This is a genomic window from Elizabethkingia argenteiflava (genome assembly GCF_009904105.1).
Taxonomy (GTDB): domain Bacteria; phylum Bacteroidota; class Bacteroidia; order Flavobacteriales; family Weeksellaceae; genus Elizabethkingia; species Elizabethkingia argenteiflava.
This window is the reverse complement of record NZ_JAAABJ010000475.1, coordinates 1-56738: the sequence shown is the minus strand read 5'-3', so window position 1 is coordinate 56738 and position 56738 is coordinate 1. Positions and strand designations below refer to the sequence as shown.

General features: G+C 37.5%; 40 protein-coding genes, 1 tRNA gene and 3 pseudogenes. 32 read left to right on the top strand and 12 right to left on the bottom strand.

The window, feature by feature from the left end:
* Positions 1–124: pseudogene (locus GNY06_RS15615) on the top strand (IS982 family transposase); the annotation flags it as partial.
* A gap of 513 nt (positions 125–637) precedes the next feature.
* On the opposite strand, the gene GNY06_RS05825 reads toward GNY06_RS15615, so the two are convergent.
* The 3 genes from GNY06_RS05825 to GNY06_RS05815 all read right to left on the bottom strand — a co-directional run bounded on the left by GNY06_RS05825 (position 638) and on the right by GNY06_RS05815 (position 2978).
* Positions 638–880: a hypothetical protein gene (locus tag GNY06_RS05825; protein WP_166519196.1), complete on the bottom strand. Its 243-nt coding sequence runs from the start codon at positions 878–880 to the stop codon at positions 638–640.
* Between the two features lie 429 nt (positions 881–1309).
* Positions 1310–1885, bottom strand: a complete 576-nt coding sequence (locus GNY06_RS05820; protein ID WP_166519195.1) for a GNAT family N-acetyltransferase — start codon at positions 1883–1885, stop codon at positions 1310–1312.
* A gap of 1019 nt (positions 1886–2904) precedes the next feature.
* Positions 2905–2978: transfer RNA gene (locus GNY06_RS05815), tRNA-Arg, on the bottom strand.
* Positions 2979–3321: 343 nt separating this feature from the next.
* Here GNY06_RS05815 and GNY06_RS05810 point away from each other — a divergent pair.
* The 5 genes from GNY06_RS05810 to GNY06_RS05790 all read left to right on the top strand — a co-directional run bounded on the left by GNY06_RS05810 (position 3322) and on the right by GNY06_RS05790 (position 11468).
* Positions 3322–5016 carry an AMP-binding protein gene (locus GNY06_RS05810; RefSeq protein WP_166519194.1) on the top strand — a complete coding sequence of 565 codons (1695 nt, stop codon included), beginning with the start codon at positions 3322–3324 and terminating at the stop codon, positions 5014–5016.
* A 175-nt stretch (positions 5017–5191) separates the two neighbouring features.
* Entirely contained in the window at positions 5192–5791 is a 600-nt protein-coding gene (locus GNY06_RS05805) for a TetR/AcrR family transcriptional regulator (RefSeq protein ID WP_166519193.1), read from the top strand.
* A gap of 17 nt (positions 5792–5808) precedes the next feature.
* Positions 5809–7149, top strand: coding sequence for a TolC family protein (locus GNY06_RS05800; RefSeq protein WP_166519198.1), 1341 nt, complete (start codon positions 5809–5811; stop codon positions 7147–7149).
* A 22-nt stretch (positions 7150–7171) separates the two neighbouring features.
* Positions 7172–8248, top strand: coding sequence for an efflux RND transporter periplasmic adaptor subunit (locus GNY06_RS05795; RefSeq protein WP_166519192.1), 1077 nt, complete (start codon positions 7172–7174; stop codon positions 8246–8248).
* 46 nt (positions 8249–8294) lie between these two features.
* Positions 8295–11468 (top strand): efflux RND transporter permease subunit, encoded by a 3174-nt coding sequence (locus tag GNY06_RS05790; RefSeq protein WP_166519191.1) that lies wholly within the window; start codon positions 8295–8297, stop codon positions 11466–11468.
* Between the two features lie 89 nt (positions 11469–11557).
* Here the strand turns inward: GNY06_RS05790 and dnaE are convergent, their stop codons facing one another.
* Positions 11558–16216: a DNA polymerase III subunit alpha gene (dnaE, locus tag GNY06_RS05785; protein ID WP_166519190.1), complete on the bottom strand. Its 4659-nt coding sequence runs from the start codon at positions 16214–16216 to the stop codon at positions 11558–11560.
* Between the two features lie 213 nt (positions 16217–16429).
* Between dnaE and GNY06_RS05780 the strand changes: the two genes are divergently transcribed.
* Complete coding sequence (locus tag GNY06_RS05780; protein ID WP_166519189.1) at positions 16430–18502, top strand: alpha-ketoacid dehydrogenase subunit alpha/beta; 2073 nt, start codon at positions 16430–16432, stop codon at positions 18500–18502.
* A 45-nt stretch (positions 18503–18547) separates the two neighbouring features.
* Positions 18548–20773 carry a hypothetical protein gene (locus GNY06_RS05775; RefSeq protein ID WP_166519188.1) on the top strand — a complete coding sequence of 742 codons (2226 nt, stop codon included), beginning with the start codon at positions 18548–18550 and terminating at the stop codon, positions 20771–20773.
* Positions 20774–21334: 561 nt separating this feature from the next.
* Here GNY06_RS05775 and GNY06_RS05770 read toward each other — a convergent pair.
* Positions 21335–21982 (bottom strand): protein-L-isoaspartate(D-aspartate) O-methyltransferase, encoded by a 648-nt coding sequence (locus GNY06_RS05770; protein ID WP_166519187.1) that lies wholly within the window; start codon positions 21980–21982, stop codon positions 21335–21337.
* A 135-nt stretch (positions 21983–22117) separates the two neighbouring features.
* On the opposite strand from GNY06_RS05770, the gene GNY06_RS05765 reads away from it, so the two are divergent.
* From GNY06_RS05765 to GNY06_RS05750, 4 genes and pseudogenes are all read left to right on the top strand, one after another.
* The gene (locus GNY06_RS05765; RefSeq protein ID WP_166519186.1) at positions 22118–23083 is read left to right on the top strand and encodes a Gfo/Idh/MocA family protein; all 966 of its coding nucleotides are present in this window, start codon (positions 22118–22120) and stop codon (positions 23081–23083) included.
* A gap of 18 nt (positions 23084–23101) precedes the next feature.
* Positions 23102–23999 (top strand): annotated as a pseudogene (gene bla / locus GNY06_RS05760) (class A beta-lactamase, subclass A2).
* Positions 23996–24886, top strand: a complete 891-nt coding sequence (locus tag GNY06_RS05755; protein ID WP_166519185.1) for a 3-hydroxybutyryl-CoA dehydrogenase — start codon at positions 23996–23998, stop codon at positions 24884–24886. The pseudogene bla and the gene GNY06_RS05755 overlap by 4 nt, the downstream one beginning before the upstream one ends.
* A 52-nt stretch (positions 24887–24938) precedes the next feature.
* Positions 24939–25178 carry a hypothetical protein gene (locus GNY06_RS05750; protein WP_166519184.1) on the top strand — a complete coding sequence of 80 codons (240 nt, stop codon included), beginning with the start codon at positions 24939–24941 and terminating at the stop codon, positions 25176–25178.
* Positions 25179–25239: 61 nt separating this feature from the next.
* Here the strand turns inward: GNY06_RS05750 and GNY06_RS05745 are convergent, their stop codons facing one another.
* From GNY06_RS05745 to GNY06_RS05730, 4 genes are all read right to left on the bottom strand, one after another.
* Positions 25240–25668 carry an META domain-containing protein gene (locus GNY06_RS05745; RefSeq protein WP_166519183.1) on the bottom strand — a complete coding sequence of 143 codons (429 nt, stop codon included), beginning with the start codon at positions 25666–25668 and terminating at the stop codon, positions 25240–25242.
* A 49-nt stretch (positions 25669–25717) separates the two neighbouring features.
* The gene (gene pheT, locus GNY06_RS05740; protein ID WP_166519182.1) at positions 25718–28117 is read right to left on the bottom strand and encodes a phenylalanine--tRNA ligase subunit beta; all 2400 of its coding nucleotides are present in this window, start codon (positions 28115–28117) and stop codon (positions 25718–25720) included.
* A 160-nt stretch (positions 28118–28277) separates the two neighbouring features.
* A complete protein-coding gene (gene dnaN, locus GNY06_RS05735) occupies positions 28278–29408 on the bottom strand; it encodes a DNA polymerase III subunit beta (RefSeq protein WP_166519181.1) in 1131 nt (376 codons plus the stop codon).
* 279 nt (positions 29409–29687) lie between these two features.
* A complete protein-coding gene (locus tag GNY06_RS05730; RefSeq protein ID WP_166519180.1) occupies positions 29688–31493 on the bottom strand; it encodes a TonB-dependent receptor plug domain-containing protein in 1806 nt (601 codons plus the stop codon).
* A gap of 248 nt (positions 31494–31741) precedes the next feature.
* Between GNY06_RS05730 and uvrA the strand changes: the two genes are divergently transcribed.
* On the top strand, positions 31742–34534 hold the full coding sequence (uvrA, locus tag GNY06_RS05725) for an excinuclease ABC subunit UvrA (RefSeq protein WP_166519197.1): 2793 nt from the start codon (positions 31742–31744) through the stop codon (positions 34532–34534).
* 566 nt (positions 34535–35100) lie between these two features.
* On the opposite strand, the gene GNY06_RS05720 is transcribed toward uvrA, so the two are convergent.
* Positions 35101–36555, bottom strand: a complete 1455-nt coding sequence (locus GNY06_RS05720; RefSeq protein ID WP_166519179.1) for an anion permease — start codon at positions 36553–36555, stop codon at positions 35101–35103.
* A gap of 1014 nt (positions 36556–37569) precedes the next feature.
* Between GNY06_RS05720 and GNY06_RS05715 the strand changes: the two genes are divergently transcribed.
* From GNY06_RS05715 to GNY06_RS05705, 3 genes are read left to right on the top strand one after another with little or no spacing between them, the layout of a single operon-like run.
* A complete protein-coding gene (locus GNY06_RS05715; RefSeq protein ID WP_166519178.1) occupies positions 37570–38697 on the top strand; it encodes a DEAD/DEAH box helicase in 1128 nt (375 codons plus the stop codon).
* Positions 38698–38718: 21 nt separating this feature from the next.
* A complete protein-coding gene (locus GNY06_RS05710; protein WP_166519177.1) occupies positions 38719–39150 on the top strand; it encodes a cold shock domain-containing protein in 432 nt (143 codons plus the stop codon).
* A 24-nt stretch (positions 39151–39174) separates the two neighbouring features.
* Entirely contained in the window at positions 39175–39366 is a 192-nt protein-coding gene (locus GNY06_RS05705) for a cold-shock protein (protein WP_166519176.1), read from the top strand.
* A gap of 222 nt (positions 39367–39588) precedes the next feature.
* On the opposite strand, the gene GNY06_RS05700 is transcribed toward GNY06_RS05705, so the two are convergent.
* Positions 39589–40536: a PhoH family protein gene (locus GNY06_RS05700; protein ID WP_166519175.1), complete on the bottom strand. Its 948-nt coding sequence runs from the start codon at positions 40534–40536 to the stop codon at positions 39589–39591.
* A gap of 112 nt (positions 40537–40648) precedes the next feature.
* Between GNY06_RS05700 and GNY06_RS05695 the strand changes: the two genes are divergently transcribed.
* From GNY06_RS05695 to GNY06_RS05620, 16 genes are all read left to right on the top strand, one after another.
* Complete coding sequence (locus GNY06_RS05695; protein WP_166519174.1) at positions 40649–41476, top strand: SAM hydrolase/SAM-dependent halogenase family protein; 828 nt, start codon at positions 40649–40651, stop codon at positions 41474–41476.
* A gap of 63 nt (positions 41477–41539) precedes the next feature.
* Positions 41540–42085: a CopD family protein gene (locus tag GNY06_RS05690; RefSeq protein WP_166519173.1), complete on the top strand. Its 546-nt coding sequence runs from the start codon at positions 41540–41542 to the stop codon at positions 42083–42085.
* A 305-nt stretch (positions 42086–42390) separates the two neighbouring features.
* Positions 42391–43629: a beta-ketoacyl-ACP synthase II gene (gene fabF, locus GNY06_RS05685; RefSeq protein WP_166519172.1), complete on the top strand. Its 1239-nt coding sequence runs from the start codon at positions 42391–42393 to the stop codon at positions 43627–43629.
* A 278-nt stretch (positions 43630–43907) separates the two neighbouring features.
* The gene (locus GNY06_RS05680; protein ID WP_166519171.1) at positions 43908–45323 is read left to right on the top strand and encodes a DHA2 family efflux MFS transporter permease subunit; all 1416 of its coding nucleotides are present in this window, start codon (positions 43908–43910) and stop codon (positions 45321–45323) included.
* Positions 45324–45549: 226 nt separating this feature from the next.
* Positions 45550–46404, top strand: a complete 855-nt coding sequence (gene hisG, locus GNY06_RS05675; RefSeq protein WP_166519170.1) for an ATP phosphoribosyltransferase — start codon at positions 45550–45552, stop codon at positions 46402–46404.
* A 10-nt stretch (positions 46405–46414) separates the two neighbouring features.
* Positions 46415–47710, top strand: a complete 1296-nt coding sequence (gene hisD / locus GNY06_RS05670; RefSeq protein ID WP_166519169.1) for a histidinol dehydrogenase — start codon at positions 46415–46417, stop codon at positions 47708–47710.
* A gap of 3 nt (positions 47711–47713) precedes the next feature.
* The gene (gene hisC, locus GNY06_RS05665) at positions 47714–48748 is read left to right on the top strand and encodes a histidinol-phosphate transaminase (RefSeq protein ID WP_166519168.1); all 1035 of its coding nucleotides are present in this window, start codon (positions 47714–47716) and stop codon (positions 48746–48748) included.
* The gene (gene hisB / locus GNY06_RS05660) at positions 48745–49878 is read left to right on the top strand and encodes a bifunctional histidinol-phosphatase/imidazoleglycerol-phosphate dehydratase HisB (RefSeq protein ID WP_166519167.1); all 1134 of its coding nucleotides are present in this window, start codon (positions 48745–48747) and stop codon (positions 49876–49878) included. The genes hisC and hisB overlap by 4 nt, the downstream gene beginning before the upstream one ends.
* 56 nt (positions 49879–49934) lie before the next feature.
* The gene (gene hisH, locus GNY06_RS05655; protein ID WP_166519166.1) at positions 49935–50513 is read left to right on the top strand and encodes an imidazole glycerol phosphate synthase subunit HisH; all 579 of its coding nucleotides are present in this window, start codon (positions 49935–49937) and stop codon (positions 50511–50513) included.
* Positions 50514–50518: 5 nt separating this feature from the next.
* A complete protein-coding gene (gene hisA / locus GNY06_RS05650; protein ID WP_166519165.1) occupies positions 50519–51235 on the top strand; it encodes a 1-(5-phosphoribosyl)-5-[(5-phosphoribosylamino)methylideneamino]imidazole-4-carboxamide isomerase in 717 nt (238 codons plus the stop codon).
* 56 nt (positions 51236–51291) lie between these two features.
* Complete coding sequence (locus GNY06_RS05645) at positions 51292–51894, top strand: N-acetylmuramoyl-L-alanine amidase (RefSeq protein WP_244614370.1); 603 nt, start codon at positions 51292–51294, stop codon at positions 51892–51894.
* A 14-nt stretch (positions 51895–51908) separates the two neighbouring features.
* Positions 51909–52667, top strand: coding sequence for an imidazole glycerol phosphate synthase subunit HisF (gene hisF / locus GNY06_RS05640; RefSeq protein WP_166519163.1), 759 nt, complete (start codon positions 51909–51911; stop codon positions 52665–52667).
* Positions 52658–53245, top strand: coding sequence for a bifunctional phosphoribosyl-AMP cyclohydrolase/phosphoribosyl-ATP diphosphatase HisIE (hisIE, locus tag GNY06_RS05635; protein WP_166519162.1), 588 nt, complete (start codon positions 52658–52660; stop codon positions 53243–53245). Before hisF ends, hisIE begins: the two co-directional genes overlap by 10 nt.
* 438 nt (positions 53246–53683) lie before the next feature.
* Positions 53684–54289, top strand: a complete 606-nt coding sequence (locus GNY06_RS05630) for an alpha-ketoglutarate-dependent dioxygenase AlkB family protein (RefSeq protein WP_166519161.1) — start codon at positions 53684–53686, stop codon at positions 54287–54289.
* Between the two features lie 209 nt (positions 54290–54498).
* Entirely contained in the window at positions 54499–55317 is an 819-nt protein-coding gene (gene ygiD / locus GNY06_RS05625; RefSeq protein WP_166519160.1) for a 4,5-DOPA-extradiol-dioxygenase, read from the top strand.
* A gap of 36 nt (positions 55318–55353) precedes the next feature.
* Positions 55354–55872: a YceI family protein gene (locus GNY06_RS05620; protein ID WP_166519159.1), complete on the top strand. Its 519-nt coding sequence runs from the start codon at positions 55354–55356 to the stop codon at positions 55870–55872.
* 141 nt (positions 55873–56013) lie between these two features.
* Here the strand turns inward: GNY06_RS05620 and GNY06_RS05615 are convergent.
* Positions 56014–56167 (bottom strand): annotated as a pseudogene (locus GNY06_RS05615) (IS982 family transposase); the annotation flags it as partial.
* Positions 56168–56738: the final 571 nt, after the last annotated feature.

Below are 56738 nucleotides of genomic sequence, written 5' to 3'. Positions count from 1 at the left end.
TGCGAAATCCTTTGATGGCTTTAAGAACAGAATATTATCTAAGATAATGGCACTGACTGTTATACAATGCATTAATAAACTAAACAATAGAAATATTAACAACTTAAAAACTCGTATTGCTTAAATCCACCACGGGTTAAATTGTATATTCTGTTAAAACAGCAATACCCTAGAATAAAAAATCTTTATAGGATTTTTTTTGATTTTTTTTCCGTAAATATATTTTTTACCACTCCTGTTAATATAAATACAATAATGAATCTGTACACAAAGGCTGAAGCATATCTATGAATTATAAACATCTTGAATTATTTGAATGACAACATTATAAATGTTTTATCAAAAAATAGAAATCAGCCCCAAAATTCTCAGTATGATATCTTTTAAAACCAAAACTTTCATAGAAGGCCATGTTTTTTAATGTAGAGTTTCCAGCAGATAGCATCTTTTTTACCTCTATAACCTCTACATGAGTTTTTATAGCCCCCCCTGCCCTTATGCTTGAGGGGTTATACCAATATGCCATAGATGGATAAAGTTTATATTTTTCGGAAGCCATTTCTTTATAAGAACTTTTGTTCTGAGAACTTTTGATTTTTTTTTATTCCAATTACATTTTTTAGTAGCTATTTTTTTTTTAAAAGACTCTAATGTCGTAGTCTATTTTTTTAAGATCCACACAAATCACACAGGCCGTTTCTTCTTCATTCATGCAAATGTATCCGGAATTTTCTCCCTTAAAAATAGAATAAGACATAAGTTTGGATATCAGGGATTCATCTTTTTTTCTTAGCATATAATTTACAGACTTATTCTCCTTAAACGCGTTGGTTAAGATTTCTTCTATCCTAGGATAATCTCTCATATTAATACTTCTCATTGCGCTTTTTTAAATTTAATAAAAAAAAATCAAATCTAGCATAGATGGTGATAGATTGACTTAATATCACTTAATATAAAAGAGGATTTATTCTGACGTTGTGTTTTATTGATTATAAGACTTATTGGCCATCACTGGTAATTACCCCCATCTCCATTAGCGCTTGAAATGCTTATATATTGGTATAGAAATTAGATCCTGAATGTGATAATAGGTGTTTTTTGATATTAGAAAAAATGGGATAGTATAACAAAAGAACACGCTCTAAGCCACAAACAAAAAGCAGATGCTGTACAAAATTTAAATAGTGTAAAAAAGGATTTACCCGTACTTACTAATTGGAGACTTTTTAAACTCGATTCAAAATTTATCCCAAGTTATGGATAGGCTGCTGTTTGAATGATGGATAAGGCTTATACCAACAGATACCTAAACATTTTTCATAAAGAAAAGAGGGAACCCCAGACTATAATTCTCCTCAAAAACACGAAAGCCTAATTTTTGATAAAAGCTTACATTTCCAATCGTTGTTGTTTCTAAAATTACAGTTTTCCCCGAGTAATAATTTATAGCTTCTGCTAACAGGTGTTTTCCAATTCCTTTACCTTGGTATGCTGTTTTAGTCGCCATCAACCATAAATGTATGTAATCTTTAGTATTATGGCTCCTTTTCAAAAGCTTTTCTCTTTTTAAAATCTTTAAAATTTTTTCAAGCCCAATCACCTGAATAACGAGTTTTAATTCTAGCATTAAACTCCTAAAATTATCTTTTTTCTTATGTATAAAAAGAATCGTTGAAGATAAATCTTCACTGAGGAATACCTTACCAAACATTAAAGCCATTCTAAATTGATATTCAAAAAGTCTTCTAAGCTTATAACATCTCTGTTTACCTGTTTCCTTACCTACAATAAAATTAATTGAATTATCAATATGGATATTTTCAAAACTATCTACTAAAATTTCTATTACTGCGTCTTCGTCTTTTTTTGAGGCTATGATCATGTTAAAAAATTTACAGAAAGCTACAAATTTTATCAGATACTAAAAACCACATAAAGAAGACGTTTATTTTCATCTGTGTTGGGTTTAACGAGATATCTGATTTTTGTAATGATTTAGTAGCTTTAGTTCATCATCTGAGTCAATACAATTATAAAATGCAGCACATTTTTTTATCTGTGATAATATAAAAATACTGGCACTGTCCTATATTAGGCAGATAAAAAAACATAATGATAGTGGTAGTTATAAAATGGGATATATATACTGTATTTAAGTAAAACTTATTATTTGAACACCTTACTCATCAAAAAGCTAATCCCTAATAACATCAAATTAGCTTTAAGAACTTTTTAGCATGAATAGATGGCTATACGAGCAAGGGCATTAAAAATTAATGACAGACAGCATCAAGCAGGTGCGCCTGATTTTATTGAACTGTGGACGACAATTTGCTTTGCGTATCCATACAATATGATAATGCCCTCCAATTCAACTAATTTTCAATTGAATGGTCCGGAGGTCTAATCTTTCAAGCGTGAGAACTTCTCCAGAAATACGAAACCAGATTTCTATCTTACTAAGATTTAATTTAATCTATTCTTTTATCAGCGGATTGTAATTGAATATGAAATTTGAAAATTTTATAAATTTTTCTTTTGTCATAATCCCATCTTGAAGAAACAAAAATAAATGATGGAATTTTCGCTTGTTGGTGCAGTAAAGATTAAAGTATGGTGAATTGTTTTTGAGTTCTTTTTCAAAAACAATAAACACCGCTTAGCAGTGATATTTAATGTATACTGTTGAAATGCTTAAAAATACTGATAAATTCCGATCATATCTAATAAAATATTACCGCTGTTTTTTTCACTATTTTTTCTCGGTAGCGGTTTTAGCCACAAAAAAAGAAATTCCTACCCCCAATACCCTTCCGTAAAAACCTCTTAAAATACTGTAATTGCCTAGCATTCTTTTGTTAATAAAAAAAGGCTACTGAAAAGTAGCCTTTTTTAACCTAGTGAACGCGGGAGGAGTCGAACCCCCAACCTTCAGAGCCGTAATCTGACGCTCTATCCAATTGAGCTACGCGTCCGTTTTAAAGGTGTGCAAATATACTACTTTTTTCCTTTCTATAAAATAATTGGGCTGTTTTTTTCCTCTATTCACAACCACATGTTATAATAACAGGCGGAGAATCGAATAAAACAGAGTCAGCTATCAATATAAAACACTCATTATAAGAAGAATTAACTTTTTATAAAAAGTATTCTTCTTATAGTTCAAAAAAAATCTGAAAAACATTTTCCTTTGCTATCGTACTCTTCAAATTATAAAAATAGTCTCTCAATTGAAAAGCGGGTAATGAGTCGCTTATTGTTTTAATTGCTTAATTTAAAGCATTGAAAGACAAAACTAATTAACAATATAATTTAAAGATGAAAGCTATTTTTTTAAAAGCCAAACAACTTATTGAAGAAGAGAACTTCCATGCCCTAAGCGATATCCAGTGCCAAAAACCCTACACATTTAATTGGGTAAAAGAAATTTTCGAAGGTATACATTTAGAGAAAACACCCGAAAAGACAGCCTTACTATGGACCGATGGTTCGCATACCCAAGCTTACAGTTTTAAGAAGCTTAGCCAAGAGGCTAACCAAATTCTTAATTTTTTACGCAAGAAAGGGGTACAACAACAAGACACCGTACTCACCCAGATGATGTTAGAACCCATCAACTGGACCATGATGCTAGCCGTCATTAAAGGAGGCTTCCAGTTAGTCCCAGCAGCAGGGATTTTGGGTATCCAAGATATCGTGTACCGATTCAAACAAATATTTCCGAGCGTGGTCTTTGCTAATCTAGATAATGCCTATAAAACGGAGGAAGCTGAAAAATTGATTGGCAAAACTATTAAAGTTAAGATTTTGGTAGATGCTAAGCGTCCTGGATGGTTCTCATTAGAGGATATATCAAAGGAAGTTAACGAAGCAGAAGCTGCGTCCACACACTCCGATGATACCTTATTTATGTTTTTCACCTCTGGTACCACAGGTTTACCGAAAATAGTATGCCACACCCACTTAAGTCAGGCTTTTGGCCACCTGGCTACTGCCAGCTGGATAGGACTTCAGGAAAACGATTTGCATTATAATATTTCGCAACCCGGCTGGGCTAAATTCTCGTGGAGTAGTTTTTTCACCCCTTGGAATATAGGATGCTGCATTTTTGCCTACCATAGCTCTGAGCGCTTTAACGCTCAAAAAACCTTGGAACAAATACAAAAACACAAAGTAACCACCCTCTGTGCTCCACCAACCGTACTACGACTATTCATTTATGAAGATTTAAAATCCTATCGCTTCAGTCTTCGCCAATGCGTGGCAGCCGGTGAACCTCTAAATCCCGAGGTGATAGAACAGTGGAAGAAATCGACGGGAATCATGATCCGAGATGGTTTCGGCCAAACGGAAACCAGTTGTATCATCGCCAACCTGCCCAATACCGCTATAAAAATAGGTTCCATGGGAAGGCCTACCTTTATGTATAAGGTGATCATTGCCGATGATAAGGGGTGTGAATTACCCATCTATGAGGAAGGTAATATCTGCTTAAAAATAGACAAAGAAGTTATAAATGGTCTTTTCAAAACCTATCTTTATGATGAAGACAAAGAACGCCAAGTCTTCAAACATGGACTTTACTATACAGGAGACAGGGCTTATAAAGATGAGGACGACTATATTTGGTTCATCGGCAGAGATGATGATCTGATTAAAGCTTCGGACTACCGCATAGGCCCCTTTGAAGTGGAAAGCGTATTAATTGAGCACCCAGCAGTAATAGAGTGTGCCGTGGTGGGATCCCCACACCCGGTAAAAGGATTGGAGGTAAAAGCTTTTGTTGTCTTAACTCAAAGTTTTAAAGCCTCCGCCGATTTAGCTCAAACACTCTTCAATTATTCACGAGAACATTTAGCCCCCTATAAAATGCCTCGAATAATAGAGTTTGTAGAAGAACTCCCCAAAACCATAAGCGGGAAAATCCGCCGTGTAGAACTACGCAAACAAGAGAAGGAAAACAAAAAAAAAGGGAGTACATCACCCCAAGAATACCTCTATCAAAAAAAATAATCTCTCTCCAGATAAAAAAAAAGTCCACTGTCTAAATACTCTTTTTAGACAGTTTTTTTATACCCAGCTCTCTTTCCTAAAGAAGACAAGCATTATTGTTTTATAAAAATGTTTAACTAAATTGTCAAACATTGTGAAAAAGTATTATATTTGCAAACAAAATTATCTAACAAAAATGTCAACAGAGATCAAAAAGGAAGATACGGAGAAACTGATTAAAGAAACCGCTAAGAAACTTTTTTTTGGAGAGGGCCACTTTAAGGCCACTACTCAGGAAATTGCAGATGCCGCAGGGGTCAACAGAACTTCTATCAATTATTACTTTAGATCCCGGGATAATCTTTTTCAGATTGTTTTTGACGAGGCTATAGATGAAATGCACAGAAACTATAGTGCTATTCTGCTTTCCGATCTTCCTTTTAAAGAAAAAATAGGATGCTGGCTAGATCAAGAATTGGCCACAGCCCTTACCCACCCTTTTCTGAAAATTTATGTGGTCACCCAACTGACCCACCAATGTAAGAAGATGGCAAATAAAGAACATTTGGATTATGTAATAAGAGTATTGGGAAAGGAATTGCAGGAAGAAATAAAGAAAGGTAATATAAAGCCTATATCGCCTGTTCAGTTTATGCTGAATATGTCGTCTCTTATTTCCTTCCCAACTTGCATGCGCCCCTTACTTCAAGAATCTTTTCAGCTAACCGACAGTCAATTTGAACAAATTCTTAAAGAAAGAAAACAAGTAATACTGGATAGTTTATTTATCCGTTAAGATTAAATTGAATTATGATGAATAGAAGAAATAACTTGATTGTAGCCCTGCTTTTGCTGGGCGCACTTCAAGGGAAAGCACAGCAGGTGGTAAGCCTTACGGAGGCCTTACAATACGCCTTGCAAAATAAGGCTGATGCCTTAAAAGCCCAATTGGATATTCGCAATGCAGATTTTCAGATTGCAGAGGCCAAATCCGGAGCTCTGCCTTCTCTAAAGGCGACTGGCGCTTTAAATTACAATCCTATCCTACAAAAAACACCCCTACCCGGCGAACTCATGGGCAAGCCAGGCACGGTGATCATGCTTCCAGCGGGACAAAAATGGAACTCTAATATTGGTGCTAATCTACAACAAGCTCTTTTTAACCAACAAGTTTTTATCGGCCTAAAAGCGGCTAAAACTACAAAAGAGTTTTATCAAATCAACAAACAGCTCACCGATGAACAACTGATTGAGAATGTTGCTACAGCCTATTATAAAGTTTTTTCTGAACAGCAAAAACTCGACATCATCAACAGCAGTTATCAGAGTACCCTAAAGATCAGAAATATTATTAAAAGTCTTTATGAAAATGGCCTTGCCAAAAAGATTGATTTAGACCGTACCCATGTTAACCTGACCAATCTGGAAACCAACCGCGCCCAAATGAAAAATGCGGTAACCTTACAGGAAAATGCCCTGAAATTCTATATGGGAATGCCTATTGAAACGGATATAACACTTGTAAAAGATGCTATTGAAGTGGACCCTCAATTATGGGCCGACCAGATGGAAAACCAACATAGAACCGAAATTAAGCTATTGGAAAAAAGAAAAGAATTGTTAGGCTACCAAGTAAAAGCAGCAGAAGCGGATTACTATCCTACCCTTTCTTTAGTAGGCAATTACACATGGCAAGGTCTCGGTCCTAAACTTCCCATAGGTCTGGGAAGTCGCCAAGGGGTATACTGGTCGGATTATGCTTCGGTAGGGCTATCTTTAGGCTTTTCTATTTTTAATGGATTTCAGACCAAAGCCAAAATAGATCAGGCCAAAATTCAATTGGAAAATTTAGACCAAGATTTAAAAGATACACAGCTGCGGATGGATCTGGAATATCACAATGCTAAGGCCCAAATAGAAAATAGCATAGAGGCGATAAAAAATCAGGAAGCCAATGTAAAACTCGCCCAAAGCGTACTGGATGATACCCGCAATAACTATCAATACGGTCTGGCGACCTTAACGGAGTTACTCGATGCAGAAAACGCCTTGTTACAAGCAAAAAACAACTACTCCAATTCGCTACTCGACTACAAAATCGCCGAAATACAACTCCACAAATCAAAAGGAGAACTCAAGAGCTTAATAAAATAATAAATGATTAAACCCTAGTGAAATGAAAATTGGTAAAACAATACTTTATATGCTGATAGCTGCCGGACTTTTAGGAGGGGGCGCTTATATAATTAACCAGAATCAAAAAAAGACCCATCAAAAAACAGCCATTATTGCCAGTCGTAATGCCTCGGTACCCGTCAATATAACGACGGTAGATTTTGAGCACCTCAACATAGATTATTCTTCAAATGGGATATTTGCCCCTTGGCAAAGCCTATCCCTGTCCTCAGAAATCAGTGGGAGAATTGTACGGGTACTGGCAAAAGAAGGTGACTTTGTTCGGGTAGGGCAAACACTGGCTACCATAAAAAAAGAGGCTTTAGAAGTAGACTATTCTAACGCTTCGGCCACTTACCAAAATGCTGTAGCCGATAACCAACGCTATGAAAATGCTTATAAAACAGGAGGGGTGACCAAGCAGCAATTGGACCAATCCCGATTGCAACTAAAAAATGCGAAAAATGCCCTGGAACAAGCCCATATAAAAGTGGGAGATACCAATGTGAAAGCAAGCATCAGTGGATATATTAACAAAAAATATATAGAACCTGGCTCTATGGTCTCACCCGGAGCGTCTTTATTTGATATTGTAAATGTTTCCCAACTAAAACTACAGGTAAGCGTTAATGAAAGGGAGGTTTCTACACTTAAAATAGGCGATCAGGTAAAAGTAAAAGCCAGTGTTTATCCGGATAAAGATTTTTATGGAAGGGTATCTTTTATCGCTCCCTTAGCCAATTCTTCGCTTAACTTCCCCGTAGAAATTAGTGTAGATAACAATGCCAATCATCTGCTAAGAGCCGGAATGTACGGCACCGCTGTTTTTTCTCGTAAAGATACAGGTGTACAACACGCTTATATGGTTATCCCAAAAGATGCTTTTGTGAATGGTGTAAGCAGTAATAAGGTCTTTGTAGTACAAAAAGATAATAGCGTAAAATTAACCTCTGTGGTAAGTGGAAGAGTTTTTGGCGATAAAATAGAGATTATTAGCGGGCTAAACTCCGGAGACCGCGTGGTCATCAGCGGCCAAATTAATCTTAACGACGGAACCCTAGTCTCCATTATAAAATAGAGAATATCGCACAAGAGCGATTCCAGTCCAACTAAAATAAAAGAATGTGAAATTAGCAGAAATATCCATAAAACGTCCCACCCTTATCATTGTATTGTTCACTATACTCACCTTAGGGGGGATACTGGCATACTCCTCTATGGGGTATGAACTGATTCCAAAATTTGAAATTAATGTAGTAAGCGTTTCTACCATATATCCGGGAGCTTCACCCTCGGAGGTAGAAACCACGGTGACTAAAAAAATTGAAGATGCAGTCTCCTCACTCGAAAACGTTAAAAAAGTAGAGGCCAAATCCTTTGAAAGCCTCTCTTTGGTTACGATTACACTGAATGCCGGCACCAATACCGATGATGCTCTAAACGATGCTCAAAGGAAAATTAATGCCATTATTGCAAAGTTTCCAAAAGATGTAAAGGCTCCCTCTTTACAAAAATTTTCACTGAGCGATGTCCCCATTATTACAGCGGGAGCTACCGCCAATCTTAACAGCGCTGAATTTTATGATCTTTTGGACAAAAAAATTCAGCCCATACTTTCAAGGGTAAAAGGTGTGGCTAAAGTAAATTTAATCGGAGGACAGGAAAGGGAGATTAAAATTAATTTAGACAAAGATAAACTAGAAGGATATGGCCTCTCCATAAACCAAGTGCAACAAGCCATCCTAAGTTCGAATGTCGATTTTCCGACCGGAAATGTAAAAACACGGGAAAACACGACTACTATACGACTATCTGGAAAATACAAAAGTACAGAAGAACTCTCCAATTTAGTAATTAGTAATAAAGACGGGAGCCAAGTGCGCCTCTCAGATGTCGCCTTTGTAGAAGATACTCAAAAGGATATAGAAAAAGTCGCCAGAATTGATAGAAATCCAGCTATTCTGCTGCAGGTTATTAAGCAATCCGACGCCAATGCTGTAGAGGTTAGTGAACTCATCCGGAAGAGTATCGCCAAGATCGAAAAAGATTACGCCCAACAAGGAGTAAAACTCAATATAGTAAACGATACATCTACCTTTACCCTTACAGCAGCAGAAAATGTTACACACGACTTGTTTATCGCTATTATTCTGGTAGCTGTCGTTATGCTTTTATTTTTACACAGCATTCGTAACGCCTTTATCGTAATGGTTTCTATTCCCTTATCATTAGTCGCTACCTTTATCGGTATGGCACTCATGGGCTATACCCTCAATCTGATGAGCTTATTAGGACTTTCCCTTGTGGTGGGCATACTGGTAGATGATGCTATCGTGGTGTTAGAAAATATTTACCGACATATGGAAATGGGAAAAAATAAGGTGAGAGCTGCCTATGATGCCACCGCTGAAATAGGACTCACCGTAACTTCCATAACCTTAGTGATTGTAGTCGTATTCCTGCCTATAGCTATGAGTACAGGATTGGTATCCAATATTATTTCACAGTTCTGTGTCACCGTAGTGATAGCCACCCTACTCTCCTTGCTCACCTCTTTCACGATCGTGCCGTGGCTCTCTTCTCGTTTTGGGAAACTCGTGCACCTGACCGGAAAAAACACCTTTGAGCAGTTTATTCTGGGATTTGAAAAACAACTGGACAAATTTACCCACTGGATTTCAGGATTATTATCCTGGTGCTTAAAAAGCAAGTGGACCAAAATCAGCACGGTAGCTGCGGTAATTTCAATATTTATTATATCCTTGGGTTTAATGAAATTTATCGGCGGTGAATTCTTTGCTAAAATTGATAAAGGAGAATTTTTGGTACAGATAGAATTGCCTAAAGATGCCTCTATAGAAAAAACCAATTTTATAACCCAGAAAGCCGAAAATTACTTATCCCAGAAACCGGAAGTGGTTAAGATGATCACCACAATCGGCCAACAGAGTGATGGATTCGGAGGGGCTCAGGCTACAGCTTACAAATCAGAGATAGATGTGATTCTGGTGGATAATACAAAAAGAGCGGATAACTCATTCGTATATGCTGCAAAAATTAAAAATGAACTGGCGAATATACTCATTGGTGCTAAAATAAAAACCGTACCCATGGGTCTTATGGGAGCCGAACAATCCCCTATCTCATTGGTCGTTACTGGGCCGGACTTAAAGAGCATCACTGAGTTTGCAGAACAAGCTATGGCACAGTTAAAAACCATACGAGGAGCTTCCGAAGTCCAATTATCGTCTGAAGGGGGAAATCCGGAAATCAATGTCGCCATTGATAGAGATAAAATGGCTTTACTAGGTCTCAACATTCAGGAGGTAGGTCTCACGATGCAAACCGCATTTAGTGGGAATACAGATGGTAAATTCCGATCAGGTGATTATGAATATGATATCAATATTCGCTTCAACCAGATGAACCGATCCAATATAGAAGATGTAAAAAACATGAACTTTATCAATAATAAAGGCGAAAAAGTAAAATTAGCCCAGTTTGCTAATATCACGGAGAGTTCGGGTCCTAGTTTTCTGGAAAGAAGAGACAAATCCCCATCGATAACGATTAAAGCTCAAAGTGTTGGCGTACCTACAGGGAGTATCGCAAATGAATGGGAAGCTAAGTTTTCAAAGCTAAAAAGACCTGCCGGCGTTAATTATATATGGAGCGGTGATATGGAAAATCAAAGCGAAGGATTTGGTACTTTAGGGATTGCACTTATGGCTGCTATTATCTTAGTTTACCTGGTTATGGTCGCTTTATACGATAGCTTTATCTATCCTTTTGTAGTTTTGTTTTCTGTTCCTTTATCCATTATCGGAGTATTGGTAATCTTAGCCCTCACTAATAATTCCCTGAATGTATTTACCATCCTGGGGATGATTATGCTGATTGGTCTGGTTTGTAAAAACGCCATTATGTTAGTCGATTTTGCCAACCATAGGAAACAGGCCGGTGAAAACACCTTCAATGCTTTAATACAAGCCAACCACGCCAGGTTACGCCCTATTCTGATGACTACTATTGCCATGGTTATCGGCATGATACCTATCGCCTTAGCTAAAGGTGCTGCAGCAGAAATGAACAATGGTTTGGCATGGGTAATTATCGGAGGGCTTATCTCCTCTTTATTTCTTACCCTCATTTTTGTACCAGTGATATATTCTATTTTCGATAGTCTTATCGCACGCTTTTCCAAAAAAGAGAAAGTTGATTATGAACAAGAAATGACCGCCGATTACACTCCTCTAGAAGTGAGTGATGATGGGTTTACGCCCAAACATAACCATTAATAATCGTTATAAAAAAACTCCGGTCATAAATTGCGACCGGAAGTTTTTTTATACTTTTTTCCTTTCTTAAGAGATATCGGTTTATCTGTTTAATTCAGAAAAAGCTCATATTTCTTATACTCGTGCAAAAGCTGAAGGATTTCGGTATTGATATTTACAGTGGTTTGCATAGCGGTGAGCTCTACAAAATAATTATCCACAGGATCTTTCAGATAAAAATTCAGCTTGTGGACACCTTTATTCCGAGTAAAAGTGCGCCTGAAAAATTCTATATCCTCCTCATCTACCGCATTGAAAGGTACCACCAGCGAAAGCTGATGTGCATAACGATCAAAAGCTTCCCTTAAATCGATGACCTCGGTAACGTTTACATACAAACGATCAAAATCCTTAGAGGGTGCAAATTTTAATTTAAAGATCACAAAACGATGTTCTCCCAAATATTCCCGAAAATGCATATAATCCTTATCATTGAGCCTAAAAGAATAGGATCCCGTATAATCTTCTAAAGTAACAAATGCCACTTTGGTACCACTCTCATAACCATCCCGTATAGTATATTCTGTAATCAAGCCGGCCACCATATATTCTTTGGAACGATCATTTCCTTTGTTTCGAAATTTTTTCTCTTTGAGTTTTACAATTTCGGCTGGTGTCAAAGGGATATAGTCCCTTTGGAGGATAAAATCTTTATATGCATCTATTTCATCTAAATTCAGAAAATTAAATTTACCTTTAGGATCCACTTTTTTGGTCACTTCCTCTACCAGCTCTTCCGGATTCTCGCCTGCTATATCTTCTGTAAAGTCGATGTCTGCAGCTACCTGATCCGGATCATCTGATATCGCTTTTTCCACAACCGATATAGGATCCAAATCCTCCTCAATCTTCTTATGCACCACCGATTTTTTACTCAATGCCCCCTGAATAAATTTGTATTGATAATAAAATTCATCCAATGGGTGAGCAGAAAGGTAGAATCCTATGGCTTCTTTCTCCCGATTGAGCTTATACATATTCTGCCACTCCGGCGCAGAATTTATTTTAGGTCTTTCGATCTGTACCTCTTCCGCAAAATCGGCAAAAAGAGAAAACTCCATAGAGTTTTTTTGATCCTGAAAACTACTGCTGTATTTCAGTAAGCGTTCAATATTGGTTTTACCCGTGGTGTCTACATCAAAATACTGAGCCCGATGATAAATATCCAATTCGTCAAAAGCACCTGCAAAAACTAAACTCTCAATCACTCTTTTGTTGAGTTGCGCCGAAGGCATTCTCTCAAAAAAACTATATACATCGCTAAATCTGCCGCTTTTTTTTCTTTCTTTACAAATAGCCTCTGACGGGCCTTCTCCTATACCCTTTATAGCCCCAAGCCCAAAGCGAATCTGACCTTTGTCATTAACAGCAAATTCATATTCGGATTCGTTTACCGAGGGGCCTAAAACATCTACCCCCATGGCCTGACAATCCTCCATAAACAAGGTTATCTGCTTCGTATTGTTAATATTGTTGCTCATCACACTGGCCATGTATTCCGCAGGATAGTTGGCTTTTAAATATGCAGTATGATAAGCGATATAAGCATAACAGGTGGAATGGGATTTATTAAAAGCATATTCTGCAAAAGCCTCCCAGTCTTTCCATATTTTGCGCAGCTTTTCTTCATCCAGATTATTTTTGTTACCGCCTTCTATAAATTTAGGAAACATCTTGTCTAACACCGCCTTTTGCTTTTTCCCCATCGCCTTTCTCAAAGTGTCGGCTTCACCTTTGGTAAAGTTGGCCAATTTTTGCGAAAGCAGCATTACCTGCTCCTGATAAACCGTAATACCATAGGTTTCTTTCAGATATTCTTCTGTCTCGGGTAAATCGTATATAATTTCTTCTAAGCCGTGCTTACGATTAATAAAGTTCGGGATATACTTGATGGGACCCGGCCGATACAAGGCATTCATGGCAATGAGATCTGCAAATACCGTCGGCTTGAGTTCTCGCATATATTTTTGCATGCCCACCGATTCATATTGGAAAATACCTATGGTTCTGCCCTCCTTAAAAAGCTGATAGGTTTTAGCATCGTCCAGCGGAATCTCGTCTGGGATAATTTCTATACCATGTCTATTTTTAATAAGCTTAATGGCATCTTTAATAATTGTCAGAGTTCGCAGTCCTAAAAAGTCCATCTTCAAAAGCCCTGCGCTTTCGGCTACAGAGTTATCAAACTGGGAGACCAAAATATCCGCATCTTTAGCCGCAATGGTCACCGGAACCAGATTGCTAATATCCTCGGGAGTAATAATAACCCCACAGGCATGAATTCCCGTATTTCGGATACAGCCTTCCATTTTATAAGCGCTGTCTAAAACCTGAAAACGAGCATCATCAGGATTATTAAGTATCGTTCTTACTTCTCCTACTAGAGGTAGATCCTCACTCTTAAATTTTTTAGAGTCCGACTTCATCACCTTGGCGATATTCATACCTGGCGTGTTGGGAATCAGTTTGGCTATATTATTGGTTTCCGGAATAGATACATCCAGAACCCTTCCAGCATCTTTAATCGCGGATTTCCCCCCCAGAACGGAATAGGTAATAATCTGAGCGACCTGGTTTTTCCCGTATTTTTCGATAACCCATTTGATAATCCGATCGCGACCTTCATCATCAAAGTCTATATCGATATCGGGCATGGAAATTCTTTCTGGATTCAAAAAACGCTCAAAAAGCAGATCATACTTGATAGGATCTACGTTGGTAATCCCTATGCAATATGCCACGGCAGAACCCGCAGCAGAACCCCTTCCCGGACCGACGGAGACCCCCATGTTTTTTGCTTCGTTGCAAAAATCCTGTACAATGAGGAAGTAACCTGGATAGCCTGTTTTGGCAATGATATCCAATTCAAAATCCAGTCTTTCTTTTATTTCATCTGTAATTTCAGCATATCTCTTGCGGGCGCCTTCATAGGTCAGGTGGGTAAGATAGTTCATCTCCCCGCGCTTTCCCCCATCCTCTGTATCTTGGGGATCCTGAAATTCGTCTGGAATCTCAAATTTTGGAAGAAGCACATCTCTTTTCAAGCGGTAAGCGGTAAACTTATGGAGAAATTCATCATAGGCCTCAAAGGCATGGGGATACATGTGAAAAGCCTGCTTCACCTCCTCTCTATTTTTCAAGTAAAACTGATCGCTATTCAGCCCCTTTCTCCTACCAAATCCCTTCCCCACGGGAGTGGAAAGCTTTTCCCCGTCTTTAATGCAAGAAACGATATCCTGTATTTTCGCATCCGATTTCTTAGGGTAATAAGTCTCATTCTGAGCTAATATTTTAACCTTATAGCGATCCGAAAACCTGAGCAAAATATCATTTACATATTTTTCTTCATCCAGCTGATGATTCTGGAGCTGGATATAGAAGTCTTCACCAAATTCTTCCAACCACCATCTAAACACCTCTTCACCTCGCTGCTCTCCCAATTCTAAAATAGTAGACGGGACTTCACAGGATAAACTCCCGGTTAGCGCTATAAGGTTTTCTTTATACTGAGAGATTAGTGCCCGACTAACCCTAGGTACACCTGCGTAAAATCCATCTTTAAAGCCTATAGAAGAAAGTTTGACCAAATTTTTATAACCTTCAAAGTTTTTCGCCAATAAGACGACCTGAGTTCTTCTATCAGGATCGTCTTTGGTAAATTGCTTTTGCTGATAACGCTCCGAGATATAAAGTTCCAGCCCCAAAATAGGGGTTAAAAATTGGGCTTTTATAATCTCATCGTAATCTTGAGGTTTTTCATCTGCTTCATCTGCCTGCTGCTTTTTTTGTTTTAAACCTTCGTTATATTTCTCTACCGCTTCTATAAACTTAAAAGCCCCCATCATATTCCCCAAATCGACTAGACCTACTGCAGGAAAGTGATTTTGTACAGCCACGGATACCAAATCACTTAAACTAGTGGTCGCCTGTAAGGTAGAATAAATACTATGGTTATAAAAATGGAAAAAACTTCCTATATTGAGATCATCTGTTTCCCCAGTATCTGCATTTTTTTTACGTTTCTTAGCATCTGCAACCTGACGGCGAATTAAAATATCAAAAGGCTTGAAAACTTGAGGATTATGTTCTTTAAAGGCTTTCATCTTAGCTTCATCAAAGAAGATTTTATCCAAAGGATAAACTTCTCTCCTCATCATTTCAAAGAAAGCCTGTGCCGTAGCATTCACATCCGCAGCCGCATTATGAGCTTCGTCAAATTTATGACCGAACAATTTTTCGGAAAGTTCCTCCAGTTTAGGAGACTTAAATCTTCCCCCGCGTCCTCCAGGCAACTGACAGACATTGGTACCAAACACCATGGTATCTACAATAGGCTTCGCCTGAAGCCCATCTTCTAAGTTCTTACGTAAGAATTCGGCCCCTACGATACTGTAATCGAAACTTACATTATGGCCCGCAACAATTTTTGTCTTTTTTAATACAGCATTAAACTCCTGGAGTACCTCTTTTAGATCACGACCTTCCCGCATGGCCATTTCGGTGGAAATACCATGGATGCGATAAGCATTAAAGGGAATATCATAGCCTTCCGGCTTAATAATATAATCCTGATTCTCAATAAGATTACCATAATCATCATGTAACTGCCATGCGATCTGAACCATACGCGGCCAATTATCAAAATCGGTTAAAGGCGCATTAAAATTCCGGGGTAAACCAGTCGTTTCAGTATCAAAAATCAAGAACATAAACCAAAGAAATTTGAGTAAAATTACGAAAAAAAGAGGATGCAAAAAAAGTTTCTGGATCAGCTGTTTTTAATGAATGTAGTCGCTTTAACAGCCTTATTGACAAAGTCAATGACGGGAGCAGACCTGTAAAAACAGTAAAAAACTGATAACCTGTGAAATAAATCAATCAACAAGGTTGCGTGTGAAAAAATTATAGCTATATTTGTTAGCATGAGGCCCGACACATTACCATCCCTGAGTATGAAAATATTAAGGCAAGCTTTTGAAGATATGATGAAAGCTAAGGCTATGTCTTTTTTATACGATGAGAAAAAACAAATATGCAAATACGTCCACAGCAATTCCCGCGGCCATGAAGCTATTCAGCTAGCTACCGCCTATCATCTTCAAAAAGACGACTGGATTAGTCCTTACTATCGAGATGAAAGTCTGCTTTTAGGAATGGGATATACCCCCTATCAGCTAATGTTACAACTTCTTGCTAAAGGTGAGGATATCTTTTCCGGGGGTAGATCCTACTATATACACCCTTCCAGGAAAACCGACAACACTCCGAAAATCATCCACCAAAGTAGTGCCACAGGCATGCAAGCAATTCCTACTACAGGTATTGCACAAGGTATTCAATATATAGAGCACTTTAATTTACAGGACTACTCTACCCCCCCTGTCGTGGTGTGTAGTTTTGGAGATAATAGCATTACGGAAGGTGAGGTAAGTGAAGCTTTTCAGTTTGCCGGACTCCACCAACTTCCCATTTTATTCCTAGTACAAGATAATGACTGGGGTATTTCTACCACTGCCGAAGAGGCTCGTGCACAAGATGCTTATGAGTTTATTTCCGGCTTTAAAGGCATACAAAGAATGCGTGTGGATGGAACCGATTTTATAAAGTCCTACACCGCTATGAACACAGCATTTGCGTATGTCAGAAACCAGAGAAAACCTCTATTAGTCTGTGCAAAAACGGTTTTAATAGGTCATCATACCTCAGGGGTTAGAAAGGAAATGTACCGCCCCTTGGAAGACCTTGCTAAACATGAAACTCAAGACCCAGGGAAAAAATTACGTACCTATCTTTTGGAAGCAGGCTACAGTGAAAATACACTCTATGATATTGAAAAAAGCACTGAACAAAGTGTCCGCGCAGACTTTCAAAGGGCACTCGAGGCTAAAGATCCTGCTGTTGAAGACGTAAACAAATATGTTTTTGCTCCCACACCTATTACTGAGGAGCAAGGAGAACGAGAGCCTAAAAATGGACAAAAAATCCTGATGATCGATGCCGCTATACATGCCATACAAGAATTGATGTCCAAAAATCCTGAAGCCCTACTCTATGGTCAGGATGTGGGTGAGCGTATTGGAGGGGTTTTTCGGGAAACCGTTACTTTAGCTACAAAATTCGGATCCCGCCGGGTTTTTAATACACCTATCCAAGAAGCCTATATTATAGGTTCCACGGTGGGGATGAGTGCTGTAGGGCTAAAACCTATTGTAGAAATTCAATTTGCAGATTACATATACACGGGAATTAACCAACTGATCACGGAAATTTCCAAATCCTGCTACTTAAGTCTCGGAAAGTTTCCGGTTAGCACGGTTATAAGGGTTCCAATAGGGGCCTACGGAGGAGGAGGTCCTTATCATAGCGGCAGTATAGAAAGCCTTCTGGCTTCTATTAAAGGAATTAAAATCGCCTATCCGAGCAATGCTGCAGATTTTAAAGGCTTATTTAAAGCGGCTTTTTATGATCCTAACCCCGTAATTCTTCTAGAGCACAAAGGACTATACTGGTCGAAAGTCGCCGGAACACAAGATGCCCAAACCGTTGAGCCTGCAGAAAATTACATCTTGCCATTGGGACAGGCCACTAGCATACTCAAGGCTTCTGAGGAGCAAATAACCAAAGGCCTATCTTTATGTATTATTACCTATGGAATGGGAATTTACTGGGCTAAAGAAGCGGCCAAGCACTTTACAGAGCGCATAGAAATCGTAGACCTTAGAAGCCTTATTCCTCTTGATGAAGCTTATGTATACTCTGTGGTTCAGAAACACGGTAAATGCATTGTACTCACAGAAGAGCAATTACAAAATTCCTTCGCCGAGGCGTTAAGCGCGAGAATCTCCCAAGCCTGTTTCAAATATTTAGATGCTCCCGTTACCCCGGTCGGAGCATTAAATATTCCTGCCATACCTCTCAATATAAATTTGGAGAGGGAGGCTCTGCCCAATGCAGAAAAACTCAAAGAGGTTATACATCAATTATTCGCATACTAATCTGCAATCTTTAACTAAATAAATTTAGTTTTATAAATTTGGCACATGAAAAGTTTATTATTTTTGATAATTCCCTTTTTTTTGTGTGCACAGAATAACCTCCCTCCCCACATTATGGATAGTGGATTCATCGATCAAAAAAAGGAAAAAGAACCTATCTCCAGATACAAAAGTGATTCTAAAGCCTTAGATCTTCTAAAAAAAGTAAATAAAAATTTCAAAAAAAACACACCTAAAAATCAAAATTCGTATCGCTTTAAAGCTTACAGTAAATTTTTTGTAGATTTTGATCAGGATTCCATACAGGCCTATCAGGCTTACATAAAATCGATGAGTGATTCTCTCTCTCTCCTTCCCTCAATGTCTTCGTCTTCCACACGTAAAAAAAGTTGGAGATTCGGAGATTTCGGCTATAAAAAAACTTTGACACAGAGTAAAATCTTTTTGTGGGAACGTGTCTTGGAATATAAATTCAGCAAGAGATATGGGGAAAATGTCGATATCCTTGATAATAGGATATCAGGGCTTAAACAGCCTATCTACGATGCTATGGTGTTGCAATCGAATATTGAGCAAATTCCCGACGAGATTAAAAAAGAAAATTGGATTCTCTACCGATATTTTTTAATCGACTCTATTCAATATCAGGGCAGAGATACTTATGTTATAGGCTTTCGAAAAAAAAGTACACCTCCTTCTCATGAAGGACCTTATAATGGATATCTCTATATTGATCAGAAAAGCTATGCCGTGGCCAAAATTGAAAATAAAAACAATGATAAAGGCGATATAGAAAATATCTCCATATGGCAACCCATACATAACAGTTGGTTTCTGGAAAGAAAATATATGAAAGTTCGCGTGGGTAGTATAGGTTTTGGTAAAGTAAAAAAGAAGAAAAAAAAATTTGGCAAATATCTCTATATGGAGAATGTGTATTTTGATTTTGAAATCCCCAGCGATGATCTCAGTCGTAAAGATTTTAAAGGCTATAACTATCACGTAAAAAACACCTCTGGCTCTCAACTCTACCTATACCGAAGGGGTAATTTTGATACCCGAGATGCAGCCACCTACTGTAAAATGGATAGTCTTGCCAAAACAAAAAAAGTAGAATTCACCCTTAATTTTTTAGCCGGAATCCCAAGAGGTGATTTTCGATTAGGACCCGTTAATTTGCCTCTCGATAAGTTTTTTGATATCAATCGATATGAAAATTTAAGGTTGGGTATGGGGGTTAAGTTTAATGAAGACTTGAGTGCCTATATCTCTCCAGATGCCTATATTGCGTATGGGGTGCGTGACGGCAGATGGAAACACCGTATCGGAATAGATGTGCGAACAACTCTGAAAAAAGATGACTTTTTTCGTCTGGAATATACTGATGATATCGCAGCATCCGGAAAATTTAACCAAAATCTATGGGTAGGTAAAATGAAAATTATGAATGCAGGTGCTGGCATTCAAAATCTCAATTATTATAGATACTACGGATTTAAACTTTCTTATCTGAACAGCCCGATCAACTCCCTAACCTATAGAGTAGAAACGGCTAACTACAAAGAATATGCGCTTTTTGATTATGCTTATAAAGGTATAGGAAAAACATTTAACAACCTCTTCTCTATGTTAAGCCTGAAGTATTCCCCGAACAGCAAGTATATCATGACGCCTAGTGGAAAGGACATGGTAGAACAAGGCTATCCGGAAATGTATTTTAACTGGGAAAAAGGATGGGCAGATTTTAAATACTATCGTTTTGACGTGCTGGCTTTGTATCAGCTGAAAAGTCTGTGGGGCCAAACGGGCTTACGCCTCTATGGAGGCTATGTTAAGGGTAGTTTTCCAGTGTGGAAAAGCTTTGAAAGCGGTGGCTTGGCTCCCGAAGGCAAAAACAGTTTTATGAGCCGATTCAACCTGACGACTTATTTAGGATTCGCCACTATGCCGAGTGGTGTTTATTATCAAGATAAATTTGGAGCCTTCTATCTTAGCCATCGCTTACCATGGCATTTTAAGAGTTTTGGACAAAATACTTCCAGTTTCGATATGGTATATAAAGGCATGATCGGAGAATTCAAAAATCCTGATTTTCACGCAATCAAGTTCGAAAGCTTAAAAAAGCTATATCAGGAAGTGGGCATAGAATGGAATAATTTTCTGAGCTCTCAGTTCAATCTCGGGGTTTTCTACCGCGTTGGACCTTATAATACCCCACACTTCAAAGACAATTTTGCAGTTCAGCTGAAGTTGAAGATTCTAGGATTTTAGGATCTGTTTCGCATCGCAACCTTATCTATATTATAAGCTCTATGGTTCTCCCTATTTATTTTTATTTAGTATAAAGATAAAAACTCATCCGAAAAACATCCTTTTTAGAAGATGATCATCAACAAGTTTTGTAGAGTGAATTTAATGAAAATCAGATCAGCATTCCTTTTTTCATCTATGACTCAGAGAAAAAAAGGAGTAAGTTAATTTTTGACATACTCTATTCGATTACTACATGTACAAAACAAAAAAATAATAGAATTGTTGACTAGATTCAGTATGAAAATATCGTCTATATTTCAAGTAAACAAGACTATCTATCCCCTGAAGAATCTCCTTTAAGGATTATACAGCATATGGGTAAGTTTTAAATCAAATCTCGGCATTCATACATCTATACAGTTAAAATTCAAAAAATTAACAGTTTGTAAAAGGAAATTATCTGCTTAATATTTCGGATAAAAGTACGTACCCATAAAATCGGTTCACCTATATTTTATCGTGGAAAAATAACCCCTGAAATGTTTACCCAGCAAACCTTTCCCTTTGATGAGCCTTGTACTACTTCTGGGTGTTATTGAGCATAGGCACAAATTTATAAAGTCCAAATTCTTCCTTTTCGAAAGAGGTATCGCTCAACTTTCGAAAGCGTGTTAAAATCTGTTCATCTCCCTTTCCTAAGGGAATCACCATAAGCCCTCCTTGTTTTAACTGCTTTAGTAGCTCAATAGGCAATACTGCAGCACCACACGTAACTAATATCTTATCAAAGGGAGCAAAGGTGGGCAAACCTGCAAAGCCATCCCCAAAACTCTGAAATTTAGGTCGCAACTGTATGTCTTTTAATATTTTATTGGAAAAATCGAAAAGCTCCTTCTGCCGCTCTATGGTATATACCTGTGCCTTCATAGCTACCAAAACGGCTGTCTGATAGCCGCTTCCAGTGCCTATCTCCAATATTTTCTCCTGTTCCTTAACCTGAAGTAGCTGGGTTTGCTCAGCCACAGTAGAAGGGTGGGAAATTGTCTGATTAGCGGCAATCGGAAAGGATCTATCTTCATAAGCATAATCCTCAAAAACACTCTCCAAAAATAAATGCCGAGGGACTTGATTCATGGCATCAAGAAGTCGTGAATCAGCAATGCCTTTCTCCATCAAATAGTTTAGCAGATGTCTTCTTTTCCCCCTATGCACAAAGCTATCTCTCATAACGCAAAAATAGGGAAAAATAGTGAGTAATGGTAGCGAGCTATGCAAAGCATAGCCCGCTATAAATCTAGCTTATCTCTGATTATGCATTATAATTCCTCACTCTTTATTATCTTTACGAAAATTTAAAAATACATGTTAAAAGCGGGATTAGTAGGTGCAGGCCATTTAGGGAAGATCCATCTGAAGCTTCTAAATCAGTCAGAAAAATATGAATTAGTGGGCTTTTACGATAGCGATGCCAAAAACGGAAAGAAATTAGAAGAAGAGTTCGGTTATAAATACTATCCAAATCTGGATCATTTATTGAACGATATTGAAGTTTTGGATATTGTTACCCCCACCCTCTACCATTACGAATATGCTAAAAAGGCAATCGACAAAGGTTTGCATTTTTTCATCGAAAAACCGGTTACCCATACTTTAGAACAAGCCAAAGAATTGATCCAGCTTTGTGAAGAAAAAAATATAAAAGTTCAGGTGGGTCATGTGGAACGTTATAACCCTGCCTATCTGGCAACAAAAACCTATCTAGCCAATCCTCGTTTCATAGAAATCCACCGTCTGTCGGAATTCAACCCGCGAGGCACCGACGTTTCGGTTGTGCTGGATTTGATGATTCACGATTTGGATATTTTACTCAGTATTGTAAAATCTCCAGTAAAAGAAATACATGCCAGTGGTGTTTCGGTAGTGAGCAAATCTCCAGATATTACCAATGCCCGCATCGCGTTTGAAAATGGTTGTGTGGCTAATCTTACCACCAGTAGGATTTCAATGAAATCCATGCGTAAGAGCAGATTTTTCCAAAAAGATGCCTATATTTCTATAGATTTTCTGGAAAAAAAAGCAGAAGTTATCCGTATGCAAGCAGCCCGCGAAAATCCCTCTGATTTTGATCTTATTATTGAAAATGCAGAGGGCGAGAAAAACCAAATTTTATTTGAATATCCTGATATTCAACCCAACAACGCTATTTTAGATGAATTGGAAAGTTTTGCTGATGCTATTGAGAAAAATAGACCTACAGAAGTTAGCTTAAATGATGGCACAGAAGCTTTAAAAGTTGCTTTAAAAATCATGGAATTGATTCATACATAATCTCTCTTTACTCGCTTTATGAAAAAAACTTGTTTTACTCTTTTTTTAATGACTCAGTTCATCTTTGCCCAACATAGCCTGATCTCATCTATAGAAGATGTTACAAAAGCTAAAAGGGCCACACTAGCCGTTTCGGTATTAGGTATTGAGGATGATTTTAGATTTAGCAATAAGAGAGGAACTGAAAAAATGCCTATGATGAGTGTTTTTAAGTTTCATATAGCGCTGGCAGTTTTGAACAGGGCAGACCAAGGACTGCTGTGTTTAGACCAAAAAATCAGAGTAAAACCAGCAGGCTTACTGGAAAATACATGGTCTCCAATGCGCATAAAATACCCAAATGGAGAAGTGGATCTTCCCCTGAGAAAAATTATTTCTTACATGGTAGCACAAAGCGATAATAATGCTTGTGATATTCTACTAAGATTAATAGGGGGCCCCGCAAATAGTACAAAACTTCCTAAAGGAGAAGGGCTCGCAAGATATACAAATAAAATATAACGAGGAGGAAATGCATCGCATAGGTACTCAAGCCATACATGCTAATTATACCACGACCTCGTCTATGGTAAATATTCTGAAACAGTTCTATCAGGGCAGGATTTTATCAAAAGCATCTACCGTATTTTTGATGGATATTATGAAAAATACCTCTACGGGCATGAACAAACTCCCTGGCCTGCTTCCCCATGTGCATATGGCTCGAAAGACCGGATCTTCGGGAAGAGACACCAAAGGCTTTACAATAGCAGAAAACGATTCCGGTATTGTGACCTCCGATAGCGGAAAACATTACGCAATAGCAGTATTTATAAAGAATTCTAGTGAAGATGAAGAGACCAATTGTGCTATGATTGCGCAAATATCTAAGATCGTCTGGGATTATTTTAACAAGCCTAAATCCTTAATTAAATGAAAAATATTGTCGTTATAGGTGCCGGTACTATGGGAAATGGAATCGCTCATACTTTTGCCCAAACCGGCTTTAAAGTGAACCTTGTTGATATTTCACAAGATGCTTTACACAAAGGAATGAAAACCCTTAGCGCTAATCTAGATAGAATGATCGCAAAAGGCCAACTTTCCGAAAAAGAAAAAATGGATACTCTTTCGAATATCAAAACCTTTACCCATTTAGAAGATGCTGTAAAAGAAGCAGATCTTATCGTAGAGGCCGCCACCGAAAATCTAATCCTAAAGCTGAAGATTTTCGAACAAATGGATGCAACAGCTCCTCAGCATTGTATTTTAGCCTCTAATACTTCTTCGATTTCCATCACTCATATCGCCTCGGCTACTACGAGACCTGATAAGGTAATCGGGATGCATTTTATGAATCCGGTACCCATCATGAAGTTAGTGGAAATTATTAAAGGCTACTCCACCTCAGAAGACACCTTCAAAGCGGTATACCAGCTAAGCCAGACGCTGAAAAAAATTCCTGTATTGGTAAATGATTACCCGGGATTTGTAGCCAATAGAATATTAATGCCTATGATTAACGAAGCTATTTATACTCTATATGAAGGGGTAGCAGGAGTATCGGAGATCGACACAGTGATGAAACTGGGCATGGCTCACCCCATGGGGCCCCTACAATTGGCAGATTTTATAGGACTGGACGTCTGCCTCTCAATTATGAATGTTTTGTATGAGGGTTTTAAAAATTCCAAATATGCACCATGTCCCCTCTTAGTCAATATGGTAACTGCTAAAAAATTAGGTATAAAATCGGGAGAAGGTTTTTACGACTACCATGAAAGCAAAAAAGCTGAAAAAATTTCTCAACAATTTATCCGCTGAAAAGAAGGTGGAAAAAAATTTCCTTATCTTTGGAATATTAAATTCAAAAAAAATGAAATTACCTAAGTTTTTATTAGCCGATAACTCAGAATTTCCAGAGGACCTTTTTGTAGTACATACAGAATATCCTCGTTTTATTCTTAATGTAGAGGAAGAAGAAGTAGAATGGTTAGACGATTTAGAAGGCGATGATGAGGATCAGGTAGCAGAAGAAGCTACTAAGGTTGTAGAAGAAGCTTTTAAATGGTGTGACGCTGAGTTAGAGAAGTATGACGACGAAGACGAAGCTTAATTTTTGACCCATCTTAAAAAAATAAATTCGCTCCCTGGGGAGCGAATTTATTTTTAATCAATTAGTTCTTATGAAGTTTTATCAGCAACATATTTCCTTTATATAATTCCAGCGTATTTTTATCTACCACATATTTATTAGCAGATTCCAACATCTTAACAAAGTTCGTTTCGACATTCATATCCATACTCGGACAAGCCATTCGGGTAATACCTATATTTTTAATAGAAAAGTCACCATGTTGAGATTTTATGATCACATTCTGACTAAAAATCCTGTTACATCCGCCGTTTCCATTCATTCCCGTTTCAGGGTCAAAACTGATATAAGGTCTAGCATTGGTCTTTAAATTACCTATCACTTCCCAACGCGTATTGGATAGTGAAGGTTGCTGTTTACCTATCTTACTCTCTCCTACTCCTACCACCGACGAACAAGAACTCAGTATAGAAAATATGCCTATTGAGGTTATATAAAAAATCTTTTTCATAATTTTAATCTTTTTATCTAGTACAAAAATACTATTATTATTTTATCTCTTATGAGCGCAACTCCGCATTAAAAACCTGCTTATATTTTTTAATGAGTTTATTCATGATCGCAGTAATTTCAGCTTCTTCTAAGGTTTTTTCCGTACTTAGCAGTTCAAAACTTAGGGCGTAAGATTTTTTACCCTCAGGGAGGTTATTACCCTCATATACATCAAATAGCTGAACTTTCTTCAAATAGCCCGAAACCTGTTCAGAAGCTTGTAACAACTGCTGATAAGAAACCGTTTTATCGACCAAAAGCGCTAAATCTCTTCTTATTTTATTAAACTTAGGGATGTCCTTAAACTTAAAATTGGAATTGGCTCTCAATGCCTGACAAGTTTCAAATTCTATCTCCGCATAGTAGGCGGCTTGTTCTACATCAGCATTTTTCAACAGCTCCTTGCTCACCTGCCCCATTCTAGCCAATGTTTTTCCATTCGCTACAATCTCTAAACCTTCTATAAAACGAGAGTCTTGTAATCCCTTTTCCTGAGTATCCAAACCTAGTTTATCCAATAATAGGGTCACATAACCCTTAAGGATGAAAAAATCGGTAGGCGACTTACTTAACATCCAGTTCTCGGCATGATTATTACCAGAAACCAAAATGCCCAACTGCTTACGTTCTTCGTATTTTTCTTTTTTAAAGTATATTTTACCAAATTCGAAGAATTTAATATCCTGATTTTTACGCTTAATATTGTAATCGGCATTTTGTAGTAAACCTTCCAAAAGCGACTGACGCAGACTGCTGAGTTCCTTGCTCAGAGGGTTTAATAAGCTTATAACGTCTGTTCCTCCTTCTTTAATAGGGGTCAGGGAATTGTTCATCACCTCATTAAAACCATGAGACTGCAATACTCTAGCCCACGAATTTTCCAATGCATCCTGATCCTCCAAAGCTAACCCCACAGGACTAAAGGCTATTTTCTCCTGAGAGACAACCTTGTTATAGCCATAAATACGAAGAACCTCTTCTATGACATCTATTTCTCTGGTGACATCCGCTCTATAAGGAGGAACCGAGATTTCTAAACCATCACGAATATCATTCATCACCTGAATATCCAGGGATTTTAGAATTTCTTTAATGGCTTCTCTATGAATTTTAATTCCTAATATCTGATCTATTTTAGAATACCTCAGGATCAGATTAAAATTTTCTATTTTTTTCGGAGAAAATTCCAAGATATCACCTTTAAGCTTACCCCCGCAGAGCTCTAACACCATGTCTATCGCTTTTAATAAAACCGTCTTGGTGAGATTAGGATCTACCCCTCTCTCAAAACGGAAAGAGGCATCCGTATTTAAACCATGAGCCTTAGCCGCCTTCCTGATGGCTATGGGATTAAAATAAGCACTCTCTAAGAAAACCGAAGTAGTGGCTGATGTAACCCCCGAAGCTTCTCCTCCTAAAATTCCGGCAATACACAAAGGCTGATGATCGCTATCTTTAATCATAATTTCAGAACCGTTCAATTGACGTTCTATTCCATCAAGGGTTCTAAATTTAGTACCGTGAGCAGCTAAACCTACTTTTATCTCATGCCCCTTAATTTTTTCGGCATCAAAAGCGTGGAGTGGTTGACCATAGGAATGTAATATATAATTGGTAATATCCACAACATTATTCACTGGATTGATTCCTATAGCTTTCAAAAGATGTTTCAACCAATCCGGAGACTCTCCGACGGTAACTTCCGAAATAACAGCTCCGAAATAACGCGGAACTAAATCTTCATTTTCAACCTCCAGTTTAAAGTCATGTTTCCCTTTCCCCTTTACAGGAGTTGTTTCGATTTTTTTGAAGGTGCTCGGAATTTTATTTAATGATAAGTAAGCCTGCATATCACGGGCTACTCCATAATGAGACATCGCATCGGTTCGGTTAGGGGTTAAGCCTATTTCATACACCTCATCTTGCTCTACATTTATATAATCCGAAAGCGGTCGTCCTACCTCATAAGTATCTGGCAATACCATAATTCCATCATGAGCTTCTCCTAAACCGAGTTCATCTTCTGCACAGAGCATACCTTCGGAAAGCTCTCCTCGCAGTTTAGATTTAGCAATTTTAAAAGAATCTCCATTTTGAAGATAGATCCTGCTGCCCAAGGTGGCTACTGCTACCTTCTGTCCTGTGCTCACGTTAGGTGCTCCACATACGATTTGTAAAGGTTCAGCCTCATGGATGTGAACCTTTGTTACTTTTAATTTATCTGCATTCGGGTGCTGCTCACAACTTAATACCTGCCCCACTAAAATGCCTTTAAGGCTGCCTTTCACAGACTCATAAACCTCTATACCTTCTACCTCTAAACCGATATCGGTAAGTATAACCCCCATTTTCTCAGCGGATAAATTTGTATCAAGATGTTTTCTAAGCCATTTATCAGAAATTTTCATGTGTTATTTTCTTAGTTATTTAGCTGTTGTGTTTACAGCACTTTTTCATTTTTTTTTCGACCCTCAAAGTTAAGAAAAGCAAAAACCCCCTCCTATATTTGAGTGTATATTTTAAAATACAAACTCAAATATAAAAGAGAATTTCTTTACCGTGTTTAGATTATAAACCTATTACAGGCATGGAAAGCATGAGGATGCTTTCATTTTCCTCAAGACCATCTACTGGCTCTATAATACCCGGACGATTGGGTTGTGACATTTTCATCGTAATATCATCAGCCCTCAACACAGATAACATCTCAGTCAAAAATTTAGAACTAAATCCTATATTTATATCCTCTCCCCCATACTCACAAGGGATTTGCATATCTGCTTTATTAGCATATTCCGTATCTTCAGCATGTAAGTGAAGCATGTTTCCGGAGAGTTTAAATCTGACTTGATTCGTAGATTTATTGGAAAAAATAGAAGCCCTTCTTATGGATCCTAACAGCAAATTCCTGTTAATGGTCAACACATTAGGATTGTCTTTTGGAATAACAGCTGTATAATTGGGGTATTTACCATCAATAAGGCGGCAAATCCATCTATTTTCCTTAAAGCTAAACTTAGCCATATTCTCATTAAACTCTATCAAAATTTCATCATCCGTATTGGATAGTATATTTTTGATAATCGCCAAAGGCTTTTTGGGCATAATGAATTCAATATTATCACTATTTTGGACATCTTTCCGATTGTAGACCACTAAACGGTGCGAATCCGTAGACACAAAATTGACTTCATTCTCTTTAAACTGGAACAAAACCCCTGTCATGACTGGTCGTAGGGAGTCGTTACTGGTTGCGAATAAAGTGTTCACCAATGCTTCGGATAAGATTCCTGCAGGGATCTTTACATTTTTAGAAGCATCGAATTCTGGCACTTCTGGATAATCTTCCGCATTGTCCAATGCAACAAAATAATTATCTTTTTCATCCAAAATCTCCAATAGACTTCCTATTCCATTTTCAGATTCTTTTTCCACAAAGGTAAGAGGCTGATCTCCAAAAGACTTAATAACATCCAAGAACATTTTAGCAGGCACCGCCATTTTCCCATTATCCTCAGATCTTACGGAAATAGAAGTTATTAAAGTTGTTTCACCGTCGGAAGCGGTAATTTTTAGATTATCCTTTTCCAATTGGAAAAGAAAATTTTCTAAAATAGGTCTTGACTGAGAACCGGAAATCACTCCACTTACCGTCTGCAAGGCTCTTTGTAACTCGCCGCTGGCAACAATAAATTTCATAAAATAATTTTATTACGTAGACAAAGATAATGATTCTCGGTACAAAAAGGAAACTAAATAAACATTTAGTTTCCTTTTTCAGTTCATTTTTTAAGCGCTTTAGTTTAGCACCTACACAGATAGTCCACCCGATATAGGAACTCACCGACATTATCAGAGAGAAAAAAGGCTTAAATATATTTTATGATTTCTCCTTACGCTTATACAGAATTTATATGGAAGTCTTACAGCTTTTATTTACCTGATTCACCTTATAGATCACAAAAAAAAAACACGAAGTTAAAATCCGTTTTTAAACACCACTCCCAACTGAAACCATCTTCTGGGCATTGGAACAAAATTAGCTCCCGTATATCGGGTATTAAACAGGTTGTTTACAAGTAAAAAAATATCTAAATTATGGGTGTTAAATCTTAGTTTTTCATCCAATATATGATATCCTCCCCACGCCATTCGATGCTTATATTGATAGATCAGTTCATTGGTAAATCGGCCATAACCCATGGTTATTTTAGCATTGAGTTGGTGACGCAGATTACCCAGTATATACCTGGAATGTAAACCTCTTTCGGCACTTGCGGCTCTACTATCCAGATAGGTATAAGCCGCTGAAATTCTCTTAACAAAGTCATTTAAGCTATAGGCGAGCTCTGCTTCCATCCCCATGGTTTTAATCTCTGCAAGATTCTGAACCGTCCAAATACTCTGTTCATTAGCTCTCAACCAGTCGATTGCATTTTTAGAATCCCTACCAAATATACTGGTTTTAAATGAAAATTGATTTTTTCTCAAGCGATACCCCAGTTCATAAGACAAGGCATTTTCAGGTACCAAATGAATATTTCCTTGCTCTTTTGGACTTTTGTAATACAGGTCTGTATAAGTGGGAAGCCTATGTACTTTAGCGATATTCGCATATAATTTATGCTTTTCATTAAGATCAAATCCTATATCCAAACCCGGATAAAAATAAGCCCCCGTCTGTGCATAATGAATCCAACTTATCCCTGGAATAAGGCTTAACTTCTTATTTATAAGAAAAAAATGATGTTCTGCTAAAAGTTGAGTAACAAATCTGCCTCTATTTCCAAGATTATTGCTTCTTAAATCTTCCTGGTGTAACTCTGCTCCTATACCGGTAACCCCTAACCAAGAGCTATAACTGACATTAACGCCTCCGCCATACGTATTTCCAATATGCATATTTCGATAAAATTCGGGTCGATCCCTTATATAGATATATTTATCCTGTGCCCTTCGCCAATACAGATTAGCATTCACACCGAAGTTACCTATAGTTTGACTATAGATAGCCCCTACTAAAGAGGTTTGGGTTTCCTCATACTGATCTTTAGCTTCTAGACTATCATAAAAACCATTGGCTCCAAATTTCTTTTCTATAAAACCTGCCTGCAGATCCAGCTTCGCAGCGCCCATTTTCAAGTGATTTTGATACCAAAGATTCGTCACTTTATAGTCCGTATTGTAACGGTAACCTCCCGATTCAGTATGACCCAACTCCACCAAATTTGCCGATTTTTTATTTCCGAAATCTGCCGCCGCACCCAAGGACCAAGTCTGATAGTCGGCACCTATTATATTCACTTTATACTGATTATTACCAAATGCTTTGGTAACAATATTGATCACGCCCGCATAAGCGTTTTGCCCAAACTTTCGAGCAGCAGGCCCGCGTATAATTTCTATTCGATCTATCGATGTTAAAGTAATGGGTAGATTCATCATATTATGTCCGGTCTGCGCATCGCTTAACCGCATGCCATTTATCAAAAGTAAAGCCTGGTCAAAACTTCCTCCCCTGATACTCACATCTGTTTGTATATCCGCAACCCCTCTTTTTACAATATCTACTCCGGTATAGTAAGTTAATAAATCTGCAAGAGACTGCGCTGGGCTTGATTGAATTTGCTCTCGGGTGATAATCTCTATATTCTCACTTATTTTTTTGTAGGGAAGCGACAGAAATTTACCTTCTATCACCACTTCGTCGATTGATTTCTCTTGAGCATTTACCTTTGTCAACACAAAAGGTAGCAAGAAGACACAGGATAATATTTTATTCATAATACACCTAATTAAAAAACAAATCTAAATATATCGCGCGAGCTTTACCTAATAAAAATTCAAAGTACAGGAAGCCTCGTTTTCTTTTCCTGATGATTTTTTGAGGAACCTTCAACTTTTAGCCTATCATTTTAATACTCTTCTTCTTTTAAAACTTTTCTCACTCTGATCCAAAAAGCTATTATTCATTAAGCGCCTAAGCTTAATATCAGACTTTTATTTTGTAATTTTGTAGTCTTGTAATTATGATGACACTACCCAAAAGTATAGATATCAAGAAGGAAATATTTGTTAAAAACGCCCATCTTAACAATTTAAAACATATTAATGTTTTGATTCCTAAAAATAAACTCACTGTGATTACAGGCGTATCAGGAAGTGGTAAGTCTTCTTTAGCTTTTGATACCCTCTACGCGGAAGGACAAAGGCGTTACGTGGAGAGTCTCAGCTCCTATGCGCGTCAGTTTCTGGGTAAACTGGAAAAACCTAAGGTTGATGACATTAAAGGTTTAGCTCCTTCTATAGCGATACAGCAAAAAGTAATTTCCTCCAATCCGCGATCTACAGTAGGGACCACAACAGAAATTTATGATTATCTAAAACTGCTCTTTGCTCGCATAGGATGTACTTACTCTCCTATATCAGGGGAAGAAGTAAAAAAAGACAACGTTACGGATGTTATAGAGTTTATAAAAGCACAGGGAAACACCCCTGCTTTTATCCTGAGTTCCCCCTGGCATTACGAGATAGAAAATTTTAGTGAACAACTCAAAACACTTAAGCAACAAGGCTTTACCCGATTAGATGCAGGAGGCAACCTTGCCAATATAGAAGATTTAGAAAGCTTTGGATTTGTACCCGAAGCCGGAACACCGCTCTTTTTGGTAATCGACCGTTTTAAATACGAAGAAGACGATGCTTTTTTACAACGTCTTGCCGACTCTGTTCAGACCGCTTTTTATGAAGGAAAAGGTTACTGTCACATCAAAAATACCCATACCGGAAAAACCAAAATATTTTCTAATAAATTTGAATTGGATCAACTTGTTTTTGACGAGCCTAATATTCACTTTTTTAGCTTTAATAATCCTTATGGAGCCTGTCCTACCTGTGAAGGTTATGGAAAAATAATAGGCATAGATGAAGATCTGGTTATCCCCAATAAAAATCTATCGGTTTATGAAGCCGCTGTAGCGCCATGGCGTGGAGAAACCATGAAAGAATGGCAGGCTGCCTTTATAAAAAAGGCAGCACAGGATTTCCCTATACACAAACCCTATTTTGAACTCTCAAAAGAACAACGACAGTTCCTATGGAGAGGAGATAAATCCGAAAACTTTCCTAGCATTGATAACTTCTTTAAAATGCTGGAAGAAAACCTCTATAAAATTCAGTACCGCGTTATGCTATCGCGTTATCGAGGCAAAACCATCTGCCCTACTTGTGAGGGATTGCGCTTAAGGGAAGAAAGTTCGTGGGTGAAGATTGATGGACATAACATCCAATCTATGGTAGAATTACCACTGGATGAATTATTACCTCTGATTAAAAATCTAAAGCTAAATAATCACGATGTCAGTATTGCGAAACGACTGATATACGAAATTGTCTCTAGACTAGAGTTTTTAGTAAAAGTAGGCCTCGGCTATTTAAGCCTTAACAGAAACTCTAATACGCTTTCAGGCGGAGAGAGCCAAAGAATCAACCTAGCCACCTCCTTGGGCAGCAGTCTTGTGGGTTCTATTTATATTTTGGATGAACCCAGCATAGGTCTACACTCTCGCGATACCGAAAATCTTATTGAAGTTCTTAAAAAACTTCGGGATCTAGGCAATACGGTAATTGTTGTGGAACACGATGAAGATGTGATGCGGGCAGCAGATCACATTATAGATATAGGACCAGGAGCAGGATACCTAGGAGGCGAAGTGGTTTTCAGTGGTAATTTTGAAGAAATAAAAAAAGCCCAGAGTTTAACCTCGGATTATCTGAACGGTGTAAAGGAAATTCCAGTTCCCCAACACCGAAGAACATCTACTGAATTTATTCATATAAAAGGTGCGCGGGAACATAATCTAAAAAATATAAATGTCGCCATCCCTCTGGAGTGCCTTGTGGTGATCACTGGTATTTCGGGTAGCGGAAAATCGACTCTCATGAAGGAGGTCTTGGCGCCAGCCATTCAGATAGAGCTGGAATTAGGTGGAAAAAAAGCAGACTTTGACGCAATAACATTCCCTAAACACCTGATTCAAAATATAGAACTGATCGATCAAAATCCCATTGGAAAATCTTCACGTTCCAACCCTGTCACTTACTTAAAGGCCTATGATGATATTCGCGATCTTTTCGCCAAGCAAAAAATCGCCAAACACATGGGTTTAAAAGCAAAGCATTTTTCTTTTAATGTAGACGGAGGCCGATGTGAAGAATGTAAAGGTGAAGGGAGTATTACTGTATCCATGCAATTTATGGCAGATATTGAACTCCAGTGTGAAACCTGCCACGGCACCCGGTTCAAAGATGATATTTTGGATGTTAGGTTTGATGAAAAAAACATCTCAGACATCTTAAATCTCACTGTAAATGAAGCTTTGAGCTTTTTCGACGATAATCACCAGGATAAAATTGTCCACAAACTAAAACCTCTTCAAGATGTGGGACTAGGCTATCTCCAATTGGGGCAACCTTCTTCTACCTTATCTGGAGGGGAAGCGCAGCGGGTAAAGCTGGCCTCCTTTTTAGCAAAAGGTAACACCCATGAAAAAACCTTATTTATATTTGACGAGCCCTCCACAGGGCTGCATTTCCACGATATTAGCAAACTAATGATTTCACTACAAGCACTGATCAATCTGGGACATTCGGTGATCGTAATAGAACACCAACCGGATATCATCAAATGCGCTGATTATATCATCGATATCGGCCCAGAGGCAGGGAAATACGGAGGGGAAATCGTTTTTGCAGGCACTCCCGAGGAATTGACAAAAAATAAGAAATCTCATACTGCTAGATTTATTAAAGAAAAATTGAAGTAAAGCTGCCGATGAAATATTAATCTTTAATTACATCTATATCTCTTAGTGCCGTTATCCTGAGACTAAAAGATATATCTGAATAAGCCTTTATCCGTTATTCGGAATATTTTAGGGATTCAAACGACCTGAACAGAGGGCTTTACGGCCAAGAAACAGCCTTGAGAGCCTATATTTTTTTGTATTAATTCTCGATCAAAATCGAACATGAAGGCAGGGCAAATTTGCCCTGCCTTCATGTTGTTATGATTTTTAAAAGTATGAAGCTCTTTTTTCGAAAGTCTTCCAAAATCACATCGTTTATTATATGAGTGCTATTGGCATCATTGGCAGGGTTGTTAAATGAAACAAGGCCGCTAAAAATAGGAGAAGCATCCTAAAATCGGGAAATATATTGCAGCATGGCGCATGGCTTTCTACTCACATCGTATACTTTTAAAAACCCCTTTTACCTCCATTCAATTTGATGGAGACGCCATGCTCTCTTTTTGAGTTAAAAAAAAACTCCCGAACTTTACGACCATAATTTCTCTACAGTGAATATGCTTTTGTGATAAGTGAGCATTAAATTAATGCCCAAACAAAAGAGCATTTGAGATTAAGAACTTCCACCAGAGGACTCCTATGGTGAGATGAACCACTAAACTACAAACCACCAGTATAAAACCTGCCTTCCACCAAGATGGAATATCATTATAACCACAGGCAAATACAATAGGCCCAGGACCTCCGGTATAATGGGTAAGCATACCTCCATAAGCATTTGAAAACAGTATACCTATAAATAATAATTCTACAGGAGCTCCTATAAATTTGCCCACAATCGCAAATACAGGTACCATAGCGACTACATAGGCGCTACCAGAAGCGAATACATAGCGAATGAGACAAGTACAAATCAATATAAAAGCCAATGCTAAATAAGGGCCTCCAAAATCTACACCTTTAAGCATAGACTCCAAAGAAGAGGCCAACCATTGAAAGAAATTTGCTTTTTCAAGTACTTTTGCCAATCCTATAATACCTCCATACCACATAAGCGTAGCCCACGCTCCTTTATTCTTAACAAAGATCTCCCAGTCGATCACACTGACTACCAGTAAAGATGTCATAGCACTTATCGCCACAATCCACGCGCTTAATTTATAGGGTAACATTCCTCCAAAAACCCAACATATTAAAGCCAAGAAAAAGATAACCAGTAATATTTTTTCACTGTTTTTTATAGGGCCCAATTCCTGCAAACCCTTTCTAGCAATTTCTTTATTATTTACCTTTTTTAATTCTGGTTTTATAATGAAATAAAGAATTAGAGGTGTGAGAAATAAACAAATTAAACCGGGAACCGAAGCCAATAGAAACCATGTCGCATAATCCATATCCAAACCTAAAATAGGCCCCATAAGGGAAATTGCCATAGCATTGGGAGCCATAGCCGTGAGGAATAAATAACTCGTGGTCTTGGTAATCATATAAACATTTAGCATTAAATATCTGCCAGCTTTTTTAGGACTTTCAACAGGATCAGAACCTAGGGCTACAGATACGCTATTCATAATAGGTGTGACTATTCCCCCGGCTCTTGCCGTATTAGAAGGAGTGGCAGGCGCTAAAAACAGCTCCAAAAAAACATTTACATATCCCATGCGCAGGGTTGTACTTCCCAGTTTGTCAATTAATAAGTAGGCGATTCTCTTACCTAATCCCGTATGCACAAAGGCTATACTCAGAGAGAAAGCAGAAAATACCAACCATACACTAGTATCTGAATACCCCTCCAATACTGCTTTGGCCTGTACCACTTGATTGGGTGTAAGGGTAATAAATATGGCAGACATAGAGAGGGAAATAAACAACATAATAGATTCATTATATGGCTTGAGGATCAACCCTACAATAGTGGCAAAATATACTCCCAATAGCCTCCAAGCGACTAAAGAGAGTCCCTCTGGACAAGGCATAAAAAAGGGTATAAAAGCTATTATACCTAGAAGTAGCATCTTAATAAACTTCGATTTATTCATAATATTTTTATTGGATTCATTAAATTATTTACAACGGTGGCTACTTCCCTCTCTATTTTTAGACCTTTCACTTTTATAGTAAAAAACCTATATCTTTTCTATTTATTTTATAGTGCATGATTTAAATAGCACTTCTGATAATCAATAGACTTGATATTGGATGCCTTTTTTTTACAAGGGTTAAAATTAGCGTATTAATTTTAAAATCTAAAAATAGCGATAAAAAAAATCATAAACCTATTGTTCATTTAATGGTAAATTAACTGATTGGCTCCTTAGCATTGCTCTTGGTCGTCTCCCTAGATTTTAAGACTTTCTTATAAAGTGCTTTAATAAGTAAAAGGTTTCGCATATATTCTTTTATTCTTTACAGATCGAACAATTGAGCATAATGCAGGGGCTTAATAAATATTAACCGCATTAGCTGAATATTTTGTAAACCGCACCCCTATAAGCTTTATTTACCATCAGTGAAGTTTTTTGATAAAAATCCAAATTTATTAGGATATCTTAAATATTTTTGTATATTTGCATACTAATTAAGTTAATCAACAGGTATCTGCCTTCGCTATTTCTGTAATAGTATAGAATCACAATTTTCTCACAGTTTTTGCTTTTTCAGTTGCCCTACTTTAACCCTTTAAAACATCGTGTATGAAGATAGCACTTGGCAGGCTGAAGCTTTACATAAGGCAAATAACATTAAGACAGAATTTTAGCTCTCCGAAAGAGAGCTCCTCGGTTCAATATGCGAAACCTTCAGATGTAGTTAGGTGTCGGGAATATCTTGGTAACTACATCATGAATAGTGAAATTTTAAAAAGCCATTTGTATTCTCAATGATGCACCTCTAGCTGGAGCACTCCTATTGGTAATGCTTTGCATTACACAATAAAGTTAGCTATAAAAATTGGTCATTCAATTGATTTATAACTAACCTAACTGAAACCATTTTTTATTTCCCTCAGGGGGAAAGTCACCCCAAAATATACCACTAAATAGGTATTAAGGACCATGAATTTTAAAAATTTAAATTTAATAGACCCGATTATAAGGGCCATCACCGAGGGCGGTTATTCGAAGCCTACGGAAATCCAACATAGCGCCATTCCCCATGTGTTAGATGGAAAGGATATCATCGCCTGTGCACAAACAGGCACCGGAAAAACAGCAGCCTTTGCCATTCCTATTCTACAATTACTCAAGAATAACAAAAAAGAACACCGTAATGTAAGGGCTTTAATATTAACGCCTACTCGAGAACTTGCTATTCAGATAGAAACCAATTTTAAACAGTACAGCAAGTATCTGAATTTATCTCAGCTCTCTATTTTCGGAGGCGTAAAGCCTCAACAACAAATTACAGCGCTCAAAAAAAGAACTGATACTCTTATCGCAACCCCTGGCCGTTTATTGGATCTGATCGGACAAGGCCTGGTCGATCTTTCTAAAATAGAAATATTTGTACTGGATGAAGCAGACCGTATGCTGGATATGGGCTTTGTTAATGATGTAAAGAAAATCATCAAGCTACTTCCTAAAGTAAGGCAGACCTTATTCTTTTCCGCAACTATGCCCGAGGAGACTCGAAAATTTGCGAATACGATCTTAAAACAACCGCTAGAAGTAAAAGTATCACCTGTCTCCTCTACGGCTAAGACGGTACAACAATCGGTTTATTTTGTAGAAAAAAGAGATAAAACACAGCTGCTTATAAATCTATTAAAAGAGCAACCACTGAAACGATCGCTGATTTTTACACGTACCAAGCATGGTGCCGATAAATTGGTTAAAAAACTTCGCCTATCCGGATTGAAGGCTGCTGCAATACACGGAAATAAATCGCAGAATGCGAGACAACAGACATTGGAAGATTTTAAACAAGAACGTACCCTGATACTTATTGCTACAGACATTGCCTCACGGGGTATAGATATAAGCGAACTCTCTCATGTTATCAATTATGAAATCCCGAATATCCCAGAGACTTATGTACACCGAATTGGTAGAACTGGACGTGCAGGAACAGAGGGTAGAGCGGTATCATTTTGCGATCGAGAAGAACGTGTTCACTTAAAAAACATACAGAAACTCACAGGGTCGACCATCGTTGAGGTAAAGTATAACCAATCCCTTAATTGACATAAAGAAAAAAAACAATATATGGCAGATTCTTTCTCTAAAAAAGAAAATAATAAGAAAAAAATTCAAAAACAAAAGGAAAAAGCCAAAAGGCGAGAAGAACGAAAAACACTAAACAACAAGGGCAAAAGTCTAAATGAAATGATGGCTTTTGTGGATATAAATGGTCAAATCTCGGCTACTCCTCCGGACAACAGCAATTTTCCAGATATTAAATTGGAAGATATACAATTGGGGGCCGCTATCGTGCAAAGAGAAACTGTACTTACAGGGATCGTTACATTTTTTAGTGTGAAGGGCTACGGTTTTATTACCGAAACTCAAACTAAGGAGAGCTTATTTTTCCACAATAACGACTGTATAGTACCTATACAAAAAGGAGATAAAGTTTCTTTTGAGAAAGAAAAAACAACAAGAGGTTTTGCCGCTATCAATATTCAACTCTATAAATAACAATAATTTTTAATAACAAATACAATGCAACAAGGCACCGTAAAATTTTTTAACGAAACAAAGGGTTTCGGATTTATTTCATCTTCCGATAGTGGTGAAGAATTTTTTGTACACACCACTGGTCTTAGAGATAGAGTTCGCGAAGATGATAAAGTTTCTTTCGAACTAGAAAAAGGTAAAAAAGGACTTATCGCCGTTAACGTAAGATTGGTTTAATCTATCTATATATTATTAAACTAAATTCGATGAAATACAAATAAATAACTTTATATATTTGTATAAAACACCCCCATTCATAAGCTATTGCTAATTGTTGGGGGTTTTCTTTTTTTATAAAGTTTTTTTGTTCTCTTGAATTTACCTCAACTGATCGAAAGAAAATCCCATGATAAAAAAACAACTAACCGATATCAGAGGTAACCTCTGATTACAAAAAATCTATTTCTTCTCCTCCTCAGCATAAGCTTGTATAATCTTCTTCACCACAGGATGTCTTACCACATCTTCATGGGTTAGATGTACAAAGCCTATTTCATTAATATTCTTAAGTATAGACATCGCCTCCTTGAGACCCGATTGTTGGTTTTTCGGCAAATCAATCTGACTGGGATCTCCGGTAATAATAAATTTAGCATTCATTCCCATACGGGTGAGAAACATTTTCATCTGAGAGTGAGTCGTATTTTGCGCTTCATCCAGAATCACAAAAGCCTCATCCAATGTTCGTCCCCTCATAAAGGCTAAAGGTGCAATTTCTATTACCTTCTTTTCAATATAATTTTCTAATTTTTCAACAGGAATCATATCCCTTAAAGCGTCGTATAAGGGTTGCATATAGGGATCCAATTTATCTTTCATGTCTCCAGGTAAAAATCCTAAGCTCTCGCCAGCCTCCACAGCAGGTCTCGTCAGAATAATACGTTTCACTTGCTTATCCTTCAAGGCTCTTACTGCCAGCGCGACACTGGTATAAGTTTTGCCAGTACCTGCAGGTCCTATGGCGAATACCATATCGCTTTTCTCTGAAACCCTCACTAGTTTTTTAAGATTAATCGTCTTGGCTTTGATAATCTTTCCCCCCACACCCTTTACGAGGATATCACTATCAAAAACCAACTGTTTCTCACTTTCATCTCGGAGTTTCAAAATGCTTTCTATATCTTTAAGATCTATGCTATTATTATTAGAAATAAAAGTAACAATATCATCTAGCTTTTCTTGAAGTACAGCTAAAGCCTCGCTATTTCCCATAGCAAAAATAAAATTGTCACGCCCCGTAATTTTCAAAGTAGGAAAAGAGGATTTAAGCAGATTAAAATACTGGTTTTGAATTCCATAAAACTGCTTCACTTCTATATCCTTCAACTCATAATTTAGTTCATACATTCAATATATTTTTTATAATGTAACTTAACAAATATAATGATTCCCAAAAAAAATTAAAATAAAAGAATTGTTAATTTAGCCGAACTGAACTGTATTTTTTATCTTTGCAACAATGTCTATTATTACACTAACTTCTGATTACGGAATATTGGATTATCGAGTAGCAGCTATTAAAGGGAGCATCTATAGCCAATTGATAAATGCCCAAATAGTAGATATCACGCATCAAATCCAAACCTACAACCTTCAACAGACGGCTTATATCGTCAGAAGTGTATACAAATACTACCCACAAGGGAGTATCCACATCATTAGTGTAGATTCTTTTCACCATAAAAACAGAAAAAATATTATTGCCAAAGTCGATGGCCATTATTTTATATGTGCGGACAATGGCTTACTCAGCTTGCTTTTCTTTGATATTAATCCTGAGGAAATTTACGAAATCACCTTAGGAAATCGCTTTGATGACAAAGTCAACTTCACCTCTACGGATATTTTTGCTCCGGTAGCCGTTCACCTGGCAAAAGGAGGCGTTCCAGAGGTAGTAGGCAAGAAAATCACTAAAATAAAGGAAAATTCTTTTGCACGTGCTATATTCAATGAAGCCGAAGGCATCATGGTCGGCGAGGTGATGTATGTCGATAATTTTGGGAATGCCATTTCTAATATTAGTAGAAAATTCTTTAATAACAGCCTAAAGTCTTACCATACTTTCAAACTGAAATTCAGAAATTTCCAAATCAGCAAAATTAATAACTATTATACTGATGTGGTAGAAAACTGGGAAGATGAACCCCTTTACCACGGGAGTATTTCGGCTATATTTAATGAAAACAACCTACTTGAAATCGCCATTTATAAGGGTAGCTATACCAACGGAGCTTCTAGTCTACTGGGGCTAACGCTAGGCGAACGCATCTTTGTAGAGTTTGGATAGCGCTCCCCCGAAATTTCTAATCCCCACAAGTACCTCAAATGCGAACTATTACCCATCAATACAATGAACTACCTTATTCTTAAAGCCCTACATATTATTTTCATGGTAAGTTATTTTGCCGGCATTTTTTATACTGTAAGAATTTTAGTCTATTATAAAGATACAGATGATTTCGAAAATCCGAAAAAGGATATTCTTCGACAACAATACGCCTTTATGGCTCATAGGCTATGGAATATTATTACGGTCCCTGCTGGTACCTTAATGCTAATATTTGGTATGGGCTTAATTTTTATAAATCCTGAATTGCTAAAAATGCCATGGTTTCATATCAAAATCACAGCACTTATCGCACTAGCCATTTACCACTACTGGTGCTGGAAAAAAGTAATTCAGCTCCAAAAACTAAATCAGCAAAGCTTACCCTCAAAAAATACAGCCCTTAGACAAGCCAATGAAATAGCCACCTTTATTCTATTTTTTGTAGTCTTTACAGTAGTGCTTAAGTATGCATTACTGGAATATTGGAAACAACTAACTTTAAGTTTTGTAGGATTAGTCGTTTTGATTAGCCTCGTGGTTAAATTTGTTAATCGGCGAAAAAAATAAGTAGACAAGGTGAAGCCCAAAATTTATATTCCTAAATATAACGCGATCTATTCCTTCATCCAAGGCCTTATTATCCGGAGTGTATTAGCTGCTAATCAGCTCAGCTATTAAACTTCTCAAACGAAAACCACCTATATTTTATAGTCTCTTGCTAAGTTTGAAGATTTACACCCCCTAAAAAGACAATTTTATATTAGACTAATTTAGCTTTATATAATACATATTATCTATAGCATATTTTAGGCGACTTCACGTATATTTGCATCCTGTTTATTAAAAACTCAGATTTTTATATCCCATTTACAATGAAGAGAGTTGTTGTTACGGGGTTGGGAACCATCAACCCCCTAGGAAGTAATGTTAAAGAGTTCTGGAGTAATATCACTACCGGAAAGAGTGCAGTAAGTAAAGTAACACATTTTGACGCCACCCACTTTAGAACACAGGTAGCTTGCGAGGTGAAAAATTTTGATCCGCTCCGATATTTGGATAAAAGCGAAATAAAGCGCAGTGATCTTTTCACCCAATATGCATTATATAGTGCAGCACAAGCCATGGAAGACGCGAATATAGATTTATCGACCATAGATCCTTTTGATTTTGGAGTGATCTGGGGAACGGGCCAAGGCGGAATGCAAACCTTTGAAAATGAAGTGGAAAAATACGCATCCAACAAGCATAATCCTCGCTTCAACCCCTTCTTTATTCCGAAACTATTGGTTAATATGGCTTCTGGCCTCATTTCTATAAAATTTGGTTTACAAGGAATTAATTATACGCCTGTATCGGCTTGTGCTACTGGGAATAGTGCCATTATGGACGCTTTTAACTATATCCGACTCGGAAAAGCCAAAGCCTTCATAACCGGTGGCTCAGAAGCTGGGATCACCCCTGCATCCTTTGGTGGTTTTGCCGCTTTAAAAGCCATGACAACCCGGAATAATGACCCCCAAACCGCCAGCAGACCATTTGATAAAGATAGAGATGGTTTTGTAATGGGAGAAGGTGGTGCCGCGCTGATTTTAGAAGAGTACGAACACGCGAAGGCTAGAGGTGCAAAAATATATGCAGAGCTTGCAGGAGCCGCTATGACAGCAGATGCCTACCATATTACCTCTCCCCATCCGGAAGGCATAGGAGCTTCTAAAGCTATGCTATTGGCATTAGAAGAAGCGGGTATAAAAGCAGAAGAATTAGATTATATCAATCTACACGCTACTTCTACCCCTATCGGAGATCTATCTGAGATAAATGCGGTGAGTCGTGTTTTTGGTCAATCTGAAAGACTTCACGCAAGCTCTACGAAGTCTATGATAGGTCATCTACTAGGTGCTGCTGGAGCCATTGAGGCTATTATTTGTATTAAAGCTATCAATGATAATATTGTACCTCCTACTATTAACATGGTTGAACCCGATCCAGAAATTCCACAAAATATACCCATCGTTTTCAACCAAGCTTTAAATAAAGAAATAAAAACCGCTATGAGTAATGCCTTTGGTTTTGGAGGACACAACAGTACCATTGTATTTAGAGAGCTTTAAATTAAGGCTCTTTTTTTTATTAAAAAAATACAAACTCTCACAAGTTTACTATAATTTCTTAAAGATAATACGTATAAGGAGATGACATCATTAAGATTTTGTAAAAACAACAGCTAAAATATATGGCTCGGAGCGCTCTCAATACAACAATAACATTTATCTTTAATCCCCATAAACGATCTGATTAAAATAAACCTTATTTTAAAACGAATATGATCAATAAGACTTAGCCTTTAAAACCAAACAGAAAAACCACCGGAAAAAAGAAAATAAGAAACATGGATACAGAAAAAAATAAAAATCTAGATGAGAAGTATAAATTTCTGCCCTGGATTGCTGCTGTCGCCTTTTTTATGCAATCTTTGGATGCCACCATACTCAATACGGCTCTGCCCTCGATTGCCTATGATATGAAGCGTTCTCCCTTATCTATGCAATCCATCATCATTTCTTATATTTTAGTCTTAGCCTTGCTCATTCCTCTTAGCGGCTGGCTTTCAGATAGATTCGGTTCAAAAAAAATCTTTATATGGGCTATGGGAATTTTTACTTTCGGATCACTCTTATGTGCCTGCTCCCCCAGTTTAGAATTTCTGATCTCCTCAAGAATTATACAGGCTATAGGGGGCTCTATGATGGTCCCTGTATCTCGGTTGGCTATTTTATATACCTACGCTAAAGATAAACTCTTAGCTATCATCAACTTTATTACCATCCCTGGTCTAGTAGGTCCCATTATCGGTCCTACTCTCGGAGGATGGCTCGTAGATGTAACGAGTTGGCACTGGATTTTTTTAATCAATATCCCTGTCGGTATCGCAGGAATATTCTTTGCCAGGCAATATATGCCTAATTACATTATGAAAAGAAAAAAATTCGATTTCATGGGCATGCTACTCTTCAGTGGCTCTCTTTTATTAATCACTATTTCCATAGAATTCAGTGCAGACAAAATATTAGGCGGAGCATGGTTTATCCTTCTATTCCTATCGGGTTCGATCTTAATGATCTTATATTATAAACATTTCAAGAGAACTAAAACACCGCTTATTGACCTCGACTTATTAAAAATAAGAACGCTCAGTATCGGGATCTTGGGAAATCTTTTGACTCGGATTGGTATAGGAGGTATGCCTCTATTACTTCCACTGCTCTTTCAAATAGGTTTCAAGTATTCCGCTACAGTATCGGGCATTATGATGATTCCTGCTGCCCTAACATCCATTATTGTCAGAGCCTGGGCTACTCCTCTAGTAAAAAGACTAGGATATCGTAAAACCCTTATTTACAACACCTTACTTATAGCCCTTGTCATTGCTCTTTTTGCTATTCCGGATCAAAATACACCCTTATTCTTCCTGCTTCCTCTTTTGGTTGCCTATGGAGGTTTTAACTCCCTTCAAATGACCACTATGAATACCCTTACACTAGCCGATTTAAATAATAAGAACGTGAGTATGGGTAATAGTTTGCTTACCATTATGCAACAACTCTCCATGAGTATGGGCGTTTCCATCAGTGCGCTGCTTTTAAATAAATATCACCAAATTGCAGAAATCAACAAATGGGACTCTATGTTGGTATTTCGCTATACCTTTTTAAGTATGGGAATATTAACCGCAATAGTCAGTCTTATATTTTTTCGATTAAAAAATAGTGATGGTGCTGAAATGATCACCTCGGAGAAGTCTTAAAAAAAACATATAAAATATCCTATAATTCAAAAATAAAGTTTAGATTTGCAACAGACAACATTAGCAAAATGAAATTCAGAGCTGTACATCACCGTCATCATCATTCTTGCAACAGGCGAGTTGATTAGGTGTGTATAGCTACACTCAAAATAAAAAACCGTCTGAGCAGTCATGACGGTTTTTTTATTTCTGTATTGCTGCTCAGTTCACTTCTAAAAATAAAAAAATGAAACTGAAAATTGCAATCCAGAAAAATGGTCGCCTTAGTGAAAAATCCCTTCACCTGTTGGCAGAATGTGGCATTGATATTTCTAATGAGAATCGTATACTTAAAGCCATTGCCAAAAATTTTCCCCTTGAAATACTCTTTCTCAGAGATGATGATATCCCTCAATACGTAGAGCAGGGAGTTGCTGACATCGGTATCTTAGGTGAGAATGAAGTCTTGGAAAAAAACAGAAAAATAGATATTCTCTATAGGTTGGGATTTGCTAGCTGCAAACTATGCCTGGCTATCCCAAAAGATGAAAACTATCCAGGGCTTTCCTATTTTGAAGGTAAAAAAATCGCTACCTCATACCCTATGATTCTAAATAATTTTTTCCAAAAGCATCAAATTAACGTTCAAATTGAAGAAATAGGTGGAAGTGTAGAGATCGCTCCTAACATAGGTATTTCACATGCTATTTTTGATATCGTAAGTACAGGATCTACCCTGCTTACCAATGGGCTTAAACCCGTAGAAACGGTCCTGACCAGTGAAGCGGTGCTCGTAGCTCGTAAGAATCTTTCTGAAAAGCAAAAAAAAATATTAGATCAGTTAATTTTCAGAATAAAGGCGGTACATAATTCAGCACAAAATAAATATATTCTCTTAAATGCCCCAAATGATAAACTAGACAAAATCATCAAAATTTTGCCAGGTATGAGAGCTCCGACATTATTACCACTAGCCACCCCTGGTTGGTCTTCAGTACACTCGGTTATTCAAGAGGATACCTTCTGGGAAATTATAGAGCAACTGAGAAATCTAGGTGCAGAAGGGATTCTGATTCTGGAAATTGAAAAAATGATTCTTTAAAAATAAACTTATGCAAACTTATATATACCCCTCCATTTCAGAATGGTCTCTTCTATTCCAACGCCCCATTCAGCCAAGAGAAGATTTGCAAAATACTGTTTTGCAGATTTTTGAAGATCTAAAGAATCTTCAAGATCAGGCGCTATTTGATTATACCGAGAAGTTTGATGGGGTAAAACTTTCCAATATTTTGGTCAGTAACCAAGAAAAAGAACGCGCTCAGCAAATAGTTTCCGAAGATCTTAAACAGGCCATGAAACTAGCTTTTGATAACATACAGCAATTTCACCTATCACAAAAGGAGCAGAAAAAAATCGTCGAAACCATGCCAGGGGTGAATTGCTGGCGAGAAAGCCGCCCTATTGAAAAAGTAGGTATTTACATCCCTGGAGGCAGTGCCCCCCTATTCTCTAGTGTTCTCATGTTAGGAATTCCGGCAACGATAGCAGGATGTCCTTACATTAGCTTATGTAGCCCTCCTGATATAAACGGAAAAATAAATCCCGCTATACTCGTGGCTGCACAATTGGTAGGGATTCGAAATATTTATAAAGTTGGGGGCATTCAAGCAATAGCCGCTCTTACTTTTGGCACCCCCACCATTAAGGCGGTAGATAAAATATTGGGTCCTGGCAATCAATACGTAACTGCTGCCAAGCAGACTGCCCAAAGTTTGGGTATCGCTATAGATATGCCTGCAGGTCCCAGTGAATTATTGATTATTGCGGATGAAAGCTCTAATCCAGAATTTGTAGCCGCTGATCTTCTGTCCCAAGCAGAGCACGGAACCGATTCACAAGTCATTCTCTTAACCACCAGTCGTGATCTCTTGGAGCAAGTTCTCAATCAGCTAAGCCACCAGCTTTCTTTTTTATCACGTAAGGCCATCGCTTCCCAAGCACTTGCCCACAGCCGCGCCATCGTCTTGGAATGCTTGGAAGACTGTATAGCTTTCTCCAATTTATATGCTCCCGAACATCTGATCTTAGCGGTAAAAAATGCAAATGCCTATGTTGATAAAATTACGGCAGCAGGTTCTGTATTTTTAGGGAATTTTTCCTGTGAAAGCGCTGGAGATTATGCTTCCGGCACCAATCACACCCTACCCACAAATGGGTATTCAAAAAGTTATAGCGGGGTTTCTTTAGATAGCTTTATAAAAAAAATAAGTTTTCAGGAAATCACTGCTCAAGGTCTACAGAATATAGGACCGAGTATTGAAAAGATGGCAGAAGCGGAACAACTTTACGCGCACAAAAATGCCGTATCCGTGCGTTTAAAATCTATTATTTCCAATAAGATCTAGAAAATGAAAAATTTTAATGTAAAAAGCTTGGTTCAGTCTCACATTTTAAAACTGCAATCATATGCTTCGGCAAGAGCTGAGTATTCAGGTGAAAACGGCATTTTCCTAGATGCCAACGAAAATCCCTACGGGAATCTGAACCGCTACCCCGATCCTTATCAGCAAGCGGTAAAGGAAAAATTAAGCAGCATGACTCATATTCCTACTCATCAAATATTTATAGGAAACGGAAGCGATGAAGTGATTGATTTAGCCTTTAGACTCTTCTGTACGCCAGCTAAGGATAAAGCCTTAATTTTCACCCCCACTTATGGAATGTACGAGGTATGTGCTCATATTCAAAATATAAAATTACTCTCCCAACCTCTTAACCAAAATTTTCAGATTGATAAAAATACCGTGTTACCCTTACTAAAGGAACAAAATCTAAAACTCGTATTTATTTGTTCGCCGAATAATCCAACTGGCAACTGCATTGAAGACATTGATTTCATCTTAGAAAATTTCAAAGGTATTGTGTTTGTAGATGAAGCTTATATAGATTTTAGCAACAGAGAAAGTTGGGCAAAAAAAATCACACAATACCCTCAACTAATCGTATCTCAGACCTTTAGTAAAGCGCGAGGCCTTGCATCTGCCCGCATTGGGATTGCTTATAGTTCTGCCGAAATTATTGCACTATTTAATAAGATAAAACTTCCTTACAATATTAGTAAGCTTAACCAAGAAGCGGCCTTAGCAGCTCTAGATGCAACAGAAAAATATCAATTAGAAATAAAAAACATTCTAGAGGAAAAAAAACGTTTAATCGATAAACTCATAAAACTCCCTATCGTAAAAAGAATATATCCTTCAGAGGCTAATTTTATCCTGGTTGAAGTCACAACTGCTGATAAAGTATACAAACACTTAATACATCATAAAATCATCACACGTAACCGCAATCATCAGCTTAAAAATTGCATAAGAATTAGTATAGGAAAAGCATATGAAAACGACCAACTCCTGAATACCTTAACAAAATTAATTGCACCATGAAAAAAATACTTTTTATAGACCGCGACGGAACCTTAATTACAGAACCTGAAGATTATCAAGTAGACTGTTTTACAAAATTAGAATTCTATCCCGAAGTATTTCGATATTTATCTGCTATCGCCCGAGAACTAGAATATGATCTGGTCATGGTCACCAACCAGGATGGTTTGGGTACCCCTGCTTATCCGGAAGATAAATTTTGGCCTGTCCATAATTTTGTTATCACCAGTTTTGAAAATGAAGGTGTTTATTTTTCTGAAATTCTGATTGATAAAACCTTTGCATCAGAAAATGCGCCCACCCGAAAACCCCATACAGGGCTTTTAAAGCACTATATACAGTCCTCGGACTACGATCTGCCAAATTCATTTGTGATTGGCGACCGCCTCACCGACATTAAGCTAGCAAAAAATTTAGGTGCCAAAGGTATTTTTATTGCGAATGATGAGCGCTTGGGTGCCGAAGAAATCCATCCGAGAGAAAATTTAGATTCAGCAATCGCTCTGAAAACGACTTCGTGGAAAAAAATTTACGAATTTCTAAAACTAAAATCCCGCACCGCATATATAGAACGGAACACTCAAGAAACCCAGATTAAAATACACCTGGATCTAGATGGTAGGGGTCTGTCGAATATCCGAACGGGGCTTGGTTTTTTCGACCATATGTTAGATCAGATCAGTCGTCATGCACAAATCAACTTAAATATTGAAGTAAAAGGAGATCTTTACGTAGATGAACACCATACTGTTGAAGATACGGCTATCGCTTTAGGAGAAGCATTTTATAAAGCTTTACATGATAAAATAGGTATAGAACGCTATGGATTTGTACTGCCTATGGATGATTGCCTTGCACAAGTTGCCATAGATTTTAGCGGAAGAAGCTGGTTGGTATGGGATGCCAATTTTAAAAGAGAAAAAATAGGAGAAATGCCTACTGAAATGTTTTATCATTTCTTCAAATCTTTTGCAGATAGCGCTAAAGCCAATCTCAATATCAAGGCAGAGGGTGAAAACGAGCACCACAAAATAGAAGCCATCTTCAAGGCATTTGCCAGAGCGATAAAAGCTGCTATAAAACAAGATACTGAGAAAATGTTTTTGCCTTCTACAAAAGGGAGCTTATAGGCTCATTTTTTATCTTGGTTTCTATTCATATTTTTTTCTAATCTTAATAATAATAAATGATTTCAATCGTTAAATATAATACCGGAAATGTGCAGTCAGTATACAACGCGGTAACCCGGCTAGGCTATCAAGCTATCATGACGGACGATCCCGAGCTATTACAAAAATCGGATAAAGTTATTCTCCCAGGAGTGGGAGAAGCCAGCTCTACCATGCAGTATCTACAGAGCATTAATTTAGATACCGTACTGAAACGCCTTACCCAACCCGTATTGGGAATTTGCCTCGGGCAACAATTGCTATGTAAAAGCTCGGAGGAGGGTAATAGCCCCTGCCTGGGGATCTTTGATGTTAAGGTGAAAAAATTTCCGCCTCGAGATCTTATTCCTCATGTAGGGTGGAATAGCATCAGCGATCTAAAAGGAGATCTTTTTAAAAAGGTTAGAAATAAGGTGGACGTGTATTACGTCCACAGCTACTATTGCGAAATTTCGGATGATACTACTGCTATCACCGATTATATACTCCCCTTTTCGGCAACACTTCAGCGGGACAATTTTTATGCTACCCAATTCCACCCTGAAAAATCAGCTGATATAGGAGTACAGATTTTAAACAATTTTTTAAAATTATAAATATTATGCGCATCATACCCGCCATAGATCTTATAGACGGAAAATGTGTACGACTATCTCAAGGCGATTACACCACCCAAAAAATCTACAATGAAAATCCTTTAGAAGTAGCCAAACAATTTGAGGATTATGGCTTTCGTTACTTACATTTGGTAGATTTAGACGGCGCTAAGGCTCAGCGCATTATCAATTATAAAATATTAGAGCAACTTTGCTCTAATACTTCCTTAAGCATAGACTTCGGAGGAGGGATTCAGTCTCAAAACGATCTTGATATTGCTTTAAACTCGGGAGCTGACCAAATAACAGGAGGAAGTATTGCTATACAACAACCTGAAATTTTTATAGATTGGCTCCAAAAATACGGACCTGAAAAAATTATACTCGGCGCCGATTGCAAAAATCGGAAAATTGCAACCCAGGGATGGAGCAAATCATCGGATACAGATGTGGTACAGTTGATTGAGGCTTACACGAAAAAGGGCGTTTCCTACGCGATTTGCACTGATATATCAAAAGATGGTATGTTACAAGGGCCTTCCCTGGATTTATATACCGAAATATTAAACCGCTCTTCTATAAAACTTATAGCTTCTGGAGGGGTATCTCACCTACAAGACCTCTTATCGCTTCAAGCTATAGGCTGTGAAGCAAGTATCATCGGAAAAGCGATTTATGAAGGCAAAATACAATTTAAAGAACTCCAAAATTTTAATTTATGAAATCTATATCCCTAATATTGATATTACTTTTTTTTACGAATTTTATACCTGCTCAGATGAGTACGTCTTCGCCTATCATTAGGCAAAGGCCTATTAAGCTTGATCAAAAACGCATAGATTTAAGCCTGGAATACATGAAAATGCATTATGGAATTATACAAAAGGAACCTACCATAGTCCCCAAGATGATTGTGCTCCATTATACAGAAGGCGGAACCTTAGAAAGCAATATCCAGTATTTTAAGGCTCCTTATCTAAGCTCTCGACCAGATCTAACCGACGGAAGTAATCTAAATGTTTCTGCACAATTTATTATTGACCGAGATGGCAGCATATACCAATTGCTGCCATCTAATTTCTTTGCGCGACATACTATTGGTCTTAATTATTGTGCAATAGGTGTGGAAAATATAGGCGGAAGCAAAAATCCTTTAACCGCTGCACAGGTAAATGCCAATGCCTATTTAATTCGTTATCTATCTGAAAAGTACCCCATAGAATACCTGATAGGTCATTCTGAATATTTTATATTTAGAAACACGAGATTATGGAAAGATAAAAACCCAAATTATTATACCCAAAAATTTGATCCGGGTGAAGAATTCATGCAGCAATTAAGAGCAAAAGTTCAGGATTTACACCTCAAGAACCAACCTTAATTTCTCTATTAAAGATGTTAAAAAAAAGAATTATCCCTTGTTTGGATATCAAGGAAGGAAGAACGGTAAAAGGAATTCAATTCGAAGATTTACGTGATGCCGGAGATCCTGTGGTTTTAGCAAAAAGATATGTAGATGAAGGTGCCGATGAATTGGTTTTTCTAGATATTTGGGCCACACAAGAAAACCGCAAAACCTTGGTGAGTCTTGTGAAAAGAATCGCTCAAGAAATTAATATTCCTTTTACCGTAGGAGGAGGCATAAAAGAGGCAGAAGATGCTGCTATACTGCTACAAGCAGGTGCTGATAAGATCTCCATCAATTCCAGTGCGGTAAAGAATCCCACACTAATTGATACGCTTGCTTCAAGATTCGGCAGCCAATGCGTAGTTGTAGCCATAGATACCCGAAATATAAACGCTATTGACAAGGTCTTTATAAAGGGTGGAAAGATTGAAACTGAATGGAAAACTTTAAAGTGGGCTAAAGAGGTAGAAGCACGTGGCGGTGGAGAAATACTGCTTACCTCCATGGATGCGGATGGCACTGAATCAGGATTTGCATTGGAAATTACCCAGCGTGTATCAGCTGCTGTAAACATTCCGCTAATCGCCTCTGGGGGTGCTGGAAAAATGGAAGATTTCCACACACTTTTTAAACAGACAAAAGCTAGCGCTGCCCTAGCAGCCAGCATCTTCCACTTTAATAAAATTCCCATTCCAAAACTGAAACAATTCCTTAACCAACAAAATATACCGGTAAGATGGACATAAATTTTAATAAGAATAGTGATCAACTGGTTCCTGCTATTATTCAGGATTATTTAACTGACCATGTGCTCATGTTAGGTTATATGAATCAGGAAGCTTATCTAAAAACACTCAATACAGGACAGGTGACCTTTTTTTCCCGTTCCAAAAATCGTTTGTGGACAAAAGGCGAGCGCTCAGGGCATTTTCTAGAAGTGCACAAAATTTTAGTTGACTGCGATATTGATAGCCTTCTCATCAAGGTAAAGCCTCATGGACCAACCTGCCATAAGGGAACGACTTCCTGCTTTGGAGAACCACCTGTTAAAGGATTTCTCTATGAGCTTGAACAAACAATTGGCGATAGAATTGATCAAAAAAGTGAAAATTCATACACCCATGAACTCTATAAAAAAGGAATTAACAAAATCGCTCAGAAAATAGGAGAAGAAGCCGTAGAAGTTGTGATTGAAGCAAAAGATCAAGATGATGCATTATTTAAAAATGAGGTTGCAGATTTACTTTATCACCTACTGATATTACTTAAAGCAAAGGGCATTAGCTTGGAAGCTGTAGAAAAAGTTTTAAAAAACCGCCGATAACAGGCATCTGGAAAGGTATTCATATGCCTTTCCAGCTATCTTATTGTCTAGATTAATTAAATAAGATTTGAGTTGTATTTTTATTCAAATTATCGGAATTTTGCTGTAAACACTATCTCATGATACCAGCATCAGATATTCAATACTTCCACATATCCAAGGCTATAGAGTCCGTTCAGCAAAGTCTGAAACCTCAGCCCTGCCTGGAGGCTATCGCCGAAGAAGTGCATTTGAGTCTCTTTCATAATGGAAAACCTATTTAGAGAGTGTTGCGGAGGTTCTGCAGATTTTTTTTCGGTACATCAGCCAAGCTCATATAAAAAAATTGCTCGCTAGAGATACTACCTTAGCCAAAACTCATGTTAAAATGGGGCACAACCCGGAAAACAGCATGAATAGAATGGGAACAAGTCTAATATTAACAAAAAACAGATCATAATGTCCCTCTTTATTAACACTTCGGGTTCTTCTTTCAATCTTCTCCCAAGAGACGGAACCCTTAATTATTATGGTAAAATATTGTCTAAGGAAACGGCAGATTTATATTTCCAAAGACTCCTAGATACTATTGAATGGCGCCAGGATGAGGTGGTAATGTTTGGTAAAAAGATCTTAACACAACGAAAAGTGTCATGGTATAGCGATTTCCCCTATGAATATACCTACTCCCACACGACAAAAAAAGCACTCCCCTGGACGGATACTCTTAGGATATTAAAAAAAATCATAGAAAAAACCACCAGGGAAAACTACAATTCCTGTCTGCTGAATCTCTATCACAACGGAAAGGAAGGGATGGGCTGGCATAGTGACGCAGAAAAAGATCTAAAAGCTCATGCAGCTATAGGCGTTATAAGTTTAGGAGCAGACAGAAAATTTTCGCTTAAACATAAACACACCCAGGAAAAAGTAAACCTTGGCTTAGAGCATGGCAGCCTGCTGGTGATGAAAGATCAAACTCAAGATTATTGGCTTCACTCTCTTCCTCCCACAAAAAAAAGCTTTGAAAAAAGAATAAGTTTAACCTTCCGTACTATCATATAAGGATTATTTCTTATCTTTATTTGGGGGTAAAACGAATCCTCTAGAAGAAGATGAAAGAATGTTTATTGGGCATGATAGGTTCTGAAAAGGGAATTAATCTACTACCACCAGAGTGAAAATCTAAAAATACTTTAGCTTAGAATAGAAATTATCTTACATCAATGAAGTAGCGAATAAGCTGATGTATTTTTGGCCTGTAAAAAATCGCCATGCAAATAAACCGTTTACAATCATTTAGCGCTACTCTACCACATACAGACAAGATGCCGGTACTCTTCCTAGGCCATGGAAGTCCCATGAATGCCATTGAAGAAAACAATTTTGTAAAAGAGTGGCGAAAAACGGGGCAATCTCTGCCTACACCCAAGGCTATTATTTGTATTTCTGCCCACTGGGAAACCCGAGGAACGCGAGTCACTTCGGTATCTCATCCGAAGACCATTCACGATTTTAAGGGTTTTCCCCCAGCTCTATTTGATGTCCAATATCCCGCTCCTGGAGCTCCGGATCTTGCAAAAGAACTGAGCGATAGCCTGAATGAAACGACTATAGAATTAGACAAAACATGGGGGCTTGATCACGGTGCTTGGAGCGTTATAAAAGCTCTTTTTCCTGCCGCTGAGGTGCCGATTATTGAATTAAGTATCGATATTCATAAATCTCCAAAAGAACATTATGAACTGGCTAAAGAATTACAGTATTTAAGATACAAAGGCGTATTGATTATCGGCAGTGGAAATATCGTGCATAATCTTAGAATGATGGACTGGCAAAAGCCAGATCTAGATTACGATTGGGCTATAGAAGCTAATGAAGATTTTAAAGATGCCCTACTCGATGATCGTCGGGAAAAACTTTTTAATTTTCAATGCCTCAGTATCCACCATCAACTTTCGGTACCCTCTCTTGAACATTACTTACCATCCTTATATGCTTATGCTTTACGCGATGAGAGGGATGATATACGCCTTTTTAACGATAAATTAATCTACGGTTCAATAGGTATGCTATCCTTTCAGATTGGATAGCGACTAACAATTATTAATTTCTAAAATTTAAAAATTATGACAACAAAATGGAATTTAGACCCTTCACATTCTGAAGTACACTTTAAGGTAAAACATATGGTCATCTCGACGGTTACAGGCGAATTTCAAACTTTTAAGGCTGAAATCGAAAGTGAAAAAGATGATTTTAGTGAAGCGAAAATTAATTTTTCTGCAGAGGTTAACTCTATTAACACCAAAAATAAAGATAGAGATGCTCATTTAAAAGGTGATGATTTCTTCGGTGCCGACCGCTATCCCGAAATTAAATTTATAAGTAATTCGGGACTAGAGAACGGCAAAATATCGGGGACTTTGGAAATAAAAGGAATCAGTAAAGCCATTGTTTTAGATGCTGAATTTGGAGGAATTATTAACGATCCCTTTGGTTTTGTACGGGCTGGATTTGAAATTTCAGGAAAAATCAATAGAAAAGACTTCGGTCTCAATTGGAGTCAAACAACCGAAGCTGGAGGTTTAATGGTGTCGGATGAAGTCAGACTCAGCATAAATGCAGAGTTTACCAAAGTACAATAAAAACTACTAGGGCTTCTCTCTTTGAGAAGCTCTTTTTGGTTTGTTGCTCTCAATATTTTAACTCTTGCTTTTAGGATAGATTCTTCACCCATTCAAACTTCTATTGAATACAAAAAAAATGAGGTATCATCATACTAGTTATTCTGTTTGCAACACCATGAAAAGTTTTCTTTTTCTTCTGTTGTATACACTCCTTTCTATTTTATCTTCCAAATCCGTTCCCGAAATAAAGCTAAACAACTGTAATTCAATATCCCAACCTATATTCATTAGTAACATTAAGCTCCAGATCGGATCAATCATTTAGGAATGCTAATTTGATTGGCTGTAGCAATATGTGTACCGACATTGGTTAATTATTTTAAAAAAAATCGTAGTTTATGATTATTTTTTAATCATAAATAAGCAATTAGGTTTATTATGTTTACTAGTACTGAGACAACCGTAAACATTGTAATCAGCATATATCTTTTAAAAAGAAATTAAAAAGAAACCCAATACTTAGAATAATAATCAAGCCTTAATTAAAACGAACAAGTAGCCCGCTACAAATTTAAAGCAATCTCACATGAAAAAAATACAAAGAGAAGACATCCAAATTTTTAGCAGGCACAGTAACCTGACCGAAAAAGATGTTGTTGAAATCTTGAAAAAAAAATATTTATAACGACAAAGAATCTTGCCAAAAATTTCTCAAGATATTTTTTATGACTTTAGGGATTGGATTTACCGTATCGGGAGGGAGTGTCACCCGAACTGTGTCAGGTTCTAAATTAATGCTCCTCAAAAGCTGTTTTTTTCCTTGAGAATTCTCTCTCCAAATTTAACATAAAGTTGTGATAATGCCATACCCCAGTTATGGATAG

Coding starts and splice junctions, on each gene's coding strand:
- GNY06_RS05825 (WP_166519196.1), bottom strand. CDS start 880: ATGAGAAGTATTAATATGAGAGATTATCCTAGGATAGAAGAAATCTTA.
- GNY06_RS05710 (WP_166519177.1), top strand. CDS start 38,719: ATGGCAGATTCTTTCTCTAAAAAAGAAAATAATAAGAAAAAAATTCAA.
- uvrA (WP_166519197.1), top strand. CDS start 31,742: ATGACACTACCCAAAAGTATAGATATCAAGAAGGAAATATTTGTTAAA.
- GNY06_RS05775 (WP_166519188.1), top strand. CDS start 18,548: ATGAAAAGTTTATTATTTTTGATAATTCCCTTTTTTTTGTGTGCACAG.
- GNY06_RS05720 (WP_166519179.1), bottom strand. CDS start 36,555: ATGAATAAATCGAAGTTTATTAAGATGCTACTTCTAGGTATAATAGCT.
- GNY06_RS05770 (WP_166519187.1), bottom strand. CDS start 21,982: ATGAGAGATAGCTTTGTGCATAGGGGGAAAAGAAGACATCTGCTAAAC.
- hisC (WP_166519168.1), top strand. CDS start 47,714: ATGAAAAATTTTAATGTAAAAAGCTTGGTTCAGTCTCACATTTTAAAA.
- dnaE (WP_166519190.1), bottom strand. CDS start 16,216: ATGTTCTTGATTTTTGATACTGAAACGACTGGTTTACCCCGGAATTTT.
- GNY06_RS05715 (WP_166519178.1), top strand. CDS start 37,570: ATGAATTTTAAAAATTTAAATTTAATAGACCCGATTATAAGGGCCATC.
- GNY06_RS05820 (WP_166519195.1), bottom strand. CDS start 1,885: ATGATCATAGCCTCAAAAAAAGACGAAGACGCAGTAATAGAAATTTTA.
- GNY06_RS05630 (WP_166519161.1), top strand. CDS start 53,684: ATGTCCCTCTTTATTAACACTTCGGGTTCTTCTTTCAATCTTCTCCCA.
- GNY06_RS05750 (WP_166519184.1), top strand. CDS start 24,939: ATGAAATTACCTAAGTTTTTATTAGCCGATAACTCAGAATTTCCAGAG.
- hisB (WP_166519167.1), top strand. CDS start 48,745: ATGAAAAAAATACTTTTTATAGACCGCGACGGAACCTTAATTACAGAA.
- GNY06_RS05780 (WP_166519189.1), top strand. CDS start 16,430: ATGAGGCCCGACACATTACCATCCCTGAGTATGAAAATATTAAGGCAA.
- GNY06_RS05730 (WP_166519180.1), bottom strand. CDS start 31,493: ATGAATAAAATATTATCCTGTGTCTTCTTGCTACCTTTTGTGTTGACA.
- hisH (WP_166519166.1), top strand. CDS start 49,935: ATGATTTCAATCGTTAAATATAATACCGGAAATGTGCAGTCAGTATAC.
- GNY06_RS05690 (WP_166519173.1), top strand. CDS start 41,540: ATGAACTACCTTATTCTTAAAGCCCTACATATTATTTTCATGGTAAGT.
- GNY06_RS05795 (WP_166519192.1), top strand. CDS start 7,172: ATGAAAATTGGTAAAACAATACTTTATATGCTGATAGCTGCCGGACTT.
- GNY06_RS05765 (WP_166519186.1), top strand. CDS start 22,118: ATGTTAAAAGCGGGATTAGTAGGTGCAGGCCATTTAGGGAAGATCCAT.
- pheT (WP_166519182.1), bottom strand. CDS start 28,117: ATGAAAATTTCTGATAAATGGCTTAGAAAACATCTTGATACAAATTTA.
- GNY06_RS05810 (WP_166519194.1), top strand. CDS start 3,322: ATGAAAGCTATTTTTTTAAAAGCCAAACAACTTATTGAAGAAGAGAAC.
- GNY06_RS05705 (WP_166519176.1), top strand. CDS start 39,175: ATGCAACAAGGCACCGTAAAATTTTTTAACGAAACAAAGGGTTTCGGA.
- fabF (WP_166519172.1), top strand. CDS start 42,391: ATGAAGAGAGTTGTTGTTACGGGGTTGGGAACCATCAACCCCCTAGGA.
- hisA (WP_166519165.1), top strand. CDS start 50,519: ATGCGCATCATACCCGCCATAGATCTTATAGACGGAAAATGTGTACGA.
- dnaN (WP_166519181.1), bottom strand. CDS start 29,408: ATGAAATTTATTGTTGCCAGCGGCGAGTTACAAAGAGCCTTGCAGACG.
- ygiD (WP_166519160.1), top strand. CDS start 54,499: ATGCAAATAAACCGTTTACAATCATTTAGCGCTACTCTACCACATACA.
- hisD (WP_166519169.1), top strand. CDS start 46,415: ATGCAAACTTATATATACCCCTCCATTTCAGAATGGTCTCTTCTATTC.
- GNY06_RS05745 (WP_166519183.1), bottom strand. CDS start 25,668: ATGAAAAAGATTTTTTATATAACCTCAATAGGCATATTTTCTATACTG.
- GNY06_RS05680 (WP_166519171.1), top strand. CDS start 43,908: ATGGATACAGAAAAAAATAAAAATCTAGATGAGAAGTATAAATTTCTG.
- hisIE (WP_166519162.1), top strand. CDS start 52,658: ATGGACATAAATTTTAATAAGAATAGTGATCAACTGGTTCCTGCTATT.
- GNY06_RS05805 (WP_166519193.1), top strand. CDS start 5,192: ATGTCAACAGAGATCAAAAAGGAAGATACGGAGAAACTGATTAAAGAA.
- hisF (WP_166519163.1), top strand. CDS start 51,909: ATGTTAAAAAAAAGAATTATCCCTTGTTTGGATATCAAGGAAGGAAGA.
- GNY06_RS05700 (WP_166519175.1), bottom strand. CDS start 40,536: ATGTATGAACTAAATTATGAGTTGAAGGATATAGAAGTGAAGCAGTTT.
- GNY06_RS05755 (WP_166519185.1), top strand. CDS start 23,996: ATGAAAAATATTGTCGTTATAGGTGCCGGTACTATGGGAAATGGAATC.
- hisG (WP_166519170.1), top strand. CDS start 45,550: ATGAAACTGAAAATTGCAATCCAGAAAAATGGTCGCCTTAGTGAAAAA.
- GNY06_RS05645 (WP_244614370.1), top strand. CDS start 51,292: ATGAGTACGTCTTCGCCTATCATTAGGCAAAGGCCTATTAAGCTTGAT.
- GNY06_RS05695 (WP_166519174.1), top strand. CDS start 40,649: ATGTCTATTATTACACTAACTTCTGATTACGGAATATTGGATTATCGA.
- GNY06_RS05800 (WP_166519198.1), top strand. CDS start 5,809: ATGAATAGAAGAAATAACTTGATTGTAGCCCTGCTTTTGCTGGGCGCA.
- GNY06_RS05620 (WP_166519159.1), top strand. CDS start 55,354: ATGACAACAAAATGGAATTTAGACCCTTCACATTCTGAAGTACACTTT.